55 protein-coding genes, 1 tRNA gene and 1 pseudogene (2 of these 57 cut by a window edge) are annotated in these 54,775 nt (G+C 69.5%); 28 read left to right on the top strand and 29 right to left on the bottom strand.

Annotated elements, in window-relative coordinates; all coding sequences use genetic code 11:
• Positions 1–405, top strand: the 3' portion of a protein-coding gene (locus BLQ75_RS05640) for a glycoside hydrolase family 5 protein (RefSeq protein ID WP_092599623.1). 612 nt of this gene lie to the left of the window's left edge; only the last 405 of its 1,017 coding nucleotides appear in the window; its start codon lies beyond the left edge, outside the window; the stop codon is at positions 403–405.
• A gap of 112 nt (positions 406–517) precedes the next feature.
• On the opposite strand, the gene BLQ75_RS05635 is transcribed toward BLQ75_RS05640, so the two are convergent.
• From BLQ75_RS05635 to BLQ75_RS05620, 4 genes are all read right to left on the bottom strand, one after another.
• Positions 518–1,645, bottom strand: a complete 1,128-nt coding sequence (locus BLQ75_RS05635; RefSeq protein ID WP_092598847.1) for a methyltransferase domain-containing protein — start codon at positions 1,643–1,645, stop codon at positions 518–520.
• Positions 1,642–2,583, bottom strand: a complete 942-nt coding sequence (locus tag BLQ75_RS05630) for an MvdC/MvdD family ATP grasp protein (RefSeq protein WP_092598844.1) — start codon at positions 2,581–2,583, stop codon at positions 1,642–1,644. The genes BLQ75_RS05635 and BLQ75_RS05630 overlap by 4 nt, the downstream gene beginning before the upstream one ends.
• A 1-nt stretch (position 2,584) precedes the next feature.
• On the bottom strand, positions 2,585–2,878 hold the full coding sequence (locus BLQ75_RS05625; protein WP_092598841.1) for a hypothetical protein: 294 nt from the start codon (positions 2,876–2,878) through the stop codon (positions 2,585–2,587).
• Between the two features lie 352 nt (positions 2,879–3,230).
• Positions 3,231–3,581, bottom strand: a complete 351-nt coding sequence (locus BLQ75_RS05620; RefSeq protein WP_092598838.1) for a hypothetical protein — start codon at positions 3,579–3,581, stop codon at positions 3,231–3,233.
• 241 nt (positions 3,582–3,822) lie between these two features.
• Here BLQ75_RS05620 and BLQ75_RS05615 point away from each other — a divergent pair, with 241 nt between their 5' ends.
• From BLQ75_RS05615 to BLQ75_RS05605, 3 genes are all read left to right on the top strand, one after another.
• Positions 3,823–4,701: a helix-turn-helix domain-containing protein gene (locus tag BLQ75_RS05615; protein ID WP_092598835.1), complete on the top strand. Its 879-nt coding sequence runs from the start codon at positions 3,823–3,825 to the stop codon at positions 4,699–4,701.
• The gene (locus BLQ75_RS05610) at positions 4,701–4,922 is read left to right on the top strand and encodes a DUF397 domain-containing protein (protein WP_244515258.1); all 222 of its coding nucleotides are present in this window, start codon (positions 4,701–4,703) and stop codon (positions 4,920–4,922) included. The genes BLQ75_RS05615 and BLQ75_RS05610 overlap by 1 nt, the downstream gene beginning before the upstream one ends.
• 153 nt (positions 4,923–5,075) lie before the next feature.
• Positions 5,076–5,516: a GNAT family N-acetyltransferase gene (locus BLQ75_RS05605; protein WP_092598832.1), complete on the top strand. Its 441-nt coding sequence runs from the start codon at positions 5,076–5,078 to the stop codon at positions 5,514–5,516.
• A gap of 342 nt (positions 5,517–5,858) precedes the next feature.
• Here the strand turns inward: BLQ75_RS05605 and erm are convergent, their stop codons facing one another.
• Positions 5,859–6,710: a 23S ribosomal RNA methyltransferase Erm gene (erm, locus tag BLQ75_RS05600; RefSeq protein WP_092598829.1), complete on the bottom strand. Its 852-nt coding sequence runs from the start codon at positions 6,708–6,710 to the stop codon at positions 5,859–5,861.
• A gap of 310 nt (positions 6,711–7,020) precedes the next feature.
• A complete protein-coding gene (locus tag BLQ75_RS05595) occupies positions 7,021–7,728 on the bottom strand; it encodes an SDR family NAD(P)-dependent oxidoreductase (RefSeq protein ID WP_211481184.1) in 708 nt (235 codons plus the stop codon).
• 256 nt (positions 7,729–7,984) lie between these two features.
• Between BLQ75_RS05595 and BLQ75_RS23775 the strand changes: the two genes are divergently transcribed.
• The 3 genes from BLQ75_RS23775 (at position 7,985) to BLQ75_RS05585 (ending at position 11,295) form a co-directional block, all read left to right on the top strand.
• On the top strand, positions 7,985–8,170 hold the full coding sequence (locus tag BLQ75_RS23775) for a hypothetical protein (RefSeq protein ID WP_211481183.1): 186 nt from the start codon (positions 7,985–7,987) through the stop codon (positions 8,168–8,170).
• Positions 8,171–8,490: 320 nt separating this feature from the next.
• Positions 8,491–9,822, top strand: coding sequence for a multidrug effflux MFS transporter (locus BLQ75_RS05590; protein ID WP_139182921.1), 1,332 nt, complete (start codon positions 8,491–8,493; stop codon positions 9,820–9,822).
• Between the two features lie 180 nt (positions 9,823–10,002).
• Complete coding sequence (locus tag BLQ75_RS05585; RefSeq protein ID WP_092598820.1) at positions 10,003–11,295, top strand: alpha-hydroxy-acid oxidizing protein; 1,293 nt, start codon at positions 10,003–10,005, stop codon at positions 11,293–11,295.
• Positions 11,296–11,323: 28 nt separating this feature from the next.
• On the opposite strand, the gene BLQ75_RS05580 is transcribed toward BLQ75_RS05585, so the two are convergent.
• Positions 11,324–11,590, bottom strand: a complete 267-nt coding sequence (locus BLQ75_RS05580; RefSeq protein ID WP_092598817.1) for a DUF3040 domain-containing protein — start codon at positions 11,588–11,590, stop codon at positions 11,324–11,326.
• A 563-nt stretch (positions 11,591–12,153) separates the two neighbouring features.
• On the opposite strand from BLQ75_RS05580, the gene BLQ75_RS05575 reads away from it, so the two are divergent.
• Positions 12,154–12,399, top strand: a complete 246-nt coding sequence (locus BLQ75_RS05575) for a DUF1876 domain-containing protein (RefSeq protein WP_244515257.1) — start codon at positions 12,154–12,156, stop codon at positions 12,397–12,399.
• 60 nt (positions 12,400–12,459) lie between these two features.
• Here BLQ75_RS05575 and BLQ75_RS05570 read toward each other — a convergent pair whose 3' ends face one another.
• The 3 genes from BLQ75_RS05570 to BLQ75_RS05560 form a co-directional block, all read right to left on the bottom strand.
• A complete protein-coding gene (locus BLQ75_RS05570; RefSeq protein WP_092598811.1) occupies positions 12,460–13,365 on the bottom strand; it encodes a universal stress protein in 906 nt (301 codons plus the stop codon).
• Between the two features lie 168 nt (positions 13,366–13,533).
• Complete coding sequence (locus BLQ75_RS05565; protein ID WP_092598808.1) at positions 13,534–13,971, bottom strand: universal stress protein; 438 nt, start codon at positions 13,969–13,971, stop codon at positions 13,534–13,536.
• A gap of 86 nt (positions 13,972–14,057) precedes the next feature.
• Positions 14,058–14,489, bottom strand: coding sequence for a universal stress protein (locus BLQ75_RS05560; RefSeq protein WP_092598805.1), 432 nt, complete (start codon positions 14,487–14,489; stop codon positions 14,058–14,060).
• Between the two features lie 327 nt (positions 14,490–14,816).
• On the opposite strand from BLQ75_RS05560, the gene BLQ75_RS05555 reads away from it, so the two are divergent.
• Positions 14,817–16,250, top strand: coding sequence for an endoglycoceramidase I (locus tag BLQ75_RS05555; protein ID WP_092598803.1), 1,434 nt, complete (start codon positions 14,817–14,819; stop codon positions 16,248–16,250).
• A gap of 157 nt (positions 16,251–16,407) precedes the next feature.
• Positions 16,408–17,292 (top strand): universal stress protein, encoded by an 885-nt coding sequence (locus BLQ75_RS05550; RefSeq protein ID WP_092599617.1) that lies wholly within the window; start codon positions 16,408–16,410, stop codon positions 17,290–17,292.
• On the opposite strand, the gene BLQ75_RS05545 is transcribed toward BLQ75_RS05550, so the two are convergent.
• Positions 17,289–17,714 (bottom strand): pyridoxamine 5'-phosphate oxidase family protein, encoded by a 426-nt coding sequence (locus BLQ75_RS05545; protein ID WP_092598800.1) that lies wholly within the window; start codon positions 17,712–17,714, stop codon positions 17,289–17,291. The two genes, BLQ75_RS05550 and BLQ75_RS05545, sit on opposite strands and share 4 nt — an antisense overlap.
• 157 nt (positions 17,715–17,871) lie before the next feature.
• Here BLQ75_RS05545 and BLQ75_RS05540 point away from each other — a divergent pair, with 157 nt between their 5' ends.
• Genes BLQ75_RS05540 through BLQ75_RS05530 form a run of 3 tightly spaced genes read left to right on the top strand, consistent with a single transcriptional unit; the run spans position 17,872 to position 20,041 of the window.
• Positions 17,872–18,771, top strand: a complete 900-nt coding sequence (locus BLQ75_RS05540; RefSeq protein ID WP_092598797.1) for a universal stress protein — start codon at positions 17,872–17,874, stop codon at positions 18,769–18,771.
• 48 nt (positions 18,772–18,819) lie between these two features.
• On the top strand, positions 18,820–19,425 hold the full coding sequence (locus BLQ75_RS05535) for an Rv1733c family protein (RefSeq protein WP_092598794.1): 606 nt from the start codon (positions 18,820–18,822) through the stop codon (positions 19,423–19,425).
• 22 nt (positions 19,426–19,447) lie between these two features.
• A complete protein-coding gene (locus BLQ75_RS05530; protein ID WP_244515256.1) occupies positions 19,448–20,041 on the top strand; it encodes a CBS domain-containing protein in 594 nt (197 codons plus the stop codon).
• Positions 20,042–20,057: 16 nt separating this feature from the next.
• On the opposite strand, the gene BLQ75_RS05525 is transcribed toward BLQ75_RS05530, so the two are convergent.
• Complete coding sequence (locus tag BLQ75_RS05525) at positions 20,058–21,818, bottom strand: sensor histidine kinase (RefSeq protein WP_211481182.1); 1,761 nt, start codon at positions 21,816–21,818, stop codon at positions 20,058–20,060.
• 70 nt (positions 21,819–21,888) lie between these two features.
• The gene (locus BLQ75_RS05520; protein WP_092598788.1) at positions 21,889–22,536 is read right to left on the bottom strand and encodes a response regulator; all 648 of its coding nucleotides are present in this window, start codon (positions 22,534–22,536) and stop codon (positions 21,889–21,891) included.
• A 188-nt stretch (positions 22,537–22,724) separates the two neighbouring features.
• Between BLQ75_RS05520 and BLQ75_RS22975 the strand changes: the two genes are divergently transcribed.
• The 6 genes from BLQ75_RS22975 to BLQ75_RS05495 all read left to right on the top strand — a co-directional run bounded on the left by BLQ75_RS22975 (position 22,725) and on the right by BLQ75_RS05495 (position 27,295).
• Entirely contained in the window at positions 22,725–22,982 is a 258-nt protein-coding gene (locus tag BLQ75_RS22975; RefSeq protein ID WP_139182920.1) for a hypothetical protein, read from the top strand.
• 211 nt (positions 22,983–23,193) lie between these two features.
• A complete protein-coding gene (locus BLQ75_RS05515) occupies positions 23,194–23,484 on the top strand; it encodes a WhiB family transcriptional regulator (protein WP_170837347.1) in 291 nt (96 codons plus the stop codon).
• Between the two features lie 338 nt (positions 23,485–23,822).
• Positions 23,823–24,782 carry an ABC transporter substrate-binding protein gene (locus BLQ75_RS05510; RefSeq protein WP_244515298.1) on the top strand — a complete coding sequence of 320 codons (960 nt, stop codon included), beginning with the start codon at positions 23,823–23,825 and terminating at the stop codon, positions 24,780–24,782.
• Positions 24,783–25,013: 231 nt separating this feature from the next.
• Positions 25,014–25,952, top strand: a complete 939-nt coding sequence (locus BLQ75_RS05505; protein WP_092598780.1) for a quinone oxidoreductase family protein — start codon at positions 25,014–25,016, stop codon at positions 25,950–25,952.
• Positions 25,953–26,262: 310 nt separating this feature from the next.
• Positions 26,263–26,673, top strand: a complete 411-nt coding sequence (locus tag BLQ75_RS05500; RefSeq protein ID WP_092598777.1) for a cold-shock protein — start codon at positions 26,263–26,265, stop codon at positions 26,671–26,673.
• A 361-nt stretch (positions 26,674–27,034) separates the two neighbouring features.
• A complete protein-coding gene (locus BLQ75_RS05495; protein WP_092598774.1) occupies positions 27,035–27,295 on the top strand; it encodes a DUF3040 domain-containing protein in 261 nt (86 codons plus the stop codon).
• 155 nt (positions 27,296–27,450) lie between these two features.
• Here BLQ75_RS05495 and BLQ75_RS05490 read toward each other — a convergent pair whose 3' ends face one another.
• Complete coding sequence (locus tag BLQ75_RS05490) at positions 27,451–28,320, bottom strand: NAD(P)-dependent oxidoreductase (RefSeq protein ID WP_092598771.1); 870 nt, start codon at positions 28,318–28,320, stop codon at positions 27,451–27,453.
• Between the two features lie 438 nt (positions 28,321–28,758).
• On the opposite strand from BLQ75_RS05490, the gene BLQ75_RS05485 reads away from it, so the two are divergent.
• Entirely contained in the window at positions 28,759–30,222 is a 1,464-nt protein-coding gene (locus tag BLQ75_RS05485; protein ID WP_092598767.1) for an SDR family oxidoreductase, read from the top strand.
• Positions 30,223–30,250: 28 nt separating this feature from the next.
• Here the strand turns inward: BLQ75_RS05485 and BLQ75_RS05480 are convergent, their stop codons facing one another.
• Both BLQ75_RS05480 and BLQ75_RS05475 read right to left on the bottom strand, forming a co-directional pair.
• Positions 30,251–30,637 (bottom strand): gamma-glutamylcyclotransferase family protein, encoded by a 387-nt coding sequence (locus BLQ75_RS05480; RefSeq protein ID WP_092598764.1) that lies wholly within the window; start codon positions 30,635–30,637, stop codon positions 30,251–30,253.
• Between the two features lie 74 nt (positions 30,638–30,711).
• On the bottom strand, positions 30,712–31,233 hold the full coding sequence (locus BLQ75_RS05475; protein ID WP_092598761.1) for a hypothetical protein: 522 nt from the start codon (positions 31,231–31,233) through the stop codon (positions 30,712–30,714).
• Between the two features lie 514 nt (positions 31,234–31,747).
• On the opposite strand from BLQ75_RS05475, the gene ligD reads away from it, so the two are divergent.
• Positions 31,748–32,650 carry a non-homologous end-joining DNA ligase gene (ligD, locus tag BLQ75_RS05470; protein WP_092598758.1) on the top strand — a complete coding sequence of 301 codons (903 nt, stop codon included), beginning with the start codon at positions 31,748–31,750 and terminating at the stop codon, positions 32,648–32,650.
• 201 nt (positions 32,651–32,851) lie between these two features.
• The gene (locus BLQ75_RS05465; protein WP_092598756.1) at positions 32,852–33,739 is read left to right on the top strand and encodes a universal stress protein; all 888 of its coding nucleotides are present in this window, start codon (positions 32,852–32,854) and stop codon (positions 33,737–33,739) included.
• Between the two features lie 82 nt (positions 33,740–33,821).
• Here BLQ75_RS05465 and BLQ75_RS05460 read toward each other — a convergent pair whose 3' ends face one another.
• The 4 genes from BLQ75_RS05460 to selA all read right to left on the bottom strand — a co-directional run bounded on the left by BLQ75_RS05460 (position 33,822) and on the right by selA (position 40,775).
• Entirely contained in the window at positions 33,822–36,350 is a 2,529-nt protein-coding gene (locus BLQ75_RS05460; RefSeq protein WP_092598753.1) for an ATP-dependent Clp protease ATP-binding subunit, read from the bottom strand.
• A gap of 112 nt (positions 36,351–36,462) precedes the next feature.
• Positions 36,463–37,515, bottom strand: coding sequence for a non-homologous end joining protein Ku (ku, locus tag BLQ75_RS05455; RefSeq protein WP_092598750.1), 1,053 nt, complete (start codon positions 37,513–37,515; stop codon positions 36,463–36,465).
• A 159-nt stretch (positions 37,516–37,674) separates the two neighbouring features.
• On the bottom strand, positions 37,675–39,459 hold the full coding sequence (selB, locus tag BLQ75_RS05450; RefSeq protein ID WP_092598746.1) for a selenocysteine-specific translation elongation factor: 1,785 nt from the start codon (positions 39,457–39,459) through the stop codon (positions 37,675–37,677).
• A complete protein-coding gene (selA, locus tag BLQ75_RS05445) occupies positions 39,450–40,775 on the bottom strand; it encodes an L-seryl-tRNA(Sec) selenium transferase (protein ID WP_092598743.1) in 1,326 nt (441 codons plus the stop codon). The genes selB and selA overlap by 10 nt, the downstream gene beginning before the upstream one ends.
• 184 nt (positions 40,776–40,959) lie before the next feature.
• Between selA and BLQ75_RS24665 the strand changes: the two are divergent.
• Positions 40,960–41,391, top strand: a pseudogene (locus tag BLQ75_RS24665) (DnaJ family domain-containing protein); the annotation flags it as partial.
• A 104-nt stretch (positions 41,392–41,495) separates the two neighbouring features.
• Here BLQ75_RS24665 and BLQ75_RS05435 read toward each other — a convergent pair.
• Positions 41,496–41,591: transfer RNA gene (locus BLQ75_RS05435), tRNA-Sec, on the bottom strand.
• Between the two features lie 61 nt (positions 41,592–41,652).
• On the opposite strand from BLQ75_RS05435, the gene selD reads away from it, so the two are divergent.
• Entirely contained in the window at positions 41,653–42,675 is a 1,023-nt protein-coding gene (selD, locus tag BLQ75_RS05430) for a selenide, water dikinase SelD (protein ID WP_092598740.1), read from the top strand.
• A gap of 70 nt (positions 42,676–42,745) precedes the next feature.
• On the opposite strand, the gene BLQ75_RS05425 is transcribed toward selD, so the two are convergent.
• The gene (locus BLQ75_RS05425; protein ID WP_092598737.1) at positions 42,746–43,399 is read right to left on the bottom strand and encodes a TetR family transcriptional regulator; all 654 of its coding nucleotides are present in this window, start codon (positions 43,397–43,399) and stop codon (positions 42,746–42,748) included.
• A gap of 106 nt (positions 43,400–43,505) precedes the next feature.
• On the opposite strand from BLQ75_RS05425, the gene BLQ75_RS05420 reads away from it, so the two are divergent.
• Complete coding sequence (locus tag BLQ75_RS05420) at positions 43,506–45,212, top strand: MFS transporter (RefSeq protein ID WP_092598734.1); 1,707 nt, start codon at positions 43,506–43,508, stop codon at positions 45,210–45,212.
• A 127-nt stretch (positions 45,213–45,339) separates the two neighbouring features.
• On the opposite strand, the gene BLQ75_RS05415 is transcribed toward BLQ75_RS05420, so the two are convergent.
• Entirely contained in the window at positions 45,340–45,531 is a 192-nt protein-coding gene (locus BLQ75_RS05415) for a DUF397 domain-containing protein (RefSeq protein ID WP_244515255.1), read from the bottom strand.
• A gap of 4 nt (positions 45,532–45,535) precedes the next feature.
• On the bottom strand, positions 45,536–46,402 hold the full coding sequence (locus BLQ75_RS05410; protein ID WP_092598728.1) for a helix-turn-helix domain-containing protein: 867 nt from the start codon (positions 46,400–46,402) through the stop codon (positions 45,536–45,538).
• Between the two features lie 164 nt (positions 46,403–46,566).
• Between BLQ75_RS05410 and BLQ75_RS05405 the strand changes: the two genes are divergently transcribed.
• The gene (locus BLQ75_RS05405; protein WP_092598725.1) at positions 46,567–46,797 is read left to right on the top strand and encodes a hypothetical protein; all 231 of its coding nucleotides are present in this window, start codon (positions 46,567–46,569) and stop codon (positions 46,795–46,797) included.
• 102 nt (positions 46,798–46,899) lie between these two features.
• Here BLQ75_RS05405 and BLQ75_RS05400 read toward each other — a convergent pair whose 3' ends face one another.
• The 5 genes from BLQ75_RS05400 to BLQ75_RS05380 form a co-directional block, all read right to left on the bottom strand.
• Positions 46,900–47,682 (bottom strand): ESX secretion-associated protein EspG, encoded by a 783-nt coding sequence (locus tag BLQ75_RS05400; RefSeq protein WP_092598722.1) that lies wholly within the window; start codon positions 47,680–47,682, stop codon positions 46,900–46,902.
• A 165-nt stretch (positions 47,683–47,847) separates the two neighbouring features.
• Complete coding sequence (locus BLQ75_RS05395) at positions 47,848–49,113, bottom strand: hypothetical protein (RefSeq protein ID WP_092598719.1); 1,266 nt, start codon at positions 49,111–49,113, stop codon at positions 47,848–47,850.
• Between the two features lie 13 nt (positions 49,114–49,126).
• Complete coding sequence (locus BLQ75_RS05390) at positions 49,127–49,777, bottom strand: DUF3558 family protein (protein ID WP_170837345.1); 651 nt, start codon at positions 49,775–49,777, stop codon at positions 49,127–49,129.
• Between the two features lie 62 nt (positions 49,778–49,839).
• Positions 49,840–50,421 carry a DUF3558 family protein gene (locus BLQ75_RS05385; protein ID WP_092598713.1) on the bottom strand — a complete coding sequence of 194 codons (582 nt, stop codon included), beginning with the start codon at positions 50,419–50,421 and terminating at the stop codon, positions 49,840–49,842.
• Positions 50,414–50,902: a PE domain-containing protein gene (locus tag BLQ75_RS05380; protein ID WP_092598710.1), complete on the bottom strand. Its 489-nt coding sequence runs from the start codon at positions 50,900–50,902 to the stop codon at positions 50,414–50,416. Before BLQ75_RS05380 ends, BLQ75_RS05385 begins: the two co-directional genes overlap by 8 nt.
• A gap of 322 nt (positions 50,903–51,224) precedes the next feature.
• Between BLQ75_RS05380 and fdh the strand changes: the two genes are divergently transcribed.
• Positions 51,225–54,548, top strand: a complete 3,324-nt coding sequence (gene fdh / locus BLQ75_RS05370; protein WP_139182918.1) for a formate dehydrogenase — start codon at positions 51,225–51,227, stop codon at positions 54,546–54,548.
• A 40-nt stretch (positions 54,549–54,588) separates the two neighbouring features.
• Positions 54,589–54,775: the 5' end (the start) of a 4Fe-4S dicluster domain-containing protein gene (locus BLQ75_RS05365; RefSeq protein ID WP_092599611.1), read on the top strand. Its footprint extends 773 nt past the window's final position; 187 of the gene's 960 nt are visible here — the first part of the coding sequence; its start codon is at positions 54,589–54,591; the stop codon falls past the right edge of the window.

Genomic DNA, 54,775 nt, shown 5'->3' with positions numbered 1-54,775 from the left:
TGGACGTACACGATGCGCGACAACGCCGCTTCGGTGTTCCGGGCCGACCCGGCGCGCAATACCGTGTTCTCCGTCCACATGTACGGCGTGTTCGACACCGCCACCAAGGTCAGGAACTACCTGAACCACTTCGTCGACGCCGGACTGCCCATCATCGTCGGTGAGTTCGGGCACCGCCACTCCGACGGTGATCCGGCCGAGGACGCCGTCATGGCCACCGCCGAGTCGCTCGGGCTCGGCTACATCGGGTGGTCCTGGAGCGGCAACAGCGGCGGGGTCGAGTACCTCGACATGGTGCGGGACTTCGACCCGAACCAGCTGACCCCGTGGGGCGAGCGCATCATCAACGGCCCCAACGGCATCCGCGAGACCTCCGAGCCGGCCTCGGTTTACTGCACTCGCTGACGGTGAGTTCGGGGCGTTCGCCCCGCTCCGGCCGCGCGGTCGCCCTCGAACCGCGCGGCCGGAGCCTGTTCGAGTGGTTCCGTGGGGAGGGCTTGCGGGATTCAGGGGATGGTCAGGTCAGCGTGAGGACCGGCCGCTGCGGAGTGTCCAGCCACACGGTGTGGGTTCCGTCCGGTGCCACGGTCAGGCCGTAGCGGTTCGGCGGCGGTTTGCCGTGCTCGCACCATGTTTCGACCAGCTCGGTCAGCACTGGCCACAGCTCGCGCGGGCCCGACTGCTCCACGGTCAGGGTGTTGTCGTCGCCAGGGACGAGCCGGATCCAGGAGCCGTCCGTGGTGTCGTGTGCCCGCCACTCCGAGCCGCGTTCGGTTTCCACCGTCACCCGGTGCGTCCCCGGCAGCACCAGGTGACGCAGGAACGTCACGTCACCCTCGGCCAGCTCAGGAAGGCCGCGATCGATGTGAGTGCTCTCGGCTTCCCCATCGGTGATGGCGAGGATCTCCGAGGCGGTGGTGCCCGTGGCTCCCCGGCCCGTGCGCATGCTCATGAACGCGGCGGTGTCGGTGAACGGCCCGCTGAGCCGGCCGTCGGGAGTGCGCCGCAGCCGCACCAGCGCGAAGGACAGGTTGGCGAGCAGGATGCCACCCGGGACCAGCTGCCTCGCCCACTCCGGCGGGATCCGGCCGACCCCGCAGGTGGCGATGATCCGGTGGTACGGCATCCGCTCGGGTACGCCGCGTGCTCCGTCCCCGCACACCACGCGGGGTGCGTAGCCGCACTCGCGCAGCGCCGAGCGGGCCTTGCCGACCGTGTCGTGGTCCACGTCGACGCTGGTCACGGCGCGCTCCCCGAGTACGCTGCACAGCAGCGCCGCGTTGTAGCCGGTGCCGGTTCCTATCTCCAGCACCCGATCGCCCGGCTCGGCGTCGAGCTGCTCCAGCATCAGCGCCATCAGACCGGGGCTCGTGGAGGAGCTGGTGGCGATGCCGCGCTCGTCCCAGGCGGTGATCAGTGTGCTGTCGGAGTAGATCGCCTCCAGCGCCCGTTCGGGATCCGCCGCCAGGTCGTGCTCGGTCAGCCCGTCGGATCCCGCCGCGGTGAACCGGTCCACGAAGCGTTCCCGCGGTATCACGCGGAAGGCGGCCTCCCAGCGCGGTGTGGTGAGCCTGCCCGTGGTGCGCAACCGCTCGGTGAGCCGCTGTCGCAGCGTCTCGCCGTCCGGAGTGGTGGTGGGGGTCAAGCTGCCTCCTCGGTGAGTGCGTCGGCGATGGCTCGTGCGATCGGCAGGCCGGTGTGGGCGGCGATCCAACCCCACTGGCCGTTCGGGTTCAGGTCGCCGTGGAAGACCCAGCGGCCTTCGGGCGTGACGATCAGGTCGGCGGCGGCGACGCCAGCGGGGACCTCGACCGGTGTGTAGCGGAGCGACTCGGACGGATGGGCGCGCCGGTCCACCGCTCGGCCGTGCTGGGGCGGGTCCAGCCGCACCGCGAACATCCGGTCGTCCACCACGGTCAGCCGTACCGGGTAGGCGCAGGGCACGCGTTCCTGGAACAGGTGGGTGGTGCGTGCGACTCCGTCGGTGACCAGTTCCGGGGTGACCGGACGTGCCCACAGCGCGACGTGTCGTCCGTCCCCGGTGCCGGGGCCGCCGCGCAGCGGTTTGTGGATCACACCGGTTTCGCGGTGCTCGGCACAGAACTCGCGGGCGGCCTCCGGATCGTTGGTCAGCAGGGTGTCCGGTACCGGTAGTCCGCAGGCCACGGCGGCCCGGAGCTGGTGCGGTTTGTCCTTGGCGGCGGCGTTGGCGTGCGGGTGGTTGATCCAGCGCGCGCCGGACAGTGAGGTGAGCAGACCGCCGAGGCCCGCGCGGGCCTCGGCGGCCGCACACTGCCGTTCCGTGGCGGTCATCGTGGGGTGCGGTGCGAATCCGGACGGTTTGCGCAGCCACACCGCCCGCAGGCCGGTCAGCTCCAGCCGTCGGTGGACGTCCCGGATCGAGCCGTGCCAGCGAGGGTCGCGGCCGGTGAGCCGGACGCGTTGTGTCAGCCCTTCCGGGAAACCGGACAGGTCGAACCGGAACACCGGCACCTCGCGCCGGTGCAGCTCGGCGACCACCAGGTCGGCGGTGACGTCGTGCTCCCGCGTTATCACCGCCACCGTCGCGGCGTTCGCGGTCATGTCAGTCCCTGTCCACGAACCACTGGCTGTCGTAACGGGTGTCCTGCCTGGTGGCGGCGCGCAGCAGGTGCTCGGCCGAGGTAGTGCCCTCGGGGGAGACGTTGAGCTGCCGTGCCGGGTCGTAGTGCGGCTGGTCGGGATAGGCGAGCTCCCGCTCGTCGAGCTCTACCAGCCCGGTCAGACCGAACGGGCGCAGCTCCGCGCCGCTCGGCCGATCCGCGGACTTGGCGGGATTGGCCGCGGCGGTCGGGAACATGTTGGGGTTCCAGGGGTTGATCTCCGGAATCGTCGTCATCGTGGTTCGTCCTTTCCGGGGGGATCGGTGTTCACCGTCGGCTGGAAGTCGGGACATCCGGTCGCGTTCTCAGCGGCAGCGGGGAGGCGGCGTCCTGCCGTGAGAGCGAACCGGGAGCTCGCGTAGGCCGGTGAGCACACGCCGCGGCAGCCGCTGGTCGAGGTGTGGAGTACGCGTGGCGTGTTCCGACGCGAAGGCGGGGAGCTCACCGACCCGGACCGCGTCGAGATCGAGCCGGTCAGGGCTCAGCTCGCCCCGGAACAGCAGGTGGCGGCCGGGACGGCGACGCGGGAGCGTGGTGTGCCCTCGCTTCGGGGGAGGGTGGTTCGAGCGGTTCATCGTGGAATCGTCTCTAGAGATCGAGACATACCGGGCAGCTGCCGTTCACGTCGTGGCTCGGCGGCAGCGGCAGTACGCCGCGTCCGAACGGGCGGAACGGTCGGCCGCACGCGGTGGGTTCGCGGGATTCGACGTGGTGCCACGGCCGGAACCAGGCGAGGTGGACCAGCCCGTCCACGTGGACGAAGGCGTACGGGGCAGTGGGGTTCCCGCCGCTGAGAGCCGGACGCCAGCGCACCTCGGTGAAGCCGAGTTCGTGCAGTTCCTCGGCCGCTGCCGCCGCCCCCGTGATGCCGTGCACCGTCAGCCGCAGGCCGAGCGCGGTCAGCAGGCAGGGCACCGGAGCCGGTGGCAGGGCGGTCATCGCGTTTCCCTCCGGTGGTCGGTGTGGACGGTAGCGCTTGACAGGCGTTCGGTTGCCCGAAGTGAACTCGGGCCAGCCGAACGCTTATTGAGCAGACTACATTTGAGCATGCTCAAAAGCAGTCCATCGTTCGAGTGATCTTTTGTTGTGTGCTGTCCACCGAAGGCTGTTGCTGCCCGTGTCCCGAAGCAGGTGGCATGTGATCCACTGAAGCCGCAGCACCAATGATCAGGAGGAAGACGTGTCGAGCTCTCCGAGCAGCCCCACGGTCCTGAAGCGTTGGATCGCTTTCGAGCTGCGGAAATTGCGTGAACTTGCCGATATCTCACGAGCGGACGCAGGGCGAGCCGTACGTGGGAGTGAGCAGGGCATCGGCCACATTGAGAACGGTCGTTCGTTGCCGGGGCCACTGCAGTTGGACAAGTTGCTGGATCTCTACGGTGTGCCGGAGCGTTCCGAGTTCTTCCAACAGCTTCGAGCGCGGGCGAAGAAGGGAAAGGACTGGTGGATCAACTTCGATTTCACCAGCGAAGTGCTGCCCGAGTACTTCAAGCTCTTCCTCGGGCTGGAGTCGTGCGCCGCATCGATCGAAAGCTTCGACGCACAGGTCGTTTCCGGGCTGATGCAGACGAAGCCGTACACCGAGGCAGTCATACGAGGTGTTGAACCGGAGATTCCGGAAGAGGAGGTTCAACGCCGTGTCGAGCTTCGGTTGGCTAGACAGCGAGAAGTGCTCGGACGCGCCGGACAGCCTCCACTGCTGTGGTCTGTCATCCACGAGTCCGCGTTGCGTACCCCCGTCGGAGGCGTTGACGTGGCACGTGAACAACTCCGTCATCTGTTGCACCTCGTGGAAGAGCCCCACATCACTGTGCAGGTACTGCCGATGTCCGTCGGAGCTCACACCGGTATAGAAGGCGCTTTCATATATCTGGCTTTTCCGCCCGAGCTGGAGAACGACCCCGGAACCGTCTACGTGGACACACGTGTCAAGGGTTACTACTACGAGCAGCCCGAGGAGATAGCCGTTTATCGTGCGGCGATGAGGCGCTTGCAGGCGCAGGCTTGTCAGCCTGAGGAAACCCCAGCATTGATCAGCCGTATAGCGAAGGAGCTGTGATGGCGATGAACGGTCAGCACATCAGTACGAGTCGTGCGGTAGTCGAGAACTGGTACAAGTCCAGTTACAGCAGGGCCAATGGCTGCGTCGAGGTCGGTTCCGGCCGGCACGTGATCGGGGTTCGTGACAGCAAGTTAGGTCAGGCCGGTCCGGTGCTGACACTGACCCCCTCCGTCTGGTCGGCCTTCACCACCGCCCTGCGCGGTGGACGGTTCGACTGAGCCGCACGGGGCGCGGTCGCGGCGCGAGCCCGAACACCGGGCCCGACGTCGACGGCGCCCCGGCCTTCCACCGGGTCGGGGCCAGCTCGTGGGGCCCGACTCCGTGCGAAAAAGCAGTGGCGGGGTCCCACCCGGGTCTGCTTCGCTCGGGCCGTGTCGCTGTATCACCCTTACGAGTTCGACGACGACCCGAACCGGCTGGATCTCGGCGCCGTCTGGCGTTTCCTGTCCACCGAGGCCTACTGGGGTCGCTGGCGCGAGTTCGACGACTTCCGTCGGCAGGTCCGCCACGCCTGGCGCGTGGTGGGATGCTACGACCCGCACGGCCACACCGTCGGTTTTGCCCGGGCGTTCTCAGACGGCGTCGTCATGGCCTACCTCGCCGACGTCTACATCGAGACCGCGCACCGTGGTCTGGGGCTCGGCAGGGGACTGGTGCACGAGATGATCGACAACGGTCCGGGCAAGGACTTCAAGTGGATGCTGCACACCGACGACGCGCACGAGCTATACCGGGACTTCGGGTTCGCCGAACCGAACGCGAGGTACTTGGAGCGGCGGGCCTCGTACCGCGGTAGCTCGGTTTCGGCCTGATCCCTCCTTCGTCGGGGCGGCACCGTCCCGCGCCGGGAGGGCCACAGTTTCCGGGCGGTCCCGGTGCCGCCTCCGCCCGACATCGACGCGAAAGTAACGGGTGGGCGTCCCCGTCCGGCGGCCGCACGTCGTGCCGGGACGTACGACCGAGCTCGGCCGCCGGCTGACCGGCCAGGGTAGGAGACCGCACACCGAGGAAGGTGCCGGTGATCCGGAGCTCGGTCGCTGGTCGTGGCGGCCGGTGCGCCGGGACCGGCGCCCCGGGGCATCCCGCACGCGGCGGTGCGTCCCCGGGTTCCGGCCCCGGCGGTTCCGTTCACATTCGGTGATGGACGGGGACGGTCACCGCCCGGCTCCTCGGCCCCCACCTCGCCCGCTCGGCGCGGAGCTCGTGGGCTTGCGCGGCCGACGACGCGATGGGGCCGTGGTGGTGCTCCGTACCCGCCGCCACAGTGAGGCCCACTGCGTCGCGGTGAGCTCCTTGGGAAGAGCCCGTGGCGATATCTGCTCCTCGTGCAGCCATTGCCGCAGGGCGGAGCGGTGGATCCGTCCGGTGCGGAACAGGATCTCCTCCAACCCCCGTCCCCGGCCGGTGTAGACGTCCCTGACGAAACGCTGGTACTGCCCGCCCTCGGCTACCAGGGGACGTTCCCGCCGGGTCACGACGAGCAGGCCGCCGTCGACGGAGGGCACGGGAAGGAAGGAGCGCGCGGGTACGCGCTGTCGCAGCCCGAACTCGTACCAGGGCCACCACTGGGCGGTCAGCATCGTGGCTCCGCCGACACCCGCCCGCCTACGGGCGACCTCCCACTGCACCAGCAGGATCGCGGTTCGCCAGTGCCGCGCGTCCAACACGCGCTTGAGCACCGCGGTGGTGAGGTGGAACGGCAGGTTGCCGACCAGTACGTGCGGGGTCCAGGGTAGCGGGAACCGCAGGAGGTCCTCGTTGACGACGGCGACGTGCTCCGGCGTGCGTCGCCGCAGACGTCGTGCCCTGCGGGGGTCGAGCTCCACCGCGGTGATCGGACGGCCGGGCCGGGCCAGCGGAACGGTGAGGGCACCGTCACCGGCGGCGAGCTCCACGATCGGGCCGCTCGTTTCAGCGACGAGGTTCTCGATCGCGCTGATCGTCGAGTGATCGACGAGGAAGTTCTGGCCGAGTTCGTGTGCCCCGCCAGGATGGCGTTGAGACATGGGTGTGCTCCGCGGAGTGAGAAACGGAGCCGGGCAGCCTGGGGCCGCACCGGCGATGACTCCGGTGTGCGGCGGAGCTGCGGAAAGTGAGGTCAGCTCCCCGCCGTCAGCGGCGGGGCCTCACGTAGAAGGGAGCACTCACTTCGATACCCATCGCCGGACACTCTAGCAGCGGCGCCGGAACCGCCGAGGCGGGAGGTACGGGCCCGGTGAAGTCCCGGCTTCCGGATGCCTAGGTCCGGAAGGCAGGACGCCCTCGTGGGAGTCCGCTCCGGCGGAGCGCTGCTACCTCCAGGGAGTGCTCGTGCTTTCAGAAGACCAGTCGAAGCTGTTGCTCGTCGAGGTCGTAGTGCAGTTCGTGCGCGCTGTCGCGTATGCCGGAGACGATGGTCTCGACCACTTCGTCGGTGTCGGTGGCCGGTGGTGTGCGGGGTGGTGTTCCGCTCAGGGCGCGTTCGGCCAGTCCGCTGTCCACGTGTGGCGGCCGGATGTCGAACACGTCGACACCGCGGCGGCGTACCTCTCGGCGAGTGGCGGTCAGCCACGCCGACAGGGCGGCCTTGCTGGCGGAGTAGTCCGCCATCCCCGCCGTGGGATGGTCGGCCAGTATCGCCGAGAGCACCGCGAGGGTTCCGCCGCGTTGTTCCAGGTGCGGCAGCGCAGCCCGGCCGAACACCACCGGGGCGAGCGTGTTTACCGTCAACAGGTGTTCGGTCACCGCGTCCTCGGCGTTCGCGGTGGGGCCGAAGGCCGCCACCCCGGTGGCGACGAGCACGAGGTCCAGTCCCGCCAGCGAGTCGGCCGCCGTCTCGACCACTCGGCGGCAGGAGTCGGTGTCGATGGCCTCGAAGGTCGAGTGCCCGGCGCCGCCCAGCTCGCTCGAAACGGCCGCCAGCGCCTCCCGGTCGCGTCCTGCCAGATAGGTGTTCATCCCCGCCTCGTGCAGCTCGCGCGCGAGCTTGCCGCCCAGCACTCCGCTGGCTCCGACGACCAAGGCGTTCTTGTTCCGCAATCGCACGTGAACTCCGGTTCCCCGCCGATGACTACCCCGCGAGAACGCTAGCCCAGCTCGCGGACGTCCGCGAGCACCTCGCTTCCGCGTGGCGGCGAACCCGGTCCGCGCGGTCGCCCCGGCCGGTGCCGTGGTTACGACCGGTTCGCAGACATCCGGGCCGGAAGTGGGCCACACGGCTCGGCGCGGGGCGTCGCTCTCGGGGCCTCCTGGCGGAACACGGACAGCACCCCGTTGGTGACCAGTCGCGAAGGTGTCCACGTTGACCTCGCCGAAGGTGTTCGTGCTCGACCGGTGGAAGACGGGGGCAGTCCGCCCACCCGTGCCGGCCGTGCTCGTCGCGAAGTTCCTGCCCCACGGTGCGACCAGCGGCATCGGCCGGACGCCGTTCGGTGAAAAGCTGTTCGGCCGGGTGTTTTTCGAATTCTTCTCGGGAAGCTTTCCGTGATCTCGCGGAATGTTCGTGCTCGGGAAATCTCTCCGCGGCGGAGGAAGAAGCGAATCGGATCGTTTTCCCGAGTGAGGGGTGGTGAAGGTCCGCTCGCGCCGGGGCTCGTTTCGGAGGTCGTTGGAGTCCGTCCTGGTGTCAGAGACCGGAGAGAATTAAGAAACCAATTGGTTTCGAAAAGCTCGTCGAGTGCCTCCGGGGGCTCCTTCCGGAGAACGTCCACGTGCTCGGTCGCTTTTTCGGGGTGGTGGTCCATCTCACGACTGCGCGGGTGCGGAAAACGGGGGACGCTTCCCCGTTCCGGGAATAAAACATCCTTCATGTTCGCTGTGAAGTTGGCAGTCCTGTCATCTTCACACCCCGTACGGAAGGTCGTGATGGAACGAGTCGCCGAGCACAGCACTTCCACCCCGAACCAGGCGGGTGTGAGTGAACCCACCGGGTGGGCCAGAACCCGGATCATTCTCGTCCTGGGCGCCCTGGTCGCCCTGGTTCCACTGACCATCGACTTGTACTTGCCCGCGCTGCCCGCCATCGGCGACAGCCTGGGGGCGAGTTCCTCGCAGACCCAGCTGACCCTGACCGGGACACTGCTCGGCCTCGGGCTGGGACAACTCGTCATGGGGCCGTTCTCCGACGCGGTGGGACGCAGGATCCCGCTGATCGTCGGTATCTCGGTGCACGTCGTGGCGTCATTGCTCTGCCTGGTCGCCCCGAACATCCTGGTGCTGGGGATTCTCCGCGTGTTGCAGGGCGCGGGAGGCGCCGCGGGCATGGTCGTCGCGCTGGCCTCGGTCAGCGATCTGTTCACCGGACGTACCGCCGCCACGACGTTGTCCAGGCTGATGCTGGTCAACGGAGCGGCGCCGATTCTCGCTCCGACCCTGGGCGGTCTCGTCCTGCTCCAGCTCTCCTGGCGGGGTGTGTTCGCCGTGCTGGCCTTGCTCGGTCTCCTGCTGCTGGTGCTGGCCTCGCTCGCGCTGCGCGAGAGTCTCCCGCCGGAACGCAGGCACAAGGGCGGGATGAAGCCGGTGATGCGTTCCTACCGAGAACTGGTCACCGACGGCCAGTTCCTGGTGATGGTGGTGGTGGCCGCACTCGGCATGTCGGCGCTGTTCTCCTACATCTCCGGTGCCTCGTTCGTGCTGCAGGAACAGTTCGGACTCAGCCAGCAGCAGTTCGGCCTGGTCTTCGGGCTGGGTGCCCTGATGATCATCGGAGCCACGCAGTTCAACGTCGTACTGCTGCGCAGGTTCGACTCGCAGCAGATCGTGTTCGGAGCCCTGAGCACGGCCACGGTCTCCGGCGTCGTGCTCACCGTGTTCACCTTGGCCGGGCTCGGCGGAATCGTCGGTTTCTTCGTGCCCCTGCTGTTCGTGCTGGGGTCGGTCGGCTTCGTGCTCCCGAACGCCCCCGCGCTGGCGCTGTCCCGGCACGGGGACTCCGGAGGTACGGCAGCCGCGTTGCTGGGGGCGGGGCAGTTCGGACTGGGGGCGCTCACCGCCCCGGTCGTCGGCCTGCTCGGCAACGACGCCTCGGCGTTGGCCATGGCCATGACCGGCGGTGTGCTGATCGCGCTGATCGCGTTGACCGCCGTAACCATGGCGGGCGGCCGTCGTTCCACTGAAGCGGCGGATGAAGCCACGGCGTGATCCCGGTTTCGGTGGGTCGAACCGGGTGCCTCGGAGAGTGAGGGGCGGCGGCCGAGGGCACCACCCCACTCTCTCCGGGACGTGCCGCGTGTCGCCACCACTGTCCACGGCGGCGACCATGCGGCTACCGTCCCCGGACGACGACCGGAGTTCGACCGACCGACGGTTGTGGGGAAGCGCATGTCACTGGCGGACGAGATCGGCAACATCGGCCGCGCGATCCAGACGCGCATCTACCGCGAGGGGGTCTACGGCCGCAAACCGGCGGTGCCGGTCGATCCGGAACGGCTGCGCCGAGCCGCGCGCTCGGCGATGTCGCGACGTGGGTGGAACTACCTTCAGGGCTCGGCCGGCACGGAAAGCACCGCCTCGGCCAACAGGGCGGCGTTCGAGCGATACCGGATCGTTCCCAGCATGCTCCGCGACGTCTCCAGCAGGAGGCTCGGGGTCGAGCTGTTCGGCCGCGAACTCCCCATACCCCTGCTGCTGGCTCCCATCGGAGTACTGGAACTCGTCCACCCGCAGGGGGATCTGGCGGTGGCACACGCCGCCGCCGACAGCGGCGTGCCCGTGATGCTGTCCACCCAGGCATCCTGGTCCATGGAGCGGGTCGCCGAGGCGGCCCCGCGGGCTCCCCGTTGGTTCCAGCTCTACTGGAGCAGTGACGACGAGCTCGTCACCAGCATGGTCCACAGGGCCGAGCGGTCGGGCTGCGAGGCGATCGTGGTCACGCTGGACACGCACGTGCTCGGTTGGCGCCCCCGCGATCTCGACGCGGGCTTCCTGCCGTTCGCGCACGGTCAGGGAATCGCGCAGTACACCGCCGATCCCGTGTTCGCCTCGCTGGTGCGGCGACGCCTGAAACACCCGATGAGCTCCCCGGCGCCCCGGCCCACCCCGCAGGCGTTGCGGGCGTTGTGGTCGATGAGCCGCAACCATCCCGGTTCGCTGCTGGGCAACCTGCGTTCGCCCTACCCCCGGGCAGCGGTGGAGACCTTCCTCGAGGTGTTCTCCCGCTCCTCGCTGACGTGGCACGAGCTCGACTTCGTCCGGCAACGCACCAATCTGCCGATCGTGTTGAAAGGGCTGCAACGGCCCGACGACGCCCGGCGGGCGCTCGACGCCGGGGTGGACGGCGTGGTGGTGTCCAACCACGGGGGCCGACAGATCGACGGAGCGCTGGGGGCGCTGGAGGCCCTGCCGGGAATCGTGGCCGAGGTCGACGGCCGGATACCCGTGCTGTTCGACAGCGGAGTCCGGACGGGGGCGGACGTGTTCAAGGCGCTGGCCCTCGGCGCGACCGCCGTGGGGATCGGCAGGCCCTACGCCTACGGACTCGCCGCGGCCGGCGCACGAGGGGTGCGAAGCGTGCTCGAACACCTCGGCGCCGAACTCGACATCACCATGGCGCTGGCCGGAAGCGCCGACGTCGCGGAGCTGGGGCCTGCGGCACTGACACGTCTGGACGGCTGATCCCCGGGCTCCGGCCGCGGGAGCGTGGTCAAACGGCTCGCATCCGCCAGTCGTGCAGCCCGAGCATCACGGTCGCCAGCGCGACCCCGAGAAAGAAACCGGCTCCCTCACCCAGCAGCAGACACAGCAGCGCACAGGCGTAGGAGAACGCGATTATCCACGTGCGTGGCTTGAGACGCAGCTTGCGCGGCGCGGGGGAGGCCTCACCCGTCATGAGTTCGGCGAGTTGGGGATCGTCACCGCTGAGCTGGTGCTCGATCTCGTCGAGCCTGCGCCGTTCGTGTCGATCGAGCATGGCCCACCTCCCCAGGCCGTAGCGTTGTTACCGCCAGCATCGGTCCCGGCGGTGGAATTTCCGAAGGGTCTTATGTCATTCGTTCCCGGTTGGCGAGGTCGCGACACACCGTTCCCGCCTCCGGTCGCGGTCCGCTGTGCGTGCTCCGCCAGTACTCGAGGGGAATCCGTTCGGCGGAACGATTTCCAGACGTTGGGGCCGTTTGGTGGGCAGTGCTGGCAACTGGCACACGCCGAACACGGTGCCGGGCCCCGATCGACCGTTCCGACGTGGGTGTGGCGAGCGGGGTGGAGATGTTCGTCGGTAGCACATGGAGAATATTCGTAATTCTGGGTGGTTCTTCGTGGCGAGGCGACCACTTGTGGCGGAAACGCTGCCCACCGCACCATGGGGACACCGACGGACATTGCGGGCGTGCGCAGGAGGGCCACCGTCGTCATCACGACGACGGGACCGGCGGATGCGGTATCCGAACGGAAACCGGGAACAGAACCGAACCTATCGGTTTCGACCGCTCGTGGTCGCACGGAGGCAGGACCATGATCGCCACAGAGGAATGGTCGGTGACGATTTACATCGACGAACGTGAGGACCGGACACACGCCGAGGCCAGGTTGCACCGGCAGCACCAACCGGAAGTCCGCGCCAACGGGTTGGCCCGTCGCAACCCACAGGACAGCAACGTCCCCAGGATCGGTGCCGAGCTCGCCGCCTCGCGCGCGTTGTCGCAGCTGGCGCACCAGCTGCTGGACGACTCCATCGCCGACGTCGAACAGGCCACCGGGGAACCCGCTTACTTCCACGGCTAGCCACGATCGAAGTGGGGCGGTCCCCGGCGGAGGACCGGTCGGAGGAAGGCCGTGGGGCCGTCAGTGCACCACGGCCACCGGGCACTGCGCGTAGTGGGCGACGGCGTGGCTGACCGAACCGAGCAGGCTGGACCTGATGGGGCCTCTACCGTGACTGCCGACCACCAGCAGATCGGCCTGCTCGGAGGCGGAGAACAGCGCGTCCGCCGCCCCCTCGTTGGTCACCACTTCGCTGCGCAGCACGATGTCCGGGTACTTCTCGTGCTGTCCGGCCACCGATTCCGACAGCACTCGCTGGCAGGTCTGGTGCACCTCCTCCCAGTTGAGCTTGCGTCGCGTGATGGCCGAGGTCGCGAACTTGCGGATCTCGTTCCAGGCCAGCAGCGCCACCAGTTCCGCGCCGTGCCGGGAGGCGAACTCGTAGGCGAACTCGATAGCCCGCTCGCTGCCTCGGGAACCGTCGACACCGACCACCACCCGGGTGAACTCCGTCGGGGTGGTGGTGATGCGCTCGTTCTCCCGGTCACCGCGAACCACGACCACGGGGAGGTCGGCGGTGCGGACCAGCTCGGCCGAGGTCGATCCGAGCAGTACGCGCCAGGGCTGGGTCTGTTCGGGTGGTCCCAGCACCAGCAGTTCGGCCCCCTCGGAGGCCTCACCGAGGATCTTGGCCGGGTGTCCCATCCGGATCGAAGTGCGGATCTCCAGTTGAGGAAGCTCCTCGTGGCACTCGGCCACCATCGAGTTCAGCTCGTTCTCGGACTCGGTGCGCAGTGGTTCGAACTCCACGGCCTCGCTGGGCAGCCTGATGCGGGTGAACTGTTCCAACGGAACCGGCACCGCGCGGACGATCAGCAGGCAACGCTGTCTGCTGGCGGCTTCGAAGGCCGCCCACCGTACCGTCTGTCGCGAGTGCTCGAGCTCGTCGAACCCCACGACCACCTTGCCGGTTCGCTCCGCGTCCATCGTTGCCAACCCTTCGAACCCGTCGTAGCGAGGACCGCTGTCGGAACCATGATGTCGCCTCGCCACCGAACGGGCACTCCCGGTCCTCGGCCACGAGGGGTGAAACGTTCCGTCGGAGCCCGAGAACACGTGCCTTCCGGGCCGGCGCCCCGGTTCCGGTGGCTCGCGTCATTCGCTGCGTTCGCGCACCACCACCACGGGACAGGGCGCGTGGTGCACGCAGTGCTGGCTGACCGAGCCCAGCAACGCGCCGGTGAAGCCGCCGTGTCCCCGGCTGCCCACGACCAGCAGGTCGGCATCCGCGGCCGCGTCCAACAGTGCCCGAGCCGGCAGCCCACGTGCCACCCGCTGTTGTACGTCGACGTCGACTCCGAGCTGGTTGACGGCGTCGGTGACCGCCTTCGACAACCGCTGTTCGGCCTGTTCGTCGACGTCCTCTTCGAGTATCGGAGCACCCAACCCGTAGTAGGTGGGATGTGCCCAGGCGATCAGCGCCGTCACAGTGGCGCCGCTGTTGGAGGCGTAGCGCAGCGCCCAGGCCAACGCCTCCGCCGCCCCAGGCGAGCCGTCCACCCCCACGACCACTCGTTCCCGCTCGGTACTCATCTCGCTCCCTCCGTCGCCACCGAATGGCCTGTCGAGGGGGTGGGGTGCGGACGACCGGCACCGGCCCGTGTCCGGGTCTCTCGTGGTCAGTCGGGTCTGACCACCACTACCGGGACGCGGGCGTGCGCCACGCAGTGTTGGGTGACCGATCCCAACAGGGCGCCGAGGAACCCGCCGTGGCCGCGGTTGCCCAGCACGAGCAGTCCGCCCGAGGCTTCTTCCGCCGTGTCCAGCAGGGATCTGGCCGGGTGGCCGTGGATCACCTCCCGGTGGACGGTCACGGACGTGCTCGAGATGGCGTCCGAGATCGCCTCGTTCAGACTTCGCGCCGCGTCCTTGGTGATGTCCTCGCTGCCCGGCACCTCCCAGCCGTAGATCGGTGGGTAGTCCCAGGCGGTCACGGCAGTCACGTCACCGCCGGTCAGCTCGGCCTGCCGGACCGCCCAGCGCAGTGCTGCCTTCGACGCGGCCGAACCGTCGACACCGACGATGATCCGAGAGGTTGTCTCCCCCGTCATAGCGCCCCCTCCGGTGCCACGGTCTCGCGGTCGTGCCGAGTTCGCAGCCCGGTGCGCGGAATAGGGGACCGTCCGTCGTGACCGGTCGGGTGCGACGGACTCGGCGGGCGGTGCGTGCCCGGGCGTGCGGCCAGCCTTCCGCTCGGGCGGTACCGCGCGGTTGGCCGCTTACCGGAAAAGTGGAATCCTCGTTCGCTCTTCCGATGAGTCCCGCGATCGTGCCCCGCTGCCTCCGATCCGGTGAAACCGGACGGGAACCCGTCGCCATAAATGAAAATAATTCATATAATTTCGCTCGCCACTGACACCGAAACTCCGGGAGGGAGTATGCGGCGACTGGCGCGAGCACTGCTCGTGGTGGCCACGGCGGCGGGACTGCTGAGCGGGGTTCCCGTGCACGCCGAATCGAACGAAGGATCGGAAGTCACGGATCGGCTGCGGATCTCGGGGCGGTGGATGCTCGACGAGCACGGCCGCAAGGTGCTGCTGCACGGTGTGAACAACGTGGACAAGACCGCGCCGTACGTCCAACCGGGGGACGGTTTCACGGTCACGGCCGAGGACGCCGAACTCCTCGCCCGGCACGGCTTCAACACCGTCCGGCTCGGGGTGTCGTTCGACGGGCTGATGCCACGGCGCGGCGACATCGACGAGGCCTATCTCGACCGCCTCGCCCAGGTGGTCGAGACGCTGGGGGAGGAGGGGATACGCGTCCTGCTCGACAACCACCAGGACGGTCTCAGCGAGGCTTGGGGTGGCAACGGGTTCCCCGACTGGGCGGTGGAGACCGAGCCCTTCCCGTGGGAGCCGAACCCGGGATTCCCGCTCTACTACCTGATGCCCAGCATGAACAAGGCCTGGGACGAGTTCTGGAACAACACCGACGGTGCCGTCGATCATCTCGGCGACGCGTTGGCGGCCCTGGCCGAACGCGTCTCCGACGAATCGGCCGTGCTCGGCATCGAACTGCTCAACGAGCCGTGGCCCGGTAGCGCGTTCCCGACCTGCTTCCCGGCCGGGTGCCCGGCCTTCGACCGCGAGTACCAGGCGGTGCACGAGAAGCTGACCGCGCGGATCCGCGAGGCCGATCCCGGTATGCCGGTGTTCTGGGAACCCAACGTCACCTGGAACCAGCTGATGCCAACCCACATGGCCGAGCCGCCCCTGACACCCCCGATCACCGACGATCAGGTGGCGTTCTCGTTCCACGACTACTGCATAGCCAGTCAGGCCGCCATCTACCTGGGGCTGCCCGAGCAGCTGGTCGGTGCGTGCCCCGCCCAGCACGAACTGACCTGGTCGCACGCCGACGCCTTCGTCGAACGCGCGAACGTGCCGGCCATGGTCACCGAATTCGGCGACAGCGAGCCGCGGGTGCTGGCCCACACCCTCGAACGGGCCGACCAGCGGTTCGTGGGGTGGCAGTATTGGCACTACACCAGCGTCTCCGGCGACGAGCCCGGTGCGGACCCGTTCCGCTCGGAGATCGGCGACCTGCTGGTCCGCACCTACCCGAGAGCAACAGCGGGAACTCCGGAGTCCATGGACTTCGACGCCGATACCGGCGAGTTCGAGTACACCTACCGCCCCGATCCGACGATCCCGGCACCGACCGAGATCTACGTCTCGGACCGGCACTACGAAGCGGGCTACTCCGTCTCGGTGGACGGCGGGCGTGTCACCTCCCCGGCCGGTGCCCGGACGGTGACCGTAGAGGCCACCGGCACCGAACCGGTGCGCGTGCGCATCCGGGACAGCTGACCCTCCGCTGTACCGGAACGTCGTACCACCGGGGCGTCACCGATGACGCCCCGGCGGTCTTCCGAGCGTCGAGCAGGCCCGTGTCCAGCAACCGGGACGCCACGCGGGAGCACGCTCGACGCGAGCGATCCGCGTGCTGTTGTCCGACCATCGGGGTATGGCGACTTCACACTCCGGCAGGATCGTCGTGGGCACCGACGGCTCGGACTCCGCGCTGCGAGCGGCGCTGTGGGCGGCCGAGACGGCACGGTGCCACGGGGCGGTGCTGCGTCTGGTGCACGGGTACGCCATGCCCGAACGCGGCTACCCGCGGTTTCTGGTGCCCACGCGCGCCCTGCGCACCGGCCTGCGAGCCCAGGCCCGCTCGGCGCTGCACACCACGAGCGAAGCCGTCCGGGGCGGCGTGCCCGGCACGGAGCTCGAAACCCGCATCGTCGAGGCCGCCCCGGCCGTGGCGCTGCTGCGGGAGTCCCGCGGCGCCCTGATGAACGTGGTCGGTTCCCGCGGTCTCGGCGGGTTCAGCGGGCTGTTGATCGGGTCCGTGGCGATGGCGTTGGTGGCGCACTCCCGCGTTCCCACGGTGGTGGTGCGTGACGAGCTCCCGGACTCCTCCGCCCGGCACTCGCTGCCCGTCCTCGTCGCCGTCGACGGCTCGCCCGCCAGTTCGCGGGCGGTGGCCTTCGCGTTCCGGGAGGCGGCCACCCGCGGGGTCTCGTTGACCGCCGTGCACGTCGCACAGGGGCACCGCTCGTCGGAGTCGGTGCTGGATTCCGAACGGGCGCTGCTTTCCGAACGGCTCGCGGGCTGGTCCGAACACCACCCCGACGTTCCCGTGGAGCGGCTCGTCCTTCCGGGACACGTCGTGCGCACCCTGCTGGAGGTCGCAGCCGAGGGGCAGCTGTTGGTGGTCGGCAGCAGAGGGACCGAGGGGTTCCCGGGGATGTTGCTCGGCTCGACCAGCCGTTCCCTGGTCGTACACGCTCCCCGCTCGCTGGCCGTGGTCCGGCCCGAGGACGAGCCCCACGGGGAGCGGTTCGGCTAGTTCGAGATCTCGCTGGTCACGTTCGACAGTGCCAACCGGCGTCCGGTGACCATGTCGAACGGGATCCGCAGGAAGTAGTCCCGTATCGGTACCCAGGAGGACTTGGCCGGGTCGGCCAGCGCCACCAGCTGTTCGATGTCGCTGACTCGCTCGGCTCGGCCGTGGACTATCACGCTCCACCCCGAACGGGTGGACGAGTCGATGTGATCGACCTCGAAGGCCACCACGTTCCCGCTCAGCTTGGACAGGCTGCCCTCCCCGCCGGTGCGGAGCACCACGCTAGGCCCGTCCACCACGAAGTTGACGGGTCTGATGGCGGGCAGGGCTTCGTCGGTGAACACCACACGTCCCACCTGAGCGGAGGACAGCAGCACGATGCTCTCCCGCGTTGTCAGGGGGCGCAGCTCACGGTGTGTGTTCATCGTCGCATCCCGGTAGTGCTCTTCGAAGAATTCGTAAGCCCCACTGTCCGCTGCCTCCCACCCGCACCACAGAGCACAAAGTCATCCGGGTAGCGGCACGGAGCTCCCCGCGGAGTCGCCGTGCGCGGCGGCCCACGGCCGGTCATGCTCGGGTCGGATGGGGGCGAGCATGAACCAGGGTGGCGACCTCACCCGCACCGTGGTGGTGGGGGTAGACGGCTCCGAAGCGTCCACCGACGCGGTGCGCTGGGCCGCGTCGGTGGCGTCGTGGCGCCGTGCCCGGTTGCTCGTCGTGCACGTGTTTCGCCCCGTGGGGGTAAACACTCGGCTGGAGGCAGCCGACGGTGCGGACATCCCGCGCGACGTCGAACACATCCTCACCTTCGCGGCCTCGGCCGCCCACGGCGGACCCGACGGCCCGCCGGTACGCACCCACCGGGTTCGAGGACACCCCGTGCCCGCGCTGCTCGCCGAGACACAGCACGCCGAGCTGCTCGTGCTGGGCGCGTCCGGGCGGGAGGGGTTTCCCGGAATGCTGGTCGGGTCCACCGCGATAGCGGTGCTCAGTCGGGCCGTTTGCCCGGTCGCGGTGATACGTCCCCGTCCGGGGCAGGACCGTTTTCCGGACGAGGGGCCGGTCCTGGTGGGTATCGACGGCAGCCCCATGAGTGAACGAGCCCTCGGTGCCGCGTTCGAGTACGCGGCCCACTGGCGCACCTCACTCGTGGCGGTGCACTCCTGGCGCGATGTGGAGTACGACACCTCCGGCGAGAGCGGCGCCGACGAGGTGTACGCCGAGTGTGGTGAACGGTTGCTGGCCGAGCGCCTCGCCGGGTGGCGGCAGTGGTACCCGGACGTGAGTGTGCGACGGATCGTCGGCCGGGACCGCCCCCGGCGGGAACTGCTGCGCGGTTCGGAGTCGGCCCGCCTCGTGGTGCTCGGAAGCCGGGGACGGGGTGGTTTCCGAGGGCTGCTGCTCGGTTCCACCAGCCAGGCGTTGATCGAGCACGCCCACTGCCCGGTACTGGTGGTTCGGCCTCGGCAGGAGGAACGATGATCGGAATTCCTCCGCGCTCGCGGACGTCCGGAGAGGGGCGATGACCGGATGGGGGAGTGCCTGCTGCGGTTACGTCGGTTGCTCCTGCCGGAGGGCAATCCGCTGGCCCGTCCCTCCGATCGGCTGGAGGGGCGGATGCTGGCGCTCGTCCTGCTGCTCCCACTGGTGACCGCCCCCTTCGCGGTGGTGACCGGTGCGCAGGTTCACCAGGAGCAGCTCGGTGTGGCGCGCGATCAGGAGCGGGAACGGCGGCAGGTCACCGCCACGCTGCTCGACGACGCCGGACCACCGCCGGCCGCGGTGCGCTCCGGCTCCCGAACCAGGTCCGAGGTGCTCGCCACCTGGCACGGACCGGACGGCACCGTCCACACCGGAACCGTGGCCGCCCGTGCGGGAGCTCCCGAGAGCAGCCGGGTGCGCATCTGGACAGACTCGAGCGGTCGCTCCGTCCCGCCGCCGATGACCACCACGGCGGCGGTTCGGGAGGGCGTCGCCGCGGCCGCGACGCTGTGGTTGACGGTGCTGTTCGGTTCCGTCGGCGGGTTCTGGCTGTTCCACTGCTGCCTGGACCGGCTGCGTCGGTGTGCCTGGCAGCGGGAGTGGGAACACTTCGAACGTCACTGGAGTGGTTACCGGGACAGCGACGAGGGGTAAAGGGATGCGAGTACGAGACGTGATGAGCGAGGCTCCCGTGGCGGTGCACCAGGGCACTCCGGTCAAGGCCGCCGCCGCGCTGCTCGTCGAGCACGGAGTCACGGCGCTGCCCGTGGTGGACGGGGAGGACTACCCGATCGGAACGGTGACGGAACTCGACCTCGTCCGAGACCGGTTCCCGCGCGATCCCCGCTATGACGGTTCGGATCGGGAGTGGCGGGTCCCTCCGGACACGGTGGGGGAGCTGATCTCATCCCGGATCACCGGCATCGATCCCGAAACCGATGTGACGGATCTGGTCCGGGTGCTGCTGGAGGAACGTGTGCGCAGCGTCGCCGTGATCGACGAGAGGCGGCTCGTCGGCATGGTCACCGGTCGGGACCTGGTACGCACCCTCGCCCGTGACGACGACCTGTTGGCCCGCGACGTCCGCTACCGCCTCTCGTTCATCGGCGGTCCGCGCCGGTGGAACGTCCGGGTCTCGGAGGGCGTCGCGGTCATCGTCGACGAGTTCGACAGCCCCGAGGACCGCCACATCGCTCGCGTGCTGGCCGAGAGCGTGCCCGGGGTGCTGCGGGCCGAGTGCAGTGCGGCCGAGCCGACCGTGACGGGCTGAGCGACGGCTGGAGCGGCTATCCCGACTCCGCCTCTACCAGCGGGGCCGACCAGCTCAGCCTGGTTCCTCCTTCCGGAGGGCGTGTCGTCTGCAGGTTCCCGCCCGCCTGCCGGGCGCGTTGTTCGAGATTGCGCAGCCCGCTGCGTTCGACCTCCCGAGGAATTCCGTCACCGTCGTCGACGACGGTGACGGTCAGCTCGTCGGTCACCGAGACGGTCAGCGAGACCCTGCTCGCCCCGGCGTGGCGGACGACGTTGCTCAGCGCCTCGCGGGTCACCGCCTCGGCGTGCTCGGCCAGCTCCCCGGGGACCGCGTTGAGCGGACCGGTCATCCGTACCCGGGTGTCGAGTCCGGTTTCCGCCGTCGACTCGGCGAGGATCTTGTTCAGCCGGGTGCGGAGCCGTGAGCCGTGGTGGGCGTTGCTCCGCAGGTCGAAGATCGTGTCACGGATGTCGCTGACCACCTGCTGCAGCTCCGCTGTGGTAGCGCTCAGCCGTTGCCCGGCCTCGGAGGAGGCGATGAGCCGGTGGGTGCTCCGCAGGGACAGCCCGATGGCGAAGAGTCGTTGGATCACGTGGTCGTGCAGGTCCCGCGCGATCCGTTCCCGGTCGCCGAGGATCTCAAGTTCGCGCAGTCGGTACTGGTCGTCCGCCAACCGCAGTGCCAGTGCCGCCTGGTCGGTGAATCCCGTGACCAGGGGAAGCTGTTCCGGCTCGAACGGTGCGGACCCAGGTTGCCGGGCCACCACGAGCACTCCCGAGATCGCCTCGGGGCTGGAGCGCAGTGGGAGGATGAGCGCGGGGCCGAGGACGTCGTTGTCACTTCCGAGGCTCAGGTTCAGGTTGGTCACTCGGCGTGGGGAGCGTTCGCGGAAGACCTCGCCGCAGGTGGACGTCGCCACGGGGATCTCACGTCCCACGAGCCCGCTCTTCGACGAGCCGGACGAGACCGTGACCCTGAGCGTTTCGACTTCCTCCGGCCGAAGCTCGGAGTTCCGGGGCAGCGCCAGCAGCGTGTAGTCGGCCCCACTGATCTCGTGTGCCCGGTCGGCGATGAGTCCGAGCACCTCGGTGGGCTCGGCGGTCGCCAGCAGTGCGGCGCGGATCTCGCTGGTGGCTTCCTGCCAGCGCTGTCCCAGCCGAGCACGTTCGTACAGTCGAGCATTCTCCACAGCGATGCCCGCCGCGGCCGCCAGCGCGCGCACGATCGTCTCGTCGGTCTCGGTGAAGGCCTCGCCGCCGGTCTTCTCGGTGAGGTAGAGATTGCCGAACACCTCGTCGCGCAGCCGGATCGGCACGCCGAGGAAGCTCCGCATCCGAGGGTGGTGGTGCGGGAACCCGACGGAACTGGGATGCCGGGACAGGTCAGCCACGCGCACCGGTTCGGGTTGCTCGATCAACAGCCCCAGCAGCCCGTGCCCGTGCGGTAGCTCGCCGATACTCCGGCGAGTCCGTTCGTCGATCCCCTCGAAGACGAACTCCGCCAGGCCGTCTCCGTCGGGGTTCAACACCCCCAGCGCGCCGTACTTCGCTCCCACGACCTCGGTGGCCGCCCGCACGATCCGCCGGAGCGTCGTGTCCAGCTCCGGTTCGCGGGAAACGGTGAGCATCGCCTCCAGCAGCCCGTCCGCTCCTCCGTAGGCACCGCTGCCGCACTCGATGAGTTCCCAAGCCCTGCGCAGCAGGTCGCGTGAATTCGACCACGTCGACGCGTTCGGCGTCGCTGGGGTGAACGGTAAATCGCCGGTACCTCCGGACGGCGATTCACTGCCCGACACGTCTCCCACGGTGCCACCACCGTGGGCGGGTCGCCACCGCACTGATTCGAAGGAGGTGCCGGGACGCCCCTCAGCGCGGAGTTCCCCGTTGGGTGCGCAGCCGCGTGACCAGCACGGCCGCCTGGGTGCGACGTTGCAGTCCCAGCTTGTTCAACAACCGCGACACGTAGTTCTTGACGGTTTTCTCGGCCAGGTACATGCGCTGTGCGATTTGCCGGTTGGTGAGTCCGTCCCCGATCAGGTCGAGCAGGGTGCGCTCACGCTCGGACAGCTGGGGGAGTTCCTCCGAACCGTCACCGTTGCTCCGCAACTGGTTCAACAGCGTTCTCGTCGCCCTGGCGTCCAGTATCGAACGTCCCGCTCCCACCTGGTGCACGGCCGAGAGTAGTTCGAACCCCTGTACATCCTTGATCACGTAGCCGCCCGCTCCGGCGAGGATCGCCCGCAGCATCGCTTCCTCATCGGTGAACGAAGTCAGCATCAGGCAGTTCAGTCCGGGGAGTCGGGAGCGCAGTTCCCGGCACAGCTCGACTCCGTTGCCGTCCGGGAGCCGTACGTCCAGAACAGCCAGGTCGGGGCGCAGTGCTGGGGCACGCGCCAGTGCTCTTGCGACGCTGTCCGCCTCTCCGACCACTTTCAGTTCCGGGTCGGATTCCAACAGATCCGCGACTCCGCGCCGGACCACTTCGTGGTTGTCGACCAGAAACACCGTGATCATGTGAAATCACCCCATCGAATTGGCGATCACGGGTGTACGGCGGAGCGCGTTGGTGTGTATGATGCAGTCGATCAGGTTCGAACGGACCAGTGGCAGTCCTGCCTTGTAGACCGCTGAGGCTTTGAGTACGGCTCGGCCGTGAGTACTACTCTGCGAGGCCGATCGGAGCCAGTCAAGGCGTTGCCACGATGTCGATGCTGGTCAAACAAGGGAAATGTGGCTATCGTGAAGAACCGGCCGTGGTGCCGGGGTCCGGTCCGGCGCACGTGATCACGTGGTGGGACCGCGGGGCGGTCACGGTGGATGCGGCGACAACAGAAGGGGCGTTACCACGGTATTCCGTGGTGCTGGCGCGCGCATTTTTCGGCGAATCTCCGGATCGGCGAGGAGATGCCTGGCGCGCCGATCGTTTCCTCCGGCTTTTCGGCTGTCGAATGGGGCTGTGAGCCGACACACCCGGCCGGAAGGGAACCCTCGCCGTGTTCACGACGTTGCGGGTGAGGTTGGTCGCCATCCTCGTGACGTCGGCGTGACTCGCCACGTAGCGTCCGTGCGGCCTTTTCACAGCCACTACCCGCTCATGCTTCGCATGACTTTCCAGTCCGAGCAACCAGGCAGGCACACGACCGCGCCCGCGAAGAGAGGAGGCGCCACATGATGGACAACACGAATACCGACTGGCAGCACCGCGCGAGCTGCCGCGACGAGGATCCGGAACTGTTCTTCCCGGTATCCGAGGTGGGGCCGGGCGCGCAGCAGGTGCAACAGGCCAAGACCATATGCGCGAAGTGTCCGGTGAGTTCCGAATGCCTCGCTTACGCGCAGCGTAACGGACTGGACTTCGGAATCTTCGGCGGGATGACTCCCGAGGAGCGTCGTAGGTCCGGCCGTCGTGCTCGTGGCGCTGTGCGGGCCGCCGAGTCTCAGACGTCGTCCCCGAGGCAGTGACCCGAGGCGGTTCGTTTCCCGGCCCGTTTCGGCGGCGGTTACTCGCGTGATGTCCCGGTCCGTGGAACCTTCTCGTCGGTGAGCGGAGCGTCTCGCCGGTCTCCGCCGAGGGCGCCTCGTGGCGTCCGACGTCCTGTCACCACGCATCCGTGGGGCGCGGGTATGACGGGTGGGCGACTCCGCAGCCCATGATCCTTTTTTCAGGTTAGGCTAACCTTTGTGTTGGGTGGGTGTGGTCGGGCGGTGCCCGTCCACACGACCACCGTGGCCGCTACAACGGGAGGACAGGGTTGCGGAGCAGACTCGGAAGTGTGCGTCGCTTCGGCGGATTGCTTGGTGTGTTGTTGTTGGCCACCGCCGTTTCGGCGTGCGGTCAAGGGGAGTCGCCCGGCGACTCCGCCGGGAAGGACGTGGGGGATTCGGCGTTCCCGGTCACCGTTTCGACGAAGTTCGGTGAGGTGACCGTGCCGGAGAAGCCGCGGCGAGTGGTGGCGCTCGGCTGGTCGGACGCGGAGACAGCGCTGGATCTGGGAGTTCAGCCGATCGGTGTCAGCGACTGGCTCGACTTCGGGGGCAACGGCGTGGGCCCCTGGGCCGCCGGAGAGTACACCGAGCCCCCCGAACTGGTGGGAACGAACGAGGTCGACTACGAGAAGGTCGCCTCCCTCGATCCCGACCTCATCCTGAACACCCGTTCGGACGGTTCCCGCGAGAAGTACGAGACGCTGTCGAAGATCGCCCCGACGATCGGGCCTCCCCCGGAGACCGTTCCCTACGGCACCAGCTGGCGTCAGCAACTGACCCTCGTCTCCCGGGCGCTGGGCGAGCACGAGCGGGGTCGGGACAGGATCGCCGAGGTGGAGCGGACGTTCTCCGAGGCGCTCGAGCAGTACCCCGAACTGGAGGGCAGGACGGTCGGAGTGGGCGGCTACTACTCGGGCAAGTACGGCGCCTATCTCACCGGGGACTCCCGCGTGCGGTTCATGCGGGAGCTGGGGATGAACAACAAGTCCGAGATCGACGAACTCGGGTCTGGTAGCTTCTACGTCAACATCTCCCGGGAACGCCTCCGGGTGCTCAGCGCGGACCTGACGGTGGTGTTCGCGATCAACGGCAGCCCGGAGGAACTCCGCCAGGACCCGCTGCTGAACCGGATCCCCGCCGCCCAGGAGGGCAACCTCGTGATCCTGGACGACCCCGAGGTGGTCAAGGCTTTCTCCAGCGGTTCCGCCGGAGGCATGGAGTACGCGCTGCAGCAGGTCGCTCCGGCTTTCGCCAAGCACGTCGCCGGTTCCTGAGCGGAACCGGCGGGCTCGTTCGCCCCGGCGGTTTCCAGCACCCGGCCCCGGTTCCGCTCAGGGATCGGGGGCCGGGCACTGTCGCTCGGCGACTCGATGCGGAACGCTCGAAGCCGTCCCCTGCCGCCTCGGTCGCACACACCGGGCCGTGGCTCGTGCACGAGGAGTGTCGTTTCCGAACCTCCCCGGGCGGTGTGGAAGATTCACCGCCGCGGTGTGGTTGTGCGGGACATGCGAGCGATTGGAGTTACGGAGTTCGGCGGTCCTGAACAACTGCGGGTGGTGGACGTCGCACAGCCGAAGCCGGAGGAGGGCGAGATCCGGATCCGCGTGCACGCGGCGGCGGTGAACCCGACCGACACCGTGCTGCGTGCCGGCGGTCATCGCACGGAAGGTTTGGAACCGCCCTACATTCCGGGCATGGACGCGGCCGGGATGATCAGTGAAGTCGGCCCGGGCGTTACCACTTGGCAGCCCGGCGACCGTGTCATGGCCGTGGTCGTGCCCGTCGACTCCCGGGGCGGTGCCTACGCGGACGAGATCGTGGTGCCGGCGGCGTCCGTGGCGGCCGTGCCCAGTGGATTCGGTTTCGCGGCCGCGGCCACCCTGCCGATGAACGGGCTGACCGCCCACCTCGCGCTCGAACAGCTCGGTCTCGCCGAGGGCGAGACACTGGCAGTCACCGGTGCCGCCGGAGCGTTCGGCGGTTATGTCATCGAGCTGGCCAAGGATCGCGGCCTGCACGTGATCGCCGATGCTTCCGCCGCCGACGAGCGACTGGTGCGCGATCTCGGCGCGGACGCCGTGGTACGGCGCGGTGACGACGTCGCCGAGCGGATCCGTGAGCTGGTTCCCGAGGGCGTGGCGGGAGTGGCCGACGGCGCGGTGCTCAACGGCGCGGTGGCCCCGGCCATCCGTGACGGCGGCGGCCTGGCCGTCGTGCGGGGATGGCAGGGTGATCCCGGTCGAGGAATCCGGGTGCATCGAGTGCTCGTGGTGCAGGCGGTCACCGACAGCGCCGCGTTGGACCAACTGCGGGCCAAGGTCGAGAACGGGAGGCTGACCCCCCGGGTGGCGCGCGTCCTTCCCGCGGAACGGGCCGACGAGGCGCACCGCGTCCTGGAGCGCGGTGGGACCCGCGGACGGCTCGTGCTCGACTTCGAGTCCTGAGCGGAGTCCTCCCCGGCAGTCGTGGCGCGCTGATCCGTTTTCGGCTGTACCGGCGGGCTGCTGCTACATTGCGGGCCACGGGAAACCGGTGTTCGGACGAGGAGCCGGGCCCCCTCCGGTGTTCGATGGCGGGGCCCGGGGCGCGAGTTCGACGAGAAGAGAATCCGGTCGAGACCACCGGTGAGGATCGTGGCTGTCACTACGGAGGGTGGTGCTCCTCCCGGGGAGGAATCCTCACGTGGTGACATCACCACTCGGAAGTGTCTTCGCGCGCTCCGAGGAAGGTGTTCGAAATCGACGAAACGGGGTTATGGGTATCAAAGGTGAGGTCATCCGGTTCGACACTTCCCGGGGCTACGGGTTCGTGTCGCCGGAAACTGGTGGTGAGGACGTCTTCGTCCACGTCAACGACCTGTTGGTGGACGAGGGGCTGATTTCCCCGGGCACGACGGTCGAGTTCAACGTCGAGGACGGGGAACGCGGGCTGAAGGCCTCGGACGTGCGTCTCGCGGGCGGCGGTCGTTCCGGCGGTGCCGGTGCCGGGGGGAGGGCCTCCGGAGGTTCGGGCGGTGATTCGGAGCTCCTCTCCGCCGAGGAGCTGTCGGCGGAGATAACCGAGGCGCTGCTGGGCGCTGTGCCCTCCCTGACGGGGGGACAGATTCTGCAGGCACGCCAACGGCTACTCAAGCTGGCCGAGGAGCACGGCTGGGTCGAGCGGTAAGCATCGCGGCGCGGTAGCCGTTCCGGTCCGCTCGACCCGCCTCCGGCCGGGCGAGCCTCTTCCGTCCACTGTTCGGTTCTCCGAGGTCGGGCGGGAGAGGCCGGACGGGCGTCGTTCGAGGTGTGCCCGCGCCGTGTGCTCGGACCGCTCGTACGCATCGTGTTCGCCTCCCGGCCGATCCTGGGCAGAGACGGAGGCCCCGACACCTCTCAGGGAAAGCGCATGTCGGAGACGTCCGTCCCGGGGTGGGAATTTTCGGCCGTCCTCGTGTCGCGGGGGCTGGCCGGTCGGCCCGGTGTGGTGTGACACTACTGGTCCCGGAGGAGGGGAGCGTGGAGGTCACACGTACGGGAGGTCGGCGATGTTGGGCAACTACGAACGTCGCAGCCTGGAGGAGATCGAGAATCGGCTGACTCAGGAGGATCCCGAGCTGGCGCGTGGGCTTGCCGAGGGGAAGCCCAGAACCTTTCGACGCAGGTTTCCCTTGTTGCTCGTGCTGGCCGGTGTCGCGCTGGCGTTGTCGGTGCCCCTGCTCGTGCTCGCCGAGTTCGGAGCCGCGCTGCTCGCGGTCGTGCTGGCGGCGAGCCTGTCGGCCTTCTGGTACTGGCGCGGCCGCACCTGAAACCAGTCGTGGAGAGGACGGACGCCAGGAGCGGCTTTCCGGAGCGCACCGGGCACGTAGCCGAGAACGGGGACGGTCCGGTGGCCCGGAGCGCGAGCACGCCGAGCCACGCTCGGGGAGGGGAGTTCGCTCCGGCCCGGCCCGTTCCCCACGGGTCACCCGTCGTGCCGCTCGGGGAACGAGGCGAAGTAGGCGGCGGCCATGTCCGCCTCCGCGTATCCCGCCTGTTCCGCCCTGCGGAAACGTTCCTTGGCCGCCCGGGCGAGATCCAGTCGGAGCGAGTCGCCCGCTGCCTCCTCGACCAGTGCCGCGTCCTTGCCGGCCGCGCTCACCGTGAAGGACGGCGCGAGGTCGTCCCGCAGGATCGCCGACCCCTTCAGGTGCGCGTAGGGGGAGTCGGTCGCGGTTCCCCGGATCGCTTCGAGGAAGAGATTCGGGTCCAGTCCGAGGTGCTGGGCCAATGCCAGGGATTCCCCGACCGCGTTGGTCAGTTCGAGCACCCAGTTGTTGGCGGCCAGTTTCAGTTTGGTCCCGGCCGCCGTGGTCGCGTCCTCGGATACCCAGATGGTCCGCTCGCCCACCGAGTCGAACACTTCCTCGGCACGGGAACGGACCTCCGGAGCGGCCGCCGCCAGGATCGTCAGCGTTCCCCGCTCGGCGGGTGCCCGCGTCCCCAGCACGGGAGCATCCACCAGGGGCACTCCGTCGCAGGCGGACACCACCTCGGACATTCCCGACAGCCCGATGGTGCCCATCTGCAACCAGACGGCGTCCGGTGGCAGCGATTCCAGCGCCTCACCGGCTGCCCGCATGGTGGAGTCACCGTCCAGCAGCATCGTCACCAGGATGTCGGCCCCCTCGGCCGCGCTCGCTGGGGTCTCGGCCAGCACGGCACCGTCCTCACGCAACGGCGCCGCCTTCGCGGGGGTGCGGTTCCAGACGCGCACTTCGAAGCCGGAGCCGAGCAGGTTTCGCACCATCGGGGCTCCCATGGTCCCGGTTCCCAGGAACGCCACTCTCGTCATCGCTCTTTCCTCTCGCAGCACTCGCGATACCGTTGTCCGGGAGTCCCGTGGTGACCCGGCTCGACTCCGGACGTGGTTCGGGGGGTACCCGGTCGCGGGGTGCTTCAACAGTCCCGCCGCGTTCCGCGCGGCTGTTCCGGAGGGGGTGCGGCTCCCCGGCCCTCGCCCGGTGGGGAACGCGGCGGTGTCCACCCGCGAGCGTTCGAAAACCACGGGAGAACGCACCTGACGCGAGCGGAATTCCCGAATGTCGAGTCCCGGGATCTCCGGAGCGGTTCGCCGGGGGGACCGGGGCGTGGCCATCGCGTGTGCGCGGAGCTTTCGGGACGTCCCTGTTGCTCGAAGCGCCGGAGCCGGTCGGGGCGAATCGGCGTTCTCCCCGGTGGTCTCGCGGTTTCCGGGAGTGCGCCCACCGTTGCCGGTTGTCACCATGTCGGCATGCTGTGTCTGGTGACCGGTGCCACGGGCTACATCGGTGGTCGGCTCGTGCCGCGTCTGCTGGCCGACGGTCACCGGGTGCGCTGCCTCGTCCGGGATCCGGACAAGCTCCGTGACGTTCCCTGGGCCGACCAGGTGGAGATCGTTCGCGGCGATGTGCTGGACCAGGACAGTACGCGAGCCGCCTGCGAAGGGGTGGATGTCCTCTACTACCTGGTGCACTCGATGTCCGGTCCCGGTTTCGTCGAGCGGGATCGCCGCGCCGCATCGGAGACGAGTCGCGCGGCGGGGGAGGCCGGGGTCTCCCGAATCGTCTACCTCGGTGGTCTGCATCCTCCGGACCAGGGGGAACTCTCCGAACACCTCGGTTCGAGGACCGAGGTCGGACGGATCTTCCTGGCCGGTCCGGTACCGACCGTCGTGCTGCGGGCGGCGGTCGTGCTGGGGTCCGGATCGGCCAGTTTCGAGATGCTGCGCTACCTGACCGAGCGCCTGCCGGTGATGGTGACGCCGCGGTGGGTTCGCAACCGGGTCCAGCCCATCGCGATCCGGGACCTGCTGCACTACCTGGTCCGCGCGGCGGAGATACCGGAACCGCTCAACCGGACTTTCGACGTGGGCGGGCCCGAGGTCCTCACCTACGAACAGATGATGCGCCGCTACGCGGCGGTGGCGGGGCTGCCTCGCCGTGTGATGCTTCCGGTGGGGGTGCTCTCGCCTCGGTTGAGCTCCTACTGGATCAACATCGTGACGCCGGTGCCGAAATCGATCGGGGCCCCGCTGATCGATTCGCTGGTGCACGAGGCGGTCCGCACCGAGCACGACATCGACGACCACATCTCCCGACCGGAGCAGGGACTGCTGGGCTACGAGCAGGCCGTCCGGCTGGCTCTCGCCAGGGTTCGTGCCGGACGGATCGACACCCGCTGGTCCGACGCTTCCGGGAGCGTCCCCTCGGACCCGCTGCCCTCCGATCCCCGTTGGGCCGGTGGAAGCGCGTACCGCGACATCCGAGTCCGTCGCACCTCGGCCGCGCCGGAAGCCGTGTGGCGGGTGATCGAGAGTATCGGTGGGCACAACGGCTGGTACTCCATGCCGTTGGCGTGGGCGGTGCGCGGTTGGGCCGATCGCCTCGTCGGCGGGGTGGGGCTCCGCAGGGGCCGACGCGACGCGCGGACGCTGCGGACGGGTGACGCCCTGGACTGGTGGCGGGTGGAACAACTCGACGAGGGCAGACTGCTGCGACTCCGCGCCGAGATGAGGCTGCCCGGCCGTGCCTGGCTCGAACTGGGGGTGCGTCCGGACTCGCGCGCGAGAACCGTCTACCGGCAGCGGGCGGTGTTCGTGCCCCGTGGCCTGGCCGGCCACGCCTACTGGTGGGCGGTGGCCCCGTTCCACGGTGTGGTCTTCGGCGGTATGGCCAGCAACATCGTCCGCAGGGCCGAGCGGCTGTCCGGACGGTAGTGGGCGGGACGCGGCCGCGACGAACCGGTCACGAGCGGCACCAGCCCCACGGCAACTCGGCCATGCCGGTGACCGGACGCGTCCAGACGTAGACCCAGCACCGGCGGCCGTCCCGCAGGGTGAACACCCGGCGGACGTAGTCCGGCCCCTCGTAGCGGTCCAGGACCGGCAGCGCCCGCTCCGGTTCCCGGAGCACGTAGACCTCGGCCGGGACCCCTCGGTCCCCACCGTCCGGTGACGCGCCGGGCAGAAAGGCCGGGTACCCCTGGCCGGTGTCGTACAACCGTCCGGCGAGCACGGTGTCGTCCTCCCGCACCGTAACCAGGGGTGTCATGAGCTCGCTCGCCGAGCCCCCGCGGCGCAGCGTTCCGTAGACGGCGACCCGCCGGGGTCGCCCCTCGTCGTGACCGAGCACTCGTGCCGTACACCTCGTCAGCGCCGAAACCGGTCCGGGAAGGGTGGTTCCGCGTCGGACCGCCGGAACCGGAGCTACTGGGAGTCCGAGTCGGGAGCGCGCCTGCTCAGCCCGGACAGCAGCCGTTCCATCACCTGCGGATCGACGTCGTCGGGAACATCGTCCGACTGCTCGGCGCTCTGGGAACGTTTCGGGTCCCGTCGGGGCAGCGGTACGTCGGAGGCACGCATTCCCTCCGGTAGTTCCAGCTCGCACCAAACGATCCGCCCGCGCCCCTCCGGGGAGATCACGCCGGTGTGCACTCCGGCGAGGTTCGACGAGACGGCGGGGGGAAGTACTCCCTGGTCGTCCTCGACCTCGATCACCAGGTTGTTCCCGTGGATCCGCAACCGAACCGAGACGAATCCCGGGGACTGCGAATCGGAGTGCTCGACGACGGCGGAAACGAGCCGTGTCGCCGCCGCCGTGGCGTCGTCGGTCAGCGGGCGCAGGGACCACTCGCTCAGCGTGAAGCGGACGAACATGTCGGTGCAGTTCACGGCGCTCTGCAGCGCGACGAGCCGAAGGTCGTCGGTCTGCGCGGTCTCGGTATCCACCTCGGTCCTTCCCTCGTCGGCGTCGTAGCCGGCAGCCGGAAGATCACGTGTTGTCCCACCGGATCTCCCCGCTGTGGCGGTGGCGTGGCCAACGAACCAGTCGCCGCTTCTTCCAACCGGTTGCACATGACGGTGATGCCGACAGCGGTACGTCCTCCGGACGGATTATCCCGCCAGGGCGCCAGCGCCTACCGGGCGGGGCCACGGCAACGCAACGTCCATTCGCGTGATACTTCGAATGCTCGCACATTCATGGTCACCGACCGAATCGTACCCACCGTGATCCGGGGTGCTCCGCGAACCGTTCGTTGTGGCGTGTCGCCGCCCCCACGCTCGGGTGGCGCGACCCGGTGCGCGCCCGCACCCTCGGAGAACACCCGCTACCGCAAGCCCTCGACCGCCCGCCGGCCGACCGGTTGCCGGGATCCGCGCCGCGGGCCATCGACCCGGCGCTCCACCAAAGGATCCGACTCCGGTGGTCCGGCGGCACTCGCCAACCGCACAGGAGCGCGCCTTGAACGTCTCGTTCGACGTCGACGGCCGGTCGGTCACCGTTCCTCGCCCGACGAAGGTGCTCTTCCCCGCCGACGGCATCACCAAACAGGAGATCGTGTCCTACTACCGCGGGGTCGCTCCGGTGATGCTGCCTCACCTGCGCGGGCGTCCCATGGTCATGCAGCGGTTCCCGGACGGCATCGACGGGGAGCGCATCGTGCAGCACAACGTGCCGGAGCACTTTCCCGACTGGGTGTCCCGGATCCGGGTGGCGAAGAAAAGTGGTGGGTACAACACCCTCGTGGTCTGCGACGACACACCGACCCTGCTCTACCTCGCGGGGCAGGCCTGCCTGACCCCGCATCCGTGGCTGTCCACCCGGGAACACCCCACTGCTCCCGACCGGTTGGTGTTCGACCTGGATCCGACGGTGGAGGACCTCGGGGCGCTGCGCACCGCCGTGCGACGGGTCGGCGAGATCCTGGACGAACTCGGACTGGTTCCGTTCCTGACCACCACGGGGTCCCGGGGATTTCACGTGCTCGCCCCGCTGCGGGAGGAGTTCTCGTTCGACCGGTCGCACGAAATGGCCCTAGCGATCGCCCGGCTGCTGGTGGCGCGCGATCCCGACGTGCTGACCGTCGAACAGCGCAAGAAGGAGCGGGGTGAGCGGGTCTTCGTGGACTACTTGCGCAACGGTTACGCCCAGACCGCCGTGGCTCAGTACGCCGTACGAGCACGGCGTGGTGCTCCGGTCGCCACCCCGCTGTGGTGGTCGGAACTGGATTCGATCACCCCGGCCTCCTTCACGGTCACCGACGTCCCCACCCGGCTGCGCACGCACGGCGACCCGTGGGAGCGGTTCACCGAGCACGCCCGCTCACCCGAGGACGCGCGGAGTCGGCTGTCGCGAACCGCGTGAGCACCCCGTCGTGGAGCCGAGAGCTCACCGGCTCGCCCGAACCGCTCGGCACACTCGCTCACGGAACCCGTGGGCCCACGCGTCGAATCGCTGCGGCCGACTCCGGCGGGTGTCATGGTTGGGGCCGGACGGTCGTCCGCCCGCGACTCGCGTGGTCGGGCCGAGCCGGGTCACGGGATTCCCCGATCACCGGAGTGAGAGATGTCTACCACCGCGAAGCCGGTTCTGGTCGGAATCGACGGTTCTCCCACCTCCTTCGAAGCCGTGCGTTGGGCGGCCCGGGAAGCCTCCAGCCGTTCGGCACCGTTGCGACTGGTGCACGCGGATGTCTCGGCGCTTGGGTACGTGCCCGACACGCTGGGAACCGCCACCCCCGAGTCCACCAGCGAGACGGCGCGGGAGTTCGTGAGCGACTGGCTGCGCGACGCGCGGGAGATCGCGTCCGCCGCGGCCCCGGAACTCGTGGTGGAAACGATGGTGCGCACCGGCTCAGCCCGCACCGTGCTGCTGGACGAGTCCTCCACGGCCAGGCTGGTGGTGGTCGGCAGTCGTGGTCTCGGCAGCTTCAGCGGCGTGGTGCTGGGATCGGTGGCGATCGCGCTTACGCACCACGGCCAGTGCCCGGTGGCGGTCATCCGTGAGCCCGACGAGGGAGCCGAACGCGAGGACCTGCCCGTCGTCGTCGGCGTCGACGGCTCCGGTCCCGGCGAGCTCGCGCTGCGGTGGGCGTTCGACATGGCCTCCGCCCGCTCGGCCGAACTCGTGGCGGTGCACGCCTGGCACGACCTGGTGGTGGGGGAGTTGTGGACCCGGGCGCAGGCCGACGAGACCTGGGAGTCCGTTCGTGCCGACGAACAGCGCCTGCTCGCCGAGGTGCTGGCCGGTTGGCGGGAGGACTACCCCGATGTGGCGGTGCACGAGGTCGTCGGTTACGGCAAGCCCGCACGCCTGCTGCTGGACCAGGCGAACAGCGCCCGGCTCGTCGTGGTGGGAGCCCGGGGACGGGGCGGGCTCGCGGGGCTGCTGCTGGGTTCGACCAGCCAGACACTGCTGCACCACGCGCCCTGCCCTGTCGTCGTGGCCCGCTGAGGAATCTCCCGGACCGCGAGAGCAGGGGCGGCCGGTCCCCGGTCGGGCTCGGCCGCCCCTCCCTCGCCGGTGTGCTCCCGCCTCAGACGGAGGCTTCGGCCGGTTGCGGTTGCACCGAGAACCGGAGCTGGTCCTGGTCGGCACCGACCACCACGCGCTGACCGTGGGCGAGTTCCCCGTCCAGCAGCAGGTCGGAGATCGAGTCGTCCACCTCGCGCTGGATGGTCCGCCGCAGCGGTCGCGCACCGAAGTCCGGTTGGTGCCCGTGCTCGGTCAGCCAGTCCACCGCCTCCGAGTCGAACGTGATGTCGATTCCCTGGGCCCGCAACCGTTTCCTGGTCTCGTCCAGCAGCAGCTCGGTGATGCGCCGCAGCTGGTCCGACTCCAGCTTGCGGAACACCACGATCTCGTCGATGCGGTTCAGGAACTCAGGCCGGAAGGACTCGCGCAGCCTGACCATCAGCCGGTCCCGTGCCGCCTCGGTGGTCTGCTCCTCCTCCCTGGTGCTGAACCCGAGCACCCCGGAGCGGTTCGAGATGATGTCCGAGCCGAGGTTGCTCGTCATGATCAGCACGGTGTTGCGGAAGTCCACCGTGCGCCCCTGGCCGTCGGTGAGGCGCCCGTCCTCCATGACCTGCAGCAGGATGTTGAACACATCGATGTGCGCCTTCTCGATCTCGTCGAGCAGCACCACGGAGTAGGGCCTGCGGCGCACCTCCTCGGTGAGCTGGCCCGCCTCGCCGTAACCGACGTAGCCCGGCGGGGCCCCGACCATCCGGCTGGCCGTGTGGGACTCCTGGTACTCGCTCATGTCCAGCCGGATCATCCGGTCCTGGTCCCCGAACAGCGACTCGGCCAGCGCCCGCGCCAGCTCGGTCTTGCCGACACCGGTCGGGCCGAGGAACAGGAAGGTTCCGACGGGCCGGTTCGGGTCGCCCATGCCGGTGCGCGAGCGGCGTACCGCGCGGGAGACCGCGTGCACCGCCTCGTCCTGTCCGATCACCCGGTGGTGCAGCTGGTCCTCCAGCCGCATCAGGCGGCCCTTCTCCTCCTCGGTCAGCTGGGTGACCGGAATACCGGTGGCCCTGGACACGACCTCGGCGATGTCGGCCGAGCCGACCTCGGGGATGCCGTCGGGGCTGTGCCGCTGCTGCCGGATCCTCGCCTGGACCTGGTTGATCTCGTCCCGCAGTTGTGAGGCCTGCTCGTAGTTCTCGTCGCTGACCGCCTGGGCCTTGTCCCGGCTGAGCTGTTCGGCCTGCTCCTCCAGCTCCCGGACGTCGGTCGTGGGCGTACGGGTGCGCAACCGCTTGCGTGCTCCGGCCTGGTCGAGCAGGTCGATGGCCTTGTCCGGCAGGTAGCGATCCGTGATGTAGCGATCGGCGAGCTCCGCAGCGGAACTGATCGCGTCGTCGCTGAACCGCACCTGGTGGTGCGCCTCGTAGCGGTCCCGAAGCCCCCGCATTATCTGGACCGTGTCCTCGACGCTGGGCTCGGCGACGTCGATCCGCTGGAAACGGCGTTCCAGCGCGGCGTCCTTCTCGATGTTCTTGCGGTACTCGTCCAGGGTCGTGGCGCCGACCACGTGCAGCTCACCCCGAGCCAGCCTCGGCTTGAGCATGTTGCCCGCGTCCACGGCTCCCTCCGAACCGCCCGCGCCGACCACGGTGTGCAGCTCGTCGATGAAGATGATCAGCTGCTCGCTGTGCTGGCTGATCTCCTCGATGATCTTGTTCATCCGCTCCTCGAAGTCACCCCGGTACCGGGTACCGGCGACCACACCGGAGACGTCGAGCTGCACCACTCGCTTGTTCGACAGCACGTCGGGAACCTCGCCGTCGACGATGCGCTGGGCGATGCCCTCGACGACCGAGGTCTTGCCGACCCCCGCCTCGCCGATGAGGACCGGGTTGTTCTTCGTGCGGCGCGAGAGCACCTCCACGGTCTGCTCGATCTCGGAGTCCCGGCCGATGACCGGGTCGAGGCCGCCCTCGCGGGCTCGCGCGGTCAGATCCTGCCCGTACTCGTCCAGCGTGGGGGTCGCGCTGCTCTGCTGGGTCTCGGGGGACTGCTGGTGCCCGCCGCTCCGCGCCGAGGCGCCGCTCTGCAGAGCCTCCAGGGTGACGTGGGCGGCGGCGAGGATCTGGCCCGCGGTCGACTCCTGGTTGGCCGCCAGCGCCAACAGGAGGTGGTCCGGGCCGATGTAGGACGAGCCCACGGCGCGGGCCACCCGGTGCGCGTCCAGCAGCGCCCGCTTGGCCGCCGGGGTCAGCGCGGGCGGCTGGTCGGTGCTCTCGGTCTGCGGCAGCTGCTGTTCGATGCCCTGGGCGATTGAGGCCGGGTCGGCACCCGCCCGTTCGAGCATCGAACGCGTCGTCTCGGTCTGGGTGGCCGCCCACAGCAGGTGGTGCGCGTCCAGGTCGTGCCCCCCGTGCTCGGCCGTGAACCGCGCGGCGGCGGCCATCAGTTCCTGGGCCTGGTGGGTCATCAGGCGGGTGATGTCGACACGCTGCACCGGTCGCGGCGTGCCGCCCTGGCCGCCCAGGAACCGGGCGAGGAAGTCGTCGAACGGACTCGAACCGGGCCCACCGGAACCGAAGAAGTTGGTCATTACTACCTCTTTCGCTCGCACGCTTCGTTGCGGATCGCGTCTCGTGCAACATGAGCGACGCCGATCGGCATTCCTGAGTCGGTTTCGCTCAAGGCTAACGCATCTGTCGGACTCAGGATGATCCACCTCCTTGATCCCGGGGGCTTCTTCGTGGCTTCTTCCCGGTGGGCTCGTTCTCCGCTCGTCTGTTCCGGTGCACGCCCGGCGATTCGGTGATCGCCCGCTCCAGCTGGGCCCGGCTGAGCTTGGACCTGCCCCGGATGCCCAGCTCGCGTGCCCTGCGCCGCAGCTCTTCACGGCTCAGCGTGGACACCGGCCTCGAATCCGGGACAGTGGTGGCCCCGCTGCCACCGGGGGCGTCGGAGTCTCCGGTGGAGCTCCCCCGGGCGGCGCGGGCCCGTTCGGCGCTGCGGCGCAGCGCGTCGGCCAGCTCCCCTGGCTCGGGGGAGGCCGGCCGCTTGGGCTCACCACGCGGTGCGCGTCCGGCCGCCTTGTCCGCGAGCAGCCGTTCGACGCGCGCGGTGTGGGTGTCGACGTGCTCGTCCGGTCGCCACGGCGCGCTCATGGCCCTGATGAGGTCTCCGGCCATCCGCAGCTCCCGCGAGTCGTAGGAGTCGTCGCCGGGGGCGTGTTCCAGCACGTACGCGGGGTCGCGTATCTCGTCCGGGAAGAACAGCGTGTGCAGCACCAGCGCGTCGTTCTCCGGACGCAGCGCGCTCAGGTAACCCTTGCCGCGGAACACGAAGCTGGCTATCCCCACCCGCTGGGTTTCGGCCATCGCACGGCGCAGCAGGCTGTAGCCGCGCGCGTTCCGCCGGTCGTCGGGAGCCACCCAGTAGGCCTTCTGGAAATGGACCGGATCGATCTCGGAGAGGGCCACGAACTCCTCGATCTCGATCGTCCGGGAACGCTCCGGCGCGACCTCGTCGAGCTCCCACTGCTCGACCGTGACCAGCGTGCCGTCGACCTCCCGGCCCCTGACGACCTCGTCGCCGTCCAGTTCCCTGCCCGTGCGCTCGTTGATCCTGCGGTAGCGCACCCGGTCGTGGGTTCCGCGTTCGTACTGGTTGAAGTGGATGCCGTGGTCCTCGGTGGCGCCGTACAGCCCGACGGGAATGGTCACCAGACCGAACTTGAGCGATCCCGCCCAGATCTTGTGCGGCATGGCTTCCTCCTCCCCGGTCGGCGGGCCAGTCCAGACACGCGTCCGCCGCCCCTCCTGTAGCCGGGGTGCCCAACCGGTGACACCGGGCAAACCTTCCCGCGCCACCCGTGACCCTCGTGACCACCATCCGGATCCGGCGTGGACGGGGCGGTGTTCACCTCACCGTTCCGGAGGGGGAACTGCTAGCACTCGGTGCGTGCCGTCCGGCAGCCTCCGGGTGTAGCCCTCACGGGCGAGGCGCTCCAGCAGCGGGACCGCCACTCGGCGGCTCGTGCCCAGCACCTCGCGGGCCTGGCTCGGGGTGAACGGCTGCGGCAACCGCGCCAGCAGGTCCCGCGCCTGCGGCAACGCCCCCGGCAGCAGGTAGATTCCCTCGGCCACCCTGAGCAGCTCACCGGCCCTGCTCGCCGCGCCGAGGTGCTCGGCGTCCAGCCCCAACCGGCGCAATTCCCCGGCGGTGGGAGCCTCGAAGGGGCGCTCGGCCAGCCGCTCCCGGAGCGCGGCCACCCCCTCGCGCACGTGCTCGCTCAGCTCGGGCCCTCGCAGCCGCAGCCGGCCGCCGGTCGCGGTCACACCGGTGGCGCGCGGCGAGTCCAGCACGAGTGGCAGCAACGAGGCGTGGGGCAGTCCCAGCCGCCGCAGCACCGCCCCCTCGGTGATCCCGTCGTCCATCGGGTGCTCCCGGTGGCTCCGGTCGAGGAGTTCGACCAGTCGCGCGGCGTAGTCCTCCCGGGCGTCCGGAGCCAGCAGCCAGTCCCCGCTCCGCAACGCCCACGGGGGAGTGCGGGCGCCCGCCGCACGCAGTTCCGGGGCGCGCATCGCGCCGTGCCGTTCGAGCAGCACCGCACCGGCGGGGCGGTCCAGGTTCCGCCGTAGCTCCTCGGCGCGGGCGGCGGCCGCGCCGCGACGGCGCAGTGCCGGTGGGCACACGTCGAGGACGTGAACTCCCGTGGGCACGAGGTGGCGCCCCGCGTCCCGCAGCAGGGCGATGTCCCCGATCCGCAGCGGCAGCGCCCGGTGCAGGGACAACCGGGCGATCTCGTGCCCCAGCGGTCGCACCCGCACCGGGGTGGCGGCCGCGCCGATGTGCATGCCGAGTTCGCGGGGCAGCTCGGTGGCCCGGCTGTCCCGCAGCAGCACGTCCACGCACCCGGTGACCCGCCAGGCGTCCGGGGTCAGCAGGGCGTCACCGCGGTCGAGCTCCTCGGGCCGAGTCCCGCGCAGGTTCAGTGCCGCCCTCGCGGGAGCCGTGACCGTTTCCCGCTGCTCGTCGAGGCTCTGCAGCCCGCGGATCGTCACGCGCCGCCCGGTGCGGGCCACCACCAGTTCGTCGCCGCGAGTCAGGGTTCCCGCCGATAGCGTCGCGGTCACCACGGTTCCCGCGCCGTGGACGCCGAAGGATCGGTCCAGCCAGAGCCGCACGTCGGCGTCGGGGTCCGGTGTCGGCATCCGCCGTGCGAGATCGTCGAGCGCCGCGGTGAGCTCGCCGAGCCCGGCACCGGTGGAGCCGCTGACCACCACCTCGGGGACTCTGGCCAGCGAACTCTCGGACAACCGTCGTCGGGCCTGGTCCAGGGCGGGCAGCGGGTCGGCCAGGTCGCTGCGGGTGACGGTCAGCACCCCGTGCCGCACGCGCAGCGCGTGCAGGGCCTGGAGGTGTTCGTCCGACTGCGGCATCCAGCCCTCGTCGGCGGCCACCACGAACAGCGCTCCCGTGACCTCACCGACCCCTGCCAGCATGTTGCGCACGAACCGCTGGTGGCCGGGCACGTCGACGAACGCCATGCGCTCTCCGCCGGGTAGTTTCCGCCAGGCGAAGCCCAGGTCGATGGTCAGCCCGCGACGCCGTTCCTCGGTCCACCTGTCCGGCTGGATCCCGGTCAGCGCGTGGATCAGTGTGGACTTGCCGTGGTCCACGTGCCCCGCCGTGGCGATCACTCGCACGGAGTCCTCCCCGGCGTCGGGGCAGCCCGCTCCGCGCTCCGGAGGATCGTCCCGGTCAGTTCCGCGTCCCACTCCGGCCCCAGTGCGAACAGGTCGACCAGGCAGCGACCGGACTCCACCCGGGGCAGCACCGGGGGAGTGCTTCCGCGCAGGTGCGCCGAGTACGGCTCGGGCAGGGCCACGGCGGCGCTGTCCGGTCGCGCGCCCGGCGCTCCGCCGCCTCCGATGCTCGCGACGGTGTCCACGGCCGTGGCGGCGACCCCGGCCGCCCGTGCCGACTCCGCGATCCGTTCGGCGCGGGCGCGCAGTTCCCGGTGGGAGCGTTCCAGCGCACGCGCGGTCGGCGTGGGAGGTCCGTTCAGGGTCGCGTGCAGCGCGGCCAGGGTGAGCTTGTCGGGGCGCAGCGCACGGGCCAGCGGATGTCTCCGGAGCGTGTCGACGACGGCAGCCCTGCCGAGCAGCAGCCCGGCCTGCGGCCCGCCGAGCAGCTTGTCACAGCTGGCCACGACCAGGTCCGCTCCGGAGCGCAGCGTGGTGCGCGCGTCGGGTTCGTCCGGCAGCCGGGGGTGCGGTTCCAGCAGTCCGGATCCGATGTCGACGACCAGCGGCACGTCCAGGCCGCCGAGCTCGCCCGGTTCGACCGAGGAGGTGAACCCGCTGATCACGAAGTTCGACGGGTGCACCTTGAGCACGAATCCGGTTTCCGCTCCGATCGCCGCTCGGTAGTCGGCGAGCTCGACACGGTTGGTCGTGCCGACTTCGCGCAGTCGCGCGCCGGTGGAGCACAGCAGCTCGGGGATGCGGAAGCCGGCGCCGATCTCGACCATCTCACCGCGCGCCAGCACGATCTCGCGGCCACTCGCCAGGGCCGTGGCGGCCAGGGTGAGTGCCGCCGCGCCGTTGCCCACCACGTGTGCGCTCTCGGCCTCGGGGACCGCGTCGAGCAGGCCGCGCGTGACGTTCGCCCCGCGACGACCGCGCGCACCGGTGTGCAGGTCCAACTCGACGTCGCAGGTTCCGGCGGCCTCCCGCAGGGCCGTCACCGCGGCCTCCGACAGGGGAGCCCGCCCCAGGTTGGTGTGCAGCAGCACCCCGGTGGCGTTGAGCACCGGGCGCAGCCCGCCGACCGAGGCGGGCAGGTTGGCCGCCGCTTCCGCGACCACCTGATCGGCGGGTATCTCGCGGGCCCGGGCGCGCCGCTGGGCGGTGTGGACGGCCCGCTTCACCCGTTCTCGCCCGAAGCGTTCGACGGCCGCGGCGAGCCGGGGCTCGTCGAGCACCCGGTCCGTGGCCGGGATGTTCCGCCGTTCGTCCACGTCCGTGACGGTACGCAGCGGAGGAGTGTTCGTTCAGCTGTGTGCGCTGGCACGTCGGATGTATTTTCTGATTGAAACACTCTGTGTTTTCAGTGTTGACCGAAATCAATCCACAACCAAAACCGTCCGGACCCCACCAGTCCGACGAATGATCCGCGAGGACATGCCGATGCACAATCGGAGCATGACCGAACGGAAACCGCCGGGGTTGGACTTCGAGACCTGGATCGATCGTCAGATCCGCACGGCGAGGGAGCGCGGGGAGTTCGACGACCTGCCCGGCACCGGCAAGCCGCTGCCCGAGCTGGGCAACGAGGACGAGCTTTCCTGGGTCAAGAAGTACGTCGAACGGGAGGGGCTGTCCACCGAGGCACTGCTGCCGCCCGCCGTGCAGTTGCGCAAGGAGATCGAGCGGCTTCCGGACACCGTGGCCGAGCTGCGTTCCGAGGACGCGGTGCGTGAGCTGGTCGCCGAGCTCAACCTGCGCATCGTCGATTGGCTGCGGGCCCCCAGCGGTCCGCGCGTCAAGGTCGCCCCGGTCGACGTCGAGGAGACCGTGCGCCGGTGGCGCGAGCGCCGTCGTGCCGCCGCGGCCGAGTCCGAGGCCGTGTCGCCGTCGGGCGGGCGCGCCGACGGCGACACGGGCGAAAGCACCGAAGCCGGGGTGAGCGGGGGACGTCGTTCCGGCAGGGCGCGTGCCTGGTTGCGCGGGCTGGTGCGTGGCGGAGGCGGACGGGAATCGAACCCGCCTGACCGAGTTGCTCGGCCACGTCGGTTTTGAAGACCGCGGGGGCCACCAGGCACCCTTACGCCTCCAGTGCCGTCGTCCCGCGTGTTGCGCCACGCCCGCGCCCACCCGGTGGACTAGCTTCGGGACATGACCGATGTCGGGACCGCCACCACAGAAACCTACCGCCTGACGCGGTACGCGCACGGTGGCGGTTGTGCGTGCAAGATCCCCCCGGATGAACTCGACTCCATCGTGACGGGCTCGGGGATCGCCGCGAACGGCGACCGCTCCGCCCACCAGATGCTGGTGGGCCTCGACGCGGGGGACGACGCGGCAGTGGTCCGGTCGCACGGCGACACCGCGATCGTGGCCACCACGGACTTCTTCACCCCCGTGGTCGACGATCCCTACGACTGGGGCCGGATCGCCGCCGCCAACGCGCTGTCCGACGTCTACGCCATGGGGGCACGTCCCCTGTTGGCGCTGAACCTGCTGGGGTGGCCACGAGACCTGCTACCGATGGAGCTGGCACAGCGGGTGCTGCGCGGCGGTGCCGATGTCGCGGAACTGGCGGGGTGTCCGGTCGCCGGTGGGCACAGCCTCGACGATCCCGAGCCGAAGTACGGCATGGCCGTGACCGGAACCGCCTCGGCCGACCGACTGCTGCGCGCGGACGCCGGCACGGCGGGGGCGCCGCTGTCGCTGACCAAGCCGCTGGGGATCGGGGTGCTCAACACGCGGCACAAGGCCACCGGAGAGGTCTTCCCGCAGGCGGTCGAAGCGATGACCACCCTCAACGAGTCGGCGGCCCGGCAGGCCCTGGCGGTGGGCGCCGGGTGCGCCACCGACGTCACGGGCTTCGGGCTGCTCGGGCACCTGCTCGAACTGGCCCGCGCCAGCGGTGTCTCCGCGGTGCTGGACTCGAACGCTGTTCCCTACCTGGACGGGGCGCGCGAGGCTGTCCGCGACGGTTACGTCAGCGGGGGGACGCGTCGCAACCTGCGCTGGATCAGTGAGCACACCGACCTGTCCCGGGTGGACGAGCACGAAGCGCTGCTGTTGGCCGACGCGCAGACCTCGGGTGGGCTGCTGGTCGCGGGGGAGCTGCCGAATGCCCCGGTGATCGGCAGGCTGATCAGCGCCGAGGAGAACGCCGTCACGGTCCGCTGAGGACACGAGCTCCCGCCGCCGCACGCGCGGTGCGCTCCGAGAGCACCGAAAACCGTCCGGGACGGCTCCGTCAGCTCTCGTGGGCCTTCAGGGCAGCCTGGGAGAGCCCGTCGCACGCGCTGTCGAGCACCTCCACGAGGATCTCCCGCAGCGGCGTGCCGTCCCGCCGCGTCAGCCAGGCGTGCATCGCCGAGCCGAAGCAGGAGATCATGGTCATCGACCAGGCGCCGGGGCGCGGGTCGCAGCTGGCATCGGTTCCGATGTGCTCGGCCACCAGCTCGGTCATGTCCTGCATCCAGCGTTGCCGCATCAGGTACATCTCGTACTGACCGGTGGATTCCAGCACCTGCAGCAGCTCGGCGCGCATCAGGTGTTGTTCCCGGTCGGCCTCCATGCGTTCGGCCGCGTCGAGCATCGACGTGGCCAACGCGCGCATGGGGTGCTCCCCGGAACCACGCGCGTTCAGCGCCTCGCGCACGTACTCGAGCTCGTTGCCGAGGTCTCCGAACAGCACCGCGTCCTTGCTGGGGAAGTAGCGGAAGAACGTCCTGGGGGCGATCTCCGCCTCGCGGGCTATCTGTTCCACTGTGGTGGCCTCGAACCCCTGCTCGCGAAACAGTCGCAGGGCGGCGGCCTCGATGCCCGCACGGGTCCTGGCCGCTTTGACGGCTCGTCTGCCCTGCCCCTCCGTTTCGTCGGTCGGGTCCACCGCGACGCTGGTCATGGCCTCAGGTTCCTCGAACCCGCGGTTCGGCGTCAACTGTGCCTGTTGTCACCGATGACAAATGGCAGTACTGCCATATTCTGGGGCGCGGGGAAAGGAGCCACGCATGTCCGACGGTGACGCCCGCCGAGGGGCGGCGGGTGCTGCGATGACACCCACCACGGGGGAAGAGGGTGCCCTGGCCGAGGGCATCGACGTGACGGTCTACCGCCGCAGATGGGCCACCCTGCTGGTGCTGTGCCTGGCGTTGTCGGCCACGATGCTCGCCAACACCTCGCTCAGCGTCGCGTTACCCCAGTTGTCCCGTGCGCTGGGGGCCTCCACCGCGGCGCAGCAGTGGTTCTCCGACGCCTACGCGCTGGTGTTCGCCGGTCTGCTGTTCACCACCTCCTCGGTAGCCGACCGCTACGGGCGCAAGTGGATGCTGCAGGCGGGCATGGTGCTGTTCGGCCTGGTCTCGGTCTACGTGTGGCTCTTCGTCGGGTCCAGTTCCGAGATGATCGCCGCGCGTGCCCTGCTCGGCGTGGGCGGCGCCATGATCATGCCGGTGACACTGTCCATCCTGACCAGCGTCTTCCCCAGCGGGGAGCGCACCAAGGCGGTCGGGATCTGGGCCGCCGTCTCCGGTGCGGGCAGCGCGGCAGGACCGGTCATCGCGGGAGTGCTGCTGCAGTACTTCTCCTGGGAGTCGGTCTTCGTGATCAACGTGCCGGTGGTGGTCGTCGGTGTGCTCGCCGGTGTCCGCTACATCCCCTCGCACACCGGAACCGAAGGGGGACACGGCGGGCTGGACCTGCTGGGGGCGCTGCTTTCCACTGCGGGGATCACGATCGCCGTCTACGCGCTGATCGAGGCGCAGTACGTCGGTTGGCTGGCCCCGCGCACGCTGTCGCTGGTCGCGGTGGGGCTGGTGCTGCTGGCCCTGTTCGCGCTCTGGGAGCGCCGGGTGGCCGATCCGATGCTGGACGTCCGGTTGTTCCGCAGCCGTGGCTTCTCAGCCTCGGCGGTGGCGTTGACGCTGGTGTTCTTCGCGATGATCGGCGTGTTCTTCGCGCTGAGCCAGACCCTGCAGCTCGTGTTCGGCTACTCGCCGCTGACGGCCTCCACGGCGATGCTGCCGATGTCGGTGATGATGATGCTCATCGCGCCGCAGGTCTCCAGGATCGTGGGCAGGTTCGGTCCGCGCAACACCATCACCGCCGGGCTGCTGCTGGCCGCGCTGGGCATGGTCGGGTTGAGCACCCTGGGGGTGGAATCCGGTTACTGGCAGATCCTGCTGCCGCTGTCGTGCACGGCGGCGGGCATGTCGCTGGCGATGGCGCCCGCCACCGACCAGCTCATGGCGAACGTGCCCCGCGAGCGCGCGGGGATGGGTTCGGCCACCAACGACGTCACCCGCGAGGTGGGGGCCTCGCTGGGGGTCGCGGTGCTGGGAAGCGTGCTGGGCGGCAGCTACGCGGCGCGGATCTCGGACTCGCTGACCGGGTTGCCCGAGCGGCTGCGGCAGACCGCCGAGGACTCGTTGCCCGGCGGCATGATGGTGGCCGAGTCGTTGGGCGAGCGGGGACAGCGGCTCGCCCACGAGGTGTCGGTGGCCTGGATGAACGCCTCGCAGACCGCGTACCTGGCCTCGGCGGGGCTGATCGCGGTGGCCGCGCTGGTGGCGTGGTTCTTCCTGCCCGGAAAGACCGGCACCACCGAGGTGCGGTCCTCCTCGGGGACCGAGCGGAGTGCGGCCGAGGAACCGGACAGCGCCCCCGAGAACCCTGGCAGCGCCACCGGGAGGTCCAACACGGCTGTCACCGAGCAGTGATCCCGCTCGTTCAGTGACCGCCGTGCCGGTGTGGTGCTCGCGGTCGGGGTGTCGATTTCTCGCGAGATCGCCGCGCCGTGGGGCACCGTGGCGCGGAGCGGCGTGAATCTCTCGCGAAACCCCCGGTTCAGTTCCCGGAGCGTTCCTCGGAGAGGCTGCGCAGGAAGTCGTTCCACCGGGCGCGGGAGAACAGCAGCGAGCCGCCGTGCGGGCGTTTGGAGTCCCGCGCGGCGACCCCGTGCTCGGTGGCGGCGACCTCCACGCAGTTCGCCTGACTACTGCTCCGGCTGCTCTTGCGCCAGTGCTTCACGGATGCCACGGGCTCACTCCTTCTCGTGCTCGGCCGGTTCCTCGGCCAGGCGCGTGATGATCTCGCTGGAATCATCCGGGGTGAGCGCGAGTTCGCGCAACCGCCACAGGGAGCGTTCCGCGGCGGCGACGTGCTCGGGCTGCTCCAGGAACGCGCTGTTGCCCCGGTGCTCCAGGTAGACCAGGTTGGGCTGCTTCGGGAAGTCCAGCAGCACGAACGGCCCCTCCATGCCGGGATGGATCCCCGCTCGCTGCGGGACCACCCGGACGGTGACGTTCGGCCGCAGGTTGCTCTCCGCCAGGCGCAGCAGCTGTCGCCGCATCACCCCGGGGTCGGTGGTGGGGCGGTGCAGCACCGGTTCGTCCAGCAGCACCTCCAAGCGTGGTGCGCGGCTGCCGAGCAGCACGGTCTGCCTGCCGATGCGGGCACGGACCAGCCGTTCGACCTCGCGCTCCGGCAGGTCGTGGGTGGTGCCCCGGATGACCGCCTCGGCGTACTCGTCCGTCTGCAGCAGTCCCGGAATGAACTGCGTTTCCCAGCCGTGGATCGCGGTGGTCTCGGCCTCGAACCGCATCAGGTCCTGCCACATCGCGGGCAGCGCGGCGTGCTGCACCTGCCACCAGTTGCGGTCGGTGCCGTTGCGCACCAGCGCGAGGATCTCCTCACGCCGCTGGGCGGGCACGCGGTAGAGCCCCAGCAGCGCCGCCACGTCGTCGGCGGCCAGCCCACGGGTTCCCGTCTCCATCCGGCTGAGCTTGCTCATCGAGATCCCCAGCGACCGCGACACCTCGGCGGCGCTGAAGCCGTTGCGGTCCCGCAGTTCCCGCAACTCGCCGGAGACCCGTCTGACCCGTGCCGGGATTCCGCTGCGTCGTTCCATGCTCGACCCTTCCTCGCTGGTCACCGTTCGCTCGCACCCTGACCGGTTGCCCACTGGTCAAGGAAGTGAGATCACACGAAAGTGTCGTTGCGTGACCGCAGGGGAGCCGCCGAACCTTCCTGCCGACGTGATCGATTCGGCATACGTCGCCTTCGGGAGGGCAGATGCGCGCGCAGTGGTTGGTCGAAGCGGGCAGCGGTACGGCAGCGGTGTACCTGAGCATGGTGGGCCTGCACGAACTGGAGATCCGGCAGGACGAGAGCGTGCTGCGGGTGGACAGCGACCAGCTACGGCAGCTGCTGGACACGCTGTTCTGGTTGGACGAACTGCACAGTGCCGGCCTGCAGGAAGCCGCCGTCAACCTGTCCGAACAGGCGGTCGCCAAGAAGCCTTGAGCACTGGTTCCCATCCGCTCGACTCCGGGCCTCCCGGCCCGGAGTCGAACCGGGGTTCCGGGCCGGGCTCGTGTCGGGAGTCGAGCGGAGGATCTCGCCGGATCACTCCGGCCCGATGCTCCGGGCCAGGTCGCGCACCCGCTCCGACAGCCGGTTCCGGTCGATCGGGGCGAAGGTGGTCCACGCCCGCCCACCGCGGGTGGTTTCCTCCATCAGGTACCACCCGTTGGGGGTGGCGAAGCAGTTGGTCACCATCGGTGCCCTGGAACGGTTGCCGTGCCGGTCCATCCGTGCGGCTCCGAACTGGGCGTAGCCCACGCGTTCACCGCCCGCCATCTCCACGAGAGAGCCCGCGTCGTCGCGACGCACCCCTCTGCGCAGCAGCGCCTCGCGCATCGCCCGGCCGGAGTCCCCGGCCTCGGCCGCCGCCGCGTCGAGCTGGTCACTGGGCACCGAGACCGCCTTCCCCGGACCGGGGGTCAACTCGGGAAGCACCCCCACCACGGCCCGGTGCGGGGCGTCGTCGGGGCCCAACTGCCGCAACCGCACCACGCCGCCCTCGCGGACGGCCAGCGCCGAACTGGCCGGGCCGTTCGCGGCCAACGCCGTCCGGCGGTGCTCCCCCTCCTCGGAGAGGTAGCGATACACCAGGTCGAAGGAGTCCCGGTAGCGGTCCAGCGGGAAGAACACCCCGGAGACGGCGTCCTCGGCGTCCCGGTCGCCGAAGCCGAGCCGGCGCAGCTCCTCCCAGCCCCGCTGTTCGACGTCGCGCCGCTCCGATTCGGTGAGCCCTTCGGGCAGGACGTTCAGCGAGAGCGGTTTCGTGCCGAGCCGGAAGTGCTGCCAGGCGAGATGGAACGCCTGTTCGGAAAGTTCGATGTTCACCCTTGCCCCCGAACGGCGGCGCCGGGAGGACACCCGGCGCCGCGACGCGCTGTTGGATCCGTTCCGAGACGCTGTCCGAGCATCGCTGCCCGAAGACTTCGCGCTCGGAAGCGGGCGGGAAGGTTCCCGAGCGAGCAGCTCGCCAACCCCGCCGCGAGACTCCGATCAGTCCTCACCGATGACCGGCGGCGCCACGCGCGGCAGGTCACCGTCGAAGTAGCCGTAGTCACCGACGAGGTAGCTCGGAGTCTCGTGCTCCTCGTCCTCCTCGCCCCGCTGGGCGCCGCCGCGCGGAGCGCCCGCCATGCCGCCGCGAGCGTTCCCGGCGCCCGAGGTGGTCGCGCCGCTCGTCGCGGCGGAAGCGGTGGACGGGCGAGCGACCCCGGAGTGCCCACCGGGGCCGAGGGAACGGCCACCGAGCCCGGTGGAACCCCGGCCGCCCGCTCCGGAACCGGTTCCACCGCCCGAGCCGCCCGCCAGCGAGCCGAGGCCGCGTACCGGGACCCGGCCGCCGGGAGCACGTCCCGTTCCGCCCGCGACACCGGGACCGCCGGGGGAGCGGCCGGTGCCCGAGCCACCTCCGGCGCCGCCGCCCGGGGTGCCGGACCGGCCCGGCCGGGGGCCGGAGGAACCGCTTTCCGGCGGGCGCTGCCACGCGGAATGACTGCCCGCGGGCTGGTTGCTCCCCGAACCGGTCCCGACCGTCGACGGTCCGGCTGTGCCGGTGCCCGCGGTTCCAGCACCGGCGGTGCCGGTTCCGGCCGGGGCGTCGAGCGAACCGGACCAGGAGCTGCGGGTGGTGGCGGGGCCACCGGCGCCGCCCGAGCCCGAAGCGAAGCCCCCGACCTCGGGATTCGGTCCGGAGCGCACCCCGGTTTCGACGCCGCCCGGCGGGGGAGCCGTGAAGGTGGGGGTGGCGCTGACGGTGGTCCGCGAGGCGCCGTCGTAGGCCTTGAACGCCGTGACCGCGTCCTGCCGCAGCTTCTCGTTGTGCGCCAGCGCCTGCTCGTTGTCGGTCTTGCCGCCGGTGAGACCGGCCCAGGCTCGCCCGAGGACGTTCTCCTCCGGAACGGGCTTCTCCTCGGAGGAGGCGGGGATGGAGGAGTGCACCCTGCTGAAGGCCTGACCCTGCTCCTCCAGCCGCACCGCCTCGGCGGCGGCGTTGTCAGCCGCGACCTCGGTCCACAGCACCACCGGTGACATGGCGTTGTGCATGGCTTCCTGGCCCCGCGACTGGTTCACGGCCCCGGCCTTCTTCAACCTGTCCTTGACCTCGGTGGCCAGGTCGCGCATGTACTGTTCCTCGGTGCGCCAGCGGCGGCTCTTCTCGTGGAGCGCCTCGGCGCCCTTGCCGCTGTTGACCCAGGAGCGCATCTGTTCCAGCTGTGCCCCGTCGAGGTTGGACGGCGGCAGCGTGCGTCTGTCCCCCATGAATCGGTTCTCCTCAGGTGTTAGGCAGGTTCTCGACAGCGGTCTCGGCGAATTCGGTCGCGACCGAACATGCTTCAGGGCGAGTTTGTAGCCGTGTTACTCCATTAATAAAAAGTGACCCTGAAGCTGTTACATCAACCGCTAATAGGCATCCGTGGTAATTTTCGACCTGATAGGCGGGATAGTCTGCGACTTCTGTTATTTTTCCGCTGGGGCGTTTATCGGCAAACTCTTGTGTAGTTCTGTTTGGGTCAGCTGCTGCGAACATGACCCAGCCGTTGTCGGAGCCAGCTTTTCCTTTCTGGTAGTCACATCCTTCTTTGCCGTTGGATGTACGCGCTTCGGTAGGCTGGTTGACTCCGAGTTTGGTTGCTTGTTGTTGCGTGATGATGGTGCAGGGGTCTGCGAGGTCGAGGGATTTGGCGGGGGCGGTGCGCTCCGGCAGGCTCACTCCGGCGTCGCTGCTGGTGCTGCTGCTCGTGCCGGTCTCTGTGGTGTCCTGCGCCGCTTGACCGGTCTGACCACCACTACTGCATCCGGCGAGCAGCAGCAGTCCCGCTGCCAGGGAGATTCCGGTGGTGACGGTGTTACGCGATACCGGCTGCGGATTCCCGTGTAGTCGTGTGCCGTCCGCGTTGACCGGTTCCGTTGCTCCGACTGCCACTGCTTCCCCCTCGGCGGACGGAATGGGGAACCTCCCAGCCTGTCTCCTGCTTCCAGTACGTCTCATGCTTCAGGCAGGTTCTTGAGCGCGGCTTCGGCGAACTCGGTCGTGACCGAACATGCTTCGGGGCGAGTTTGCAGACGTATCGAGCCGTTCACGAAGAGCGATCCGGAGTTCGCCACGTCAACGGCTATCAGGCACCCGTACTGCTTTTCGAGCTCGTAAGCGGGGTAGCCAGCGATCTTCGTGCTTTCGCCGCTGGGGCGTTTGCTGGCGAATTCCTGCGCCGTTCGGCTCGGGTCGGCTGCTACGAACATGGCCCATCCGCCGTCGGCGCCGGATTTTCCATTCTTGTAGTCACAGCCTTGCTTGCTGTTCAGTTCTTTCCTTTCCAACGGCTGGTTGACTCCGAGTTTGGTTGCTTGTTGTTGCGTGATGATGGTGCAGGGGTCTGCGAGGTCGAGGGATTTGGCGGGGGCGGTGCGCTCCGGCAGGCTCACTCCGGCGTCGCTGCTGGTGCTGCTGCTCGTGCCGGTCTCTGTGGTGTCCTGCGCCGCTTGACCGGTCTGACCACCACTACTGCATCCGGCGAGCAGCAGCAGTCCCGCTGCCAGGGAGACCCCCGTGGCGACGGTGTTACGCATCCTGGATCCCCCGGTCGAAGCTGTCGGCGGCGTTGGCGTCGTCGGTGCGGGTCTGCTTGGCGCTGGAGCGCAGGCTCGCGGCGGTGTCGTTGAACACCTGCGCGAGTTTCAGGTAGTTCGGAAAGTAGGACCGGTCATCTCCGGAAGCGACTTGGCCGTGGATCGACGCGGCGCCGGTGCTGACCGGATCGGTGCCAGGTGGAGATACGCTCGCCAGTTCACTGACCTCCCTCTGACGATCTTCCAGTTCACTGGCCTTCTCCTCGAAGAACCCCGCGAGCGCGTCGACCTCGTCGGGGTCGACGACCATGCGGGTGTTGTCGCTGATGGCCTGGGCCAGTTCGGCCTTGGTGTTGGCGCGGTCGGCGATGCGGGCGATGTCGGCCATCTCCTTGGCGAGCCCGGCGGGACCGGTGAACAGCGCGCTGCCGGCCACGTCCTGCATCTCGGCGTCCAGCGCGGCCCGGTCCGCGGCGTCCATCCCGGGCTGACCGTCGGTGCCCGTTTCACTCGATCCGCCCGTGTTCGGCTGTCCGCTTTCCCCTTCGGCCACGCTTCCCCCTGGGTTTCACTCGATCGTGCGATGCTCTTGCCCTGCGGCATGATCACTTGCCCGGTGGGAATCTATCGCACCACGCGCTCCGCGTGTGCCGGGTTCGACACATCCGGTGAAGTGGGACTGCTCCTCACGTGTCCGTGTGAGCGGAGCGTCGCCGGCGGTACGGGAAGGGCCGCTCGCGGTTGCGCCACCGCACCGGCGGGCGCAGCATCGGCGGCGACGCCTCGAGAGTTGGTGATCGGCGATGCGGGAGTGGTTGCGCTGGCCGGTGCTGCGCCAGTTGCTGGGGTCCGATCCGCTCGGTCGTGGTCAGGCGGCCCGTTCGGCCGCCACCGACCGCGAGCACGCCCGCACCGAGGACGCCGACGCGGTGGTCGGTTCGGTGTGCCCCTACTGCGCCGTGGGCTGTGCGCAACGCGTGTTCGTGCGCGACGGTGCCGTCACCCAGATCGAGGGCGATCCCGACTCGCCGGTGAGCCGGGGCAGGCTCTGCCCGAAGGGGTCGGCCAGTCGCTCTCTGGTGACCTCGCCCGACAGGCAGCGCAGGGTCGCCTACCGACGGCCGTACGGCACCGAGTGGGAGGAGCTCGACCTCGACACCGCGGTCGACATGATCGCCGACCGGGTGATCCGCACCCGCGACGAGACCTGGCAGGAGACCGATTCGGACGGTACGCGGCTGCGCCGCACCATGGGAATCGCGAGCCTGGGCGGGGCCACGCTGGACAATGAGGAAAACTACCTCATGAAGAAGCTCTACACCGCCCTCGGCGCCATCCAGATCGAGAACCAGGCCCGCATTTGACACTCCTCCACGGTTCCCGGTCTGGGAACCTCCTTCGGCCGCGGTGGGGCCACAACCTTCCAGCAGGACCTGAGCAACTCCGACTGCGTGGTCATCCAGGGCTCCAACATGGCCGAAGCTCACCCGGTCGGGTTCCAGTGGGTGATGGAGGCCAAGCGGCGCGGCGCGAAGATCATCCACGTCGATCCCCGGTTCACCCGCACCTCGGCCATGGCCGACACGTTCGTCCCGCTGCGCGCGGGCAGCGACATCGCCTTCCTCGGCGGGCTGATCAACCACGTGCTGCGGGGCGGGCACCACTTCCACGAGTACGTGGTCAACTACACCAACGCGGCCACGATCGTCGACGAGTCCTTCGCCGACACCGAGGACCTGGACGGCGTGTTCTCCGGGTTCACCGGCGACGCCTACGACCCGGCCAGCTGGTCCTACCAGGGGAGTCGGGTCAACCCGGCGGCCGGCGAGCGCGACCAGTGGAACGACGTCCTCGGCGCATCCGAGCACGACCGAGCGGCCGCGGCGGGGGGCTCGACGCCTCGCGCCGAGCCCGAGACCGATCCGAGCCTGACCCACCCGCGCTGCGTGTTCCAGATCCTCAAGCGCCACTTCGCCCGCTACACCCCGGAACTCGTGGAGCAGCTGTGCGGGATCGAGCGGTGGCGGTTCCACGAGGTCGCCGAGGCGCTGGTCGCCAACTCGGGCAGGCAGCGCACCACCGCCTTCGCCTACGCCGTGGGCTGGACCCATCACACGGTGGGGGTGCAGTACATCCGGGCCGCCTCCATCCTGCAGCTGCTGCTCGGCAACATCGGCAGACCCGGCGGTGGGATTCTCGCGCTGCGGGGTCACGCCAGCATCCAGGGATCGACCGACATCCCCACCCTGTTCGACCTGCTGCCCGGCTACATCCCGATGCCGTCGGCGCACCCGGATCTCTCGCTGGACGACTTCGTGGCCACCAACGCCGCCGACAAGGGGTACTGGGCCAACATGCGCGACTACGTCGTCAGCCTGCTCAAGGCCTGGTGGGGCGAGTACGCCACCGCCGAGAACGACTTCCGGTTCGATCACCTGCCCAGGCTCACCGGTGACCACGGCAGCTTCCGCACCGTGATCGACCAGATCGAGGGCAGGGTGCGCGGCTACTTCGTCATCGGCGAGAACCCCGCGGTGGGCACGGCCAACGCGCACCAGCAGCGCATGGGGCTGGCCAATCTGGACTGGCTGGTGGTGCGCGACCTGAACATGATCGAAACGGCCACGTTCTGGAAGGACGGGCCGGAGGTGGACGACGGTGAGACGAGCCCCACCGAGATCGGCACCGAGGTGTTCTTCCTGCCCGCGGCCGCGCACACCGAGAAGGACGGCACCTTCACCAACACCCAGCGCATGCTGCAGTGGCACCACAAGGCGGTCGAGCCCGCCGACGACCAGCGCAGCGACCTGTGGTTCTTCTACCACCTGGGACTGCGGATCAAGTCCAAGCTCGCGGCCCGGCGGCTCGAACGCGACGCGGACCAGCGCGAACGTGACCGCCCCGTGCTGGAACTGACCTGGGACTACCCCACGGAGGGGGCCATCGAGGAACCGAGCGCCGACGCCGTGCTCCGCGAGATAAACGGCACCGACGCGAACGGCCGGGCACTGTCCTCCTACACCCTGCTGCGCTCCGACGGCTCCACGCGTTCGGGGTGCTGGATCTACTGCGGGGTCTACGCCGAGGAGGTCAACCGGGCCGCGCGCCGGGAACCGGGGCAGCGGCAGTCCTGGGTCGCCCCCGGGTGGGGCTGGGCCTGGCCCGCCAACCGGCGAATCCTGTACAACCGCGCCGCCGCCGACCCGGCGGGCAGACCGTGGAGCGAGCGCAAAGCCCACGTCTGGTGGGACGAGCGACAGCAGCGCTGGACCGGCCACGACGTGCCCGACTTCGAGGCGACCAAACCTCCCGACTACGAACCGGCCGCCGAGGCACGCGGTCCCGAGGCGCTGCGCGGCACCGACCCGTTCGTCATGCAGGGCGACGGGCTCGGCTGGCTGTACGCACCGGCCGGGCTGCGCGACGGCCCGCTGCCCACCCACTACGAGCCGCAGGAGTCACCGCTGAGCAACACGCTGCACACCACGCAGCGCAACCCGGCGCGCCAGCTGTACCACCGGCCGGAGAACCGGTACCAACCCAGTGGTGCCGAACCGGGAGCGGAGGTGTTCCCCTACGTGTTCACCACCTTCCGGCTCACCGAGCACCACACCGCCGGTGGGATGAGTAGGTGGTTGCCGCACCTGGCGGAGCTGGCCCCCGCGATGTTCTTCGAGGTCTCCCCGGAACTGGCCGCCGAACGGGCGCTGCGCCACCTAGGTTGGGCCACGGTGATCACCGCTCGCGGTGCGATCGAGGGACGTGTGCTGGTCACGCAGCGCATTCGCCCGCTGCGTTCGAACGGCAGGACGCTGCACCAGATCGGCATCCCGTGGCACTGGGGACCCAACGGACTGACCACGGGGGACGCCGCCAACGAGTTGCTCGGGGTCGCGCTGGACCCCACCGTGCACATCATGGAGACCAAGGCGGGCACCTGCGACATCCGTCCCGGCAGACGGCCCCGCGGGCCGGAGCTGAACAGGTTGGTGGCCACCTACCGCGCCCGCGCGGGCATCACCGAGCACACCGGCGGCGACGCTCCGACACCGGATGGCGAGAAGCGGGATGACGGGACGCCGGACAGCGGCACGACTACGGCCGAGGGAGGCGGGGATGAGTCCTGACGCGTCGTCCGAACACCCCCTCTTCGGGCTCGAACGTTCGATGCGGACCGGCGCGCACGGCCGGGCGGAACCGGAGGAGGTCACCGGGGGAGTCAACCGGCTCAGCGGTCCGCTGGCCGATCCCAGCTCCGAGGCGGGGTATCCGGCCTCGCACCCGGAACGGGTCGGGTTCTTCACCGACACCAGCGTGTGCATCGGATGCAAGGCCTGCGAGGTCGCCTGCAAGG

It is taken from the genome of Actinopolyspora xinjiangensis (genome assembly GCF_900104475.1).
GTDB classification, from domain to species: Bacteria; Actinomycetota; Actinomycetes; order Mycobacteriales; family Pseudonocardiaceae; genus Actinopolyspora; species Actinopolyspora xinjiangensis.
The sequence above is the reverse complement of the archived record's forward strand: the minus strand, read 5'-3'. Positions and strand labels throughout refer to the sequence as shown.

Excerpts from the sequence above, each read along its gene's own strand:
- BLQ75_RS05630 (WP_092598844.1), bottom strand. The coding sequence starts at position 2,583 with ATGACCGCGAACGCCGCGACGGTGGCGGTGATAACGCGGGAGCACGAC.
- BLQ75_RS05625 (WP_092598841.1), bottom strand. The coding sequence starts at position 2,878 with ATGACGACGATTCCGGAGATCAACCCCTGGAACCCCAACATGTTCCCG.
- BLQ75_RS05620 (WP_092598838.1), bottom strand. The coding sequence starts at position 3,581 with ATGACCGCCCTGCCACCGGCTCCGGTGCCCTGCCTGCTGACCGCGCTC.
- BLQ75_RS05610 (WP_244515258.1), top strand. The coding sequence starts at position 4,701 with ATGGCGATGAACGGTCAGCACATCAGTACGAGTCGTGCGGTAGTCGAG.
- erm (WP_092598829.1), bottom strand. The coding sequence starts at position 6,710 with ATGTCTCAACGCCATCCTGGCGGGGCACACGAACTCGGCCAGAACTTC.
- BLQ75_RS05590 (WP_139182921.1), top strand. The coding sequence starts at position 8,491 with ATGTTCGCTGTGAAGTTGGCAGTCCTGTCATCTTCACACCCCGTACGG.
- BLQ75_RS05585 (WP_092598820.1), top strand. The coding sequence starts at position 10,003 with ATGTCACTGGCGGACGAGATCGGCAACATCGGCCGCGCGATCCAGACG.
- BLQ75_RS05580 (WP_092598817.1), bottom strand. The coding sequence starts at position 11,590 with ATGCTCGATCGACACGAACGGCGCAGGCTCGACGAGATCGAGCACCAG.
- BLQ75_RS05570 (WP_092598811.1), bottom strand. The coding sequence starts at position 13,365 with ATGGACGCGGAGCGAACCGGCAAGGTGGTCGTGGGGTTCGACGAGCTC.
- BLQ75_RS05565 (WP_092598808.1), bottom strand. The coding sequence starts at position 13,971 with ATGAGTACCGAGCGGGAACGAGTGGTCGTGGGGGTGGACGGCTCGCCT.
- BLQ75_RS05560 (WP_092598805.1), bottom strand. The coding sequence starts at position 14,489 with ATGACGGGGGAGACAACCTCTCGGATCATCGTCGGTGTCGACGGTTCG.
- BLQ75_RS05555 (WP_092598803.1), top strand. The coding sequence starts at position 14,817 with ATGCGGCGACTGGCGCGAGCACTGCTCGTGGTGGCCACGGCGGCGGGA.
- BLQ75_RS05550 (WP_092599617.1), top strand. The coding sequence starts at position 16,408 with ATGGCGACTTCACACTCCGGCAGGATCGTCGTGGGCACCGACGGCTCG.
- BLQ75_RS05545 (WP_092598800.1), bottom strand. The coding sequence starts at position 17,714 with ATGAACACACACCGTGAGCTGCGCCCCCTGACAACGCGGGAGAGCATC.
- BLQ75_RS05540 (WP_092598797.1), top strand. The coding sequence starts at position 17,872 with ATGGGGGCGAGCATGAACCAGGGTGGCGACCTCACCCGCACCGTGGTG.
- BLQ75_RS05535 (WP_092598794.1), top strand. The coding sequence starts at position 18,820 with ATGGGGGAGTGCCTGCTGCGGTTACGTCGGTTGCTCCTGCCGGAGGGC.
- BLQ75_RS05530 (WP_244515256.1), top strand. The coding sequence starts at position 19,448 with ATGAGCGAGGCTCCCGTGGCGGTGCACCAGGGCACTCCGGTCAAGGCC.
- BLQ75_RS05520 (WP_092598788.1), bottom strand. The coding sequence starts at position 22,536 with ATGATCACGGTGTTTCTGGTCGACAACCACGAAGTGGTCCGGCGCGGA.
- BLQ75_RS22975 (WP_139182920.1), top strand. The coding sequence starts at position 22,725 with ATGTCGATGCTGGTCAAACAAGGGAAATGTGGCTATCGTGAAGAACCG.
- BLQ75_RS05515 (WP_170837347.1), top strand. The coding sequence starts at position 23,194 with ATGGACAACACGAATACCGACTGGCAGCACCGCGCGAGCTGCCGCGAC.
- BLQ75_RS05505 (WP_092598780.1), top strand. The coding sequence starts at position 25,014 with ATGCGAGCGATTGGAGTTACGGAGTTCGGCGGTCCTGAACAACTGCGG.
- BLQ75_RS05500 (WP_092598777.1), top strand. The coding sequence starts at position 26,263 with ATGGGTATCAAAGGTGAGGTCATCCGGTTCGACACTTCCCGGGGCTAC.
- BLQ75_RS05495 (WP_092598774.1), top strand. The coding sequence starts at position 27,035 with ATGTTGGGCAACTACGAACGTCGCAGCCTGGAGGAGATCGAGAATCGG.
- BLQ75_RS05490 (WP_092598771.1), bottom strand. The coding sequence starts at position 28,320 with ATGACGAGAGTGGCGTTCCTGGGAACCGGGACCATGGGAGCCCCGATG.
- BLQ75_RS05485 (WP_092598767.1), top strand. The coding sequence starts at position 28,759 with ATGCTGTGTCTGGTGACCGGTGCCACGGGCTACATCGGTGGTCGGCTC.
- BLQ75_RS05465 (WP_092598756.1), top strand. The coding sequence starts at position 32,852 with ATGTCTACCACCGCGAAGCCGGTTCTGGTCGGAATCGACGGTTCTCCC.
- BLQ75_RS05460 (WP_092598753.1), bottom strand. The coding sequence starts at position 36,350 with ATGACCAACTTCTTCGGTTCCGGTGGGCCCGGTTCGAGTCCGTTCGAC.
- ku (WP_092598750.1), bottom strand. The coding sequence starts at position 37,515 with ATGCCGCACAAGATCTGGGCGGGATCGCTCAAGTTCGGTCTGGTGACC.
- selD (WP_092598740.1), top strand. The coding sequence starts at position 41,653 with ATGACCGATGTCGGGACCGCCACCACAGAAACCTACCGCCTGACGCGG.
- BLQ75_RS05425 (WP_092598737.1), bottom strand. The coding sequence starts at position 43,399 with ATGACCAGCGTCGCGGTGGACCCGACCGACGAAACGGAGGGGCAGGGC.
- BLQ75_RS05420 (WP_092598734.1), top strand. The coding sequence starts at position 43,506 with ATGTCCGACGGTGACGCCCGCCGAGGGGCGGCGGGTGCTGCGATGACA.
- BLQ75_RS05410 (WP_092598728.1), bottom strand. The coding sequence starts at position 46,402 with ATGGAACGACGCAGCGGAATCCCGGCACGGGTCAGACGGGTCTCCGGC.
- BLQ75_RS05405 (WP_092598725.1), top strand. The coding sequence starts at position 46,567 with ATGCGCGCGCAGTGGTTGGTCGAAGCGGGCAGCGGTACGGCAGCGGTG.
- BLQ75_RS05395 (WP_092598719.1), bottom strand. The coding sequence starts at position 49,113 with ATGGGGGACAGACGCACGCTGCCGCCGTCCAACCTCGACGGGGCACAG.
- BLQ75_RS05385 (WP_092598713.1), bottom strand. The coding sequence starts at position 50,421 with ATGCGTAACACCGTCGCCACGGGGGTCTCCCTGGCAGCGGGACTGCTG.
- BLQ75_RS05380 (WP_092598710.1), bottom strand. The coding sequence starts at position 50,902 with ATGGACGCCGCGGACCGGGCCGCGCTGGACGCCGAGATGCAGGACGTG.